The organism is Variovorax jilinensis (genome assembly GCF_030316885.1).
Taxonomy (GTDB): Bacteria; Pseudomonadota; Gammaproteobacteria; order Burkholderiales; family Burkholderiaceae_C; genus Variovorax; species Variovorax jilinensis.
In genome coordinates, this window is record NZ_JASZYQ010000001.1 from 332,227 (window position 1) to 389,290 (window position 57,064).

The following is a 57,064-nucleotide window of genomic DNA, read 5'->3' on the forward strand; positions in this document are numbered from 1 at the left end:
TTCGTGTAGCCGCCTCCCCCTCGAGGGGGCCACGCCGGTGGCCCGGCAGAGCCGGTTCCACGGTGTTTCCCGAAAAGAATCAGTACTCGAAAGCAAGTCATGTCCAGATTCCAAGTGAAGAAAGTCGCCGTGCTCGGCGCCGGCGTGATGGGCGCGCAGATCGCCGCGCACCTGGTCAACGTGCGTGTGCCGGTCGTTCTGTTCGACCTGCCGGCCAAGGACGCGACCGGTGCGGTCGCTCAAGGTGCGGCGAAGAACGGCATCGTGAGCCGTGCCATCGACAACCTCAAGAAGCTGAAGCCCGCACCGCTGGCCGACGTGGCCGACGCGGCCCTGATCGAGCAGGCCAACTACGAGACCGACCTTGCGAAGCTCGGCGAATGCGACCTCGTGATCGAGGCGATCGCCGAGCGCATGGACTGGAAGCTCGACCTCTACACGAAGATCGCGCCGCATGTCGCCAAGCATGCGATCCTGGCCTCGAACACCTCGGGCCTGTCGATCACCAAGCTCAGCGAGGCGCTGCCGGAGGCGCTCAAGCCGCGCTTCTGCGGCATCCACTTCTTCAATCCGCCGCGCTACATGTTCCTGGTCGAGCTGATCAACACGCCGACCACCGAACCCGAGGTGCTGGACCAGCTCGAGGCCTTCGTCACCAGCGCGCTCGGCAAGGGTGTGGTGCGGGCGCACGACACGCCCAACTTCATCGCCAACCGGGTCGGCATCGCGGGCATGCTCGCGACGCTCAAGGAAGTCGAGAAGTTCGGCCTCACGCCCGACGTGGTCGACGACCTCACGGGCAAGAAGCTGGGCCGTGCGAGCTCGGGCACCTTCCGCACCGCCGACGTGGTGGGCCTCGACACGATGGCGCATGTGGTGAAGACGCTGCAGGACAACCTCGACGAGAAGAGCGATCCTTTCTATCCCAACTTCGCGACGCCGCCGGTGCTCGCCAAGCTGATCGAGCTCGGCAACCTGGGCCAGAAGACCAAGGCCGGCTTCTTCAAGAAGGCCGGACGCGACATCCTCCGCTTCGACCTCGCCCAGGGCGACTACGTGCCTTCGGGCGACAAGGCCGACGAGGTCTACGGCCGCATGCTCAAGAAGCCGGCCGCCGAGCGGCTCAAGCTGCTGCGCGAGAGCGAAGGCGCACAGGGCCGCTTCCTGTGGGCCATCCTGCGCGACAGCTTCCACTACGCAGCCGTCCACCTGGCCGAGATCGCCGAAAGCGCACGCGACATCGACTTCGCGATGCGCTGGGGCTTCGGCATGAAGCAGGGCCCGTTCGAGCTCTGGCAGGAAGCCGGCTGGGCCCAGGTCGCGAAGTGGATCCAGGAAGACATCGACGCCGGCGAGGCGCTGGCCCGCGTGCCGCTGCCGAAGTGGGTGTTCGAAGGCCCGGTGGCCGAGGCCGGCGGCGTCCACACGCCGGCCGGTTCGTGGAGCGCGTCGAAGGGTGCCTTCGTTCCTGCGCGCCGCCTGCCCGTCCATGCGCGCCAGCTGTTCCCCGAAAGCGTGCTGGGCGCCGATGCGCCCGACGCCAACCTGGCAGGCACGACGATCCAGGACGAGGGCGACGTTCGCCTCTGGACGCTCGACGGTGAAGTCCTGATCGCCAGCATCCATTCGAAGATGCACGCCATCAGCCCCGACGTCGCCGAGGCGCTCGCGGCCGGCGTCGAGCTGGCCGAGAAGGAATACAAGGCGATGGTGATCTGGTCGCCCGACGAGATGTTCTCGGTCGGTGCGGACCTGCAGGCGATGCTGCCGGCCTTCGTGGTCGCGGGCATCGGCGCAGTCGAGGGCGCCGAGCACGAGCTGCAGAAGACGATGCTGCGAATCCGCTACGCCAGCGTGCCCGTGGTCTCGGCCGTGCGCGGCCTGGCGCTGGGCGGCGGATGCGAACTCGCGATCCACTCGGCGCGGCGCGTCGCCGCGATGGAAAGCTACATCGGCCTGGTCGAAGTGGGCGTGGGCCTGGTGCCCGGCGCCGGCGGCCTGACCTACATCGCGCGGCGCGCGGCCGAGAACGCGGCCGCCTCCACCGGCACCGACCTGCTGCCCTTCCTGACCGAGGGCTTCACGGCCGCGGCCATGGCCAAGGTCGGCACCAGCGCGCTCGAATCGAAGAAGCTCGGCTACCTGCTCGACAGCGACATCGTGGTGCCGAACAAGGACGAGCTGCTCTACGTCGCGCTGCAGCAAGCCAGGTCGATGGCCGATGCCGGCTGGCGCCCGCCACTGCGCAAGACCTTCAAGGTCGCGGGCCGCAGCGGCGCCGCCACCATCAAGGGCCAGCTGGTCAACATGCGCGACGGCGGCTTCATCAGCGCGCACGACTTCCATATCGCGAGCCTGATCGCCGAAGTGGTCACCGGCGGCGACATCGATGCCGGATCGCTGGTCACCGAGGAGTACCTGATGGCGCTCGAGCGCAAGGCCTTCTGCGCGCTCGTCGTGCATCCCAAGACCCAGGAGCGAATCATGGGCATGCTGAGCACCGGCAAGCCCGTGCGCAACTAAGGACCAACATCATGAGCAAGCAAATCCAGGACGCCTACATCGTTTCCGCCACGCGCACGCCGATCGGCAAGTCGCATCGCGGCTACTTCCGAAACTACCGCCCCGACGACCTGCTCGCGACCACGCTGAAGGCGGCGCTGGCGGCGGTGCCGGGCCTCGATCCGAAGGCGATCGAGGACATCATCTGCGGCTGCGCGATTCCCGAAGCCCAGCAGGGCCTCAACGTGGCGCGCATCGGCGCGGTGCTCGCGGGTCTGCCCAACAGCATCGGCGGCATCACGGTCAACCGCTTCTGTGCGTCGGGCCTGTCGGCGGTGCAGATGGCGGCCGACCGCATCCGCGTCGGCGAGGCCGAGGTGATGATCGCCGCCGGCGTTGAGAGCATGAGCATGGTGCCGATGATGGGCAACTCGCCCTCGCTGTCGCCCTCGATCTTCGAGCGCGAAGGCGACGTCGGCATTGCCTACGGCATGGGCCTGACCGCCGAGAAGGTGGCGCAGCAGTGGAAGGTCAGCCGCGAGGCGCAGGACGCCTTCGCGCTCGAATCGCACCGCCGCGCGCTGGCCGCGCAACAGGCCGGCCAGTTCGCCGACGAGATCACGGCCGTAGAAGTGACCGACCGCACGCCCGATCTGGAGAGCGGCGAGTCGAAGGCCAAGAGCCGCATCGTGAGCCTCGACGAAGGCGCGCGTCCCGACACCACGCTCGAAGGCCTGGCCAAGCTGCGCACCGTGTTTGCGGCCCGCGGCTCGGTCACGGCCGGCAACAGCTCGCAGACCTCGGACGGCGCCGGCGCGCTGATCCTGGCCAGCGAGAAGGCCTGCAAGCAGTACGACCTCAAGCCGCTGGCGCGCTTCGTGAGCTTTGCCAGCAAGGGCGTGCCGCCGCACATCATGGGCATCGGCCCGATCGAGGCGATTCCCGCTGCACTGCGCTATGCGGGCCTCACGCAGGACGCCATCGACTGGTACGAGCTCAACGAGGCCTTCGCGGCGCAGTCGCTGGCGGTGATCAACACGCTGGGCCTGGACCCGGCCAAGGTCAACCCCATGGGCGGCGCGATCGCACTGGGCCACCCGCTCGGTGCCACGGGCGCGATCCGCTCCGCGACAGTGATCCACGCGCTGCAGCGCAACAAGCTCAAGTACGGCATGGTCACGATGTGCGTGGGCATGGGTCAGGGCGCAGCCGGCATCTTCGAGCGCGTCTGAATGGCCCCCGCGCTTTCCCGCCTCGTGCGCATCGCTGCCCCCCGAGGGAGCCGCAGGCGCTCTCGGGGCGGCCCGGCGCCGGCCTGAGCGCGGCACGCACGGGTTTTCATGGAGCAGGAAACGTCTCCGACACGACTGCCGGTGCCCATGTCCGGCGGGCACACTGCGGCCATGAACAAGCATCCTCTCGACAGGGCCCTCGCACTCGCGCACAGCGACCTGCGGGTCGGTCAATTCACCGGCGCCACGAGCCCCGACTACTGGAACATGGTCGGCCCCTTCGGCGGCACGACCGCGGCGGTGATGCTGCAGGCGGTGCTGCGGCATCCCGACCTGCTCGGCGAGCCGGTAGCGCTCACGGTCAACTACGCCGCCGCGGTGCTCGAGGGTGAGTTCGAACTCGTGGCGGTGCCGATTCGCACCAACCGCTCGACCCAGCACTGGACCGTGCAGATGTCGCAGGCCGGGCCCGACGGCAAGCTGCACGTCACGACCACCGGCACCGTCTTCACGGCCGTGCGGCGCGAGACCTGGGGCACCAGCGACCTGCCCATGCCCGAGGTGCCGCGGCCGGAGGCGGTCGAGCGCCTGAGCATCGGCCCTGCGCGGGCGGCCTGGTTGCAGCAGTACGAGATGCGCCCGATCCTCGGCCTCCTGCCTGCCGAGTGGAACGGCAGCGGCGACGCGAGCGAGACCCGCATGTGGGTGCGCGACGCCGAGCCGCGTCCGCTCGATTTCGCTGCCCTGGCCGCGCTCAGCGACGCCTTCTTTCCGCGCGTGTGGCTGCGCCGCGCGACGCCGGTGCCGATCGGCACCGTCTCGATCACGACCTATTTCCACGTCGATTCCGCGCTGCTGGCCGAGATCGGCCACGGCTTCCTGCTCGGGCGCGCAACCGGCCAGCAGTTCCGCAACGGCTATTTCGATCAGGCGGCCCAGTTGTGGAGCGAGGCCGGCGTGCTGCTCGCCACCAGCAACCAGATCGTCTACTTCAAGGAATGATGTGGCCTGCCACGCTTCCAACTCGGAGACCGCAATGAAGAGCGTTGATTTCTATTTCGACTTCGGCAGCCCCGCGGCCTACCTGGCCTATACGCAACTGCCGCACATCTGCGCCGACATGGGCGCGACGTTGGTCTGGAAGCCGATGCTGCTGGGTGGCGTGTTCCAGGCCACGGGCAACCGCTCGCCGGTCGAGGTGCCTGCCAAGCGTCCCTACATGATGGACGACCTGCTGCGCTTCGCGGCGCGCTACAAGGTGCCCTTCGCCTACAACCCGAACTTCCCGATCAACACGCTGCTGCTGATGCGCGGCGCCTGCGGCATTCAGATGCACCAGCCCGATCGCTTCCGCGCCTACGTCGACGCGGTGTTCCACGCGATGTGGGTGGAGCCACGCAACCTCAACGACCCGGCCACCGTGGGCGGCGTGCTGCAGGCGGCCGGCTTCGATGCCGTCCAGCTGCTGGCGCTGGCCAACGCGCAGGAAACCAAGGACCGGCTCAAGGCCGCCACGCAGGAAGCCGTGGAGCGCGGTATCTTCGGTGCACCCACGATGTTCGTCGACGGCCGCATGTACTGGGGCCAGGACCGGCTCGACTTCGTGCGCGAGGCCCTGGCCTGAACGCATCCATTTCCAAGGAACCACCATGAGCGACATCCTCGTCCACACCGAAGCCGGTGTGATGACCCTGACCTTCAACCGCGTCGACAAGAAGAACTCCATCACGAGCGCGATGTACGCCACGCTGGCCGATGCGCTCGACGGTGCCGTGAACGACGCCGCCGTGCGCGCGGTGCTGATCCAGGGCGACGCCACCATCTTCAGCGCCGGCAACGACATCGCCGACTTCCTCCACGCGCCGCCCGCGGGCGAGAACTCGCCGGTGTTCCGCTTCCTGCACGGCATCGCGAGCTTCCCGAAGCCGATCGTGGCCGCGGTCTGCGGGCCGGCAGTGGGCATCGGCACCACGCTGCTGTTCCATTGCGACCTGGTCTACGCGGGCGACAACGCGGCGTTCTCGATGCCCTTCGTGAACCTGGGCCTGTGCCCCGAGGCTGCCTCGAGCATGCTCGCGCCGCAGATGTTCGGCTACCACCGCGCCGCCGAGGCACTGCTGCTGGGCGAGCCCTTCATGGCCGAGGCCGCACTCGAGGTGGGACTGGTCAACCGCGTGGTGCCGCCGACCGAGGCCAACGCGATCGCGCAGGTGCAGGCGCGCAAGCTCGCGGCCAAGCCGATCACCGCGCTGATCGAGACCAAGCGCCTCATGAAGAAGGCGCAGCAGCCCGCGCTGCTCGAGCGCATGGACGAGGAAGGCAGGAGCTTCGGCCGCATGCTGCGCGAACCAGCGGCGCGCGAGGCCTTCACGGCCTTCATGGAAAAGCGCCGGCCCGACTTCTCGAGGGTATGAGCGGCGCGCGGGCAGCGGCCCGATGAACCTGTTCGTCTCGTTGCGCTACCTCGTGGCGCTCGACGATCACCGCCACTTCGGCCGTGCCGCGCTGGCCTGCAGCGTGACGCAGCCGGCGCTGTCCAATGCGATCCGCGCACTGGAGGAAAACTTCGGTGCCTCGATCGTCAAGCGTGGCCGCAACTTCGCCGGGTTCACCGAGGAAGGCGAGCGCATCCTGGTGACGGGGCGCAGCATGCTGCGCGACTATGAACTGCTGCAGCAGGACCTGCACAGCAGCGAAGCCGCGCCCACGGGCAACCTGCTGATCGGCGCGGTGCCCACGGCGATGCCCATCGCCGCCCGCTTCGCCGCCATGCTGCAGGACCGGCATCCGGGCATCACGCCGGCCGTGCGTTCGATGAGCTCGATCGAGCTCGAGTCCGGCCTCGAGAGCCTCTCGCTCGACATGGCGCTGGGCTACACCGAGCGCATGGACGACAGGCGCTCCAGCGTGCGCGCCGTGCCGCAGTACAGCGAGCACTACTTCCTGCTGCGCCGCGCTGCGCTGCCGGACCCCGGCCGACTCAGGATCGGCGAGCCGACCACCTGGGCCGAGGCCGCGGCCCTGCCGCTGTGCCTGCTCAGCCGCGAGATGCACAACCGCACGATCGTCGACCGCGCCTTCGTGGAGGCCGTCGGCCAAGGCCCCAAGCCGGTGATCGAGACCAACTCGATCCTCACGCTGGCGCTCAGCGTGCGCGCCGGGCGCGTGGCCAGCGTGATGCCGGGCGCACTGGTGGATGCGGTCCAGGGCTACGGCGACCTCGAGGCGCTGCCGCTCACCGCGCCGGCGGTGCAGGTGCCGATCGCCTTCATGGTGCACGACGGCAACCGTCCATCGCGCACGCTCCAGGCTGCGCTCGCCTTCGCCGAGGACGCCGCCTGGCTGGAACAGGTCCGGCGGCACGCGGGCGCGCTCGCGGCCCTTGGTTAACCCTGATTTCCGAATCGCATCGATTGATTCCCCGAATAAATTAGACCGTCCGCCGAGCCTCGCCGACACTCCGCGCGCACCGATCGAGTGCAAAAAAACCACGAGGAGACATACATGTCGGCAGTTCTGGATGGCAGCGGGGTTCCGATCGAGGGCCATGGTTGGCTGGACAAGGAGCGCACCATCGCCGGTGCGGGCTTCAATCGCTGGCTGGTGCCGCCGGCCGCGCTGGCGATCCACCTGTGCATCGGCATGGCCTACGGCTTCTCGGTGTTCTGGCTGCCGCTCTCCAAGGCGATCGGCATCGGCACGTCGCAGGCCTGCGCCAAGGACATGAGCCTCCTGGCCGAACTCTTCGCCTCCAACTGCGACTGGCGGATCTCGAGCCTTGGCTGGATGTACACGCTGTTCTTCGTGCTGCTGGGTTCGTCGGCAGCGCTCTGGGGCGGCTGGCTCGAACGGGCAGGGCCGCGCAAGGCCGGCGTGGTGTCGGCGCTGTGCTGGTGCGGCGGCCTCGTCATCTCCGCCATCGGCGTCTATACGCACCAGCTGTGGCTCATGTGGCTGGGCTCCGGCGTGATCGGTGGCATCGGGCTGGGCCTGGGCTACATCTCGCCGGTGTCGACGCTGATCAAGTGGTTCCCGGACCGCCGCGGCATGGCCACCGGCATGGCGATCATGGGCTTCGGCGGCGGTGCCATGATCGGTTCGCCCCTCGCCGACGAGCTGATGAAGCTGTTCGCGAGCCCCACCAGCGTCGGCGTGACGCAGACCTTCCTGGTCATGGCGGCGGTCTATTTCGTCTTCATGATGGGCGGTGCCCTGGGCTACCGCATCCCGCCGAGCGGCTGGAAGCCCGCCGGCTGGACGCCGCCGCCGCCGAGCGCCAACGTGATGATCACGCAGCGCCACGTGCACGTGAAGAAGGTCTGGGGCATTCCCCAGTTCTGGCTGGTCTGGATGGTGCTGTGCATGAACGTCAGCGCCGGCATCGGCGTGATCGGCATGGCGAGCCCGATGCTGCAGGAGGTCTTCGGCGGCGGCCTGGTTGGTGTCGCGAAGAAGTACGGCGAGCTCGACCGCGCGCAGCTCGGCGCCATCGCGGGCGTTGCCGCGGGCTTCACGGCGCTGCTGAGCCTGTTCAACATCGGCGGCCGCTTCTTCTGGGCCAGCCTGTCGGACAAGCTGGGCCGCAAGATGACCTACGTGGTGTTCTTCGTGCTGGGCGGCCTGCTGTACTTCAGCATTCCGTCGTCGGCGGGCGCCGGCAGCAAGCTGCTCTTCGTGGGCGCCTTCTGCATCATCCTGTCGATGTACGGCGGCGGCTTCGCGACGGTGCCGGCCTACCTGGCCGACCTGTTCGGCACCCAGATGGTGGGCGCCATCCATGGCCGGCTGCTCACCGCCTGGGCCACCGCCGGCATCCTCGGACCGGTGGTCGTGAACTACATGCGCGAGTACCAGCTGGGCCTTGGCATTCCGCGCGAACAGGTCTACAACCAGACCATGTACATCCTGGTGGGCATGCTGGTGATCGGCCTGCTGTGCAACCTGATGGTCCGGCCGCTGGCCGACAAGTGGTTCATGACCGACGCCGAACTGGCCGAGGAAAAGCGCCTGGCCCATGACCGCGCCGTCGCCAACGAGGTCGGCAGGGGCCCGGGCCGGGGCGGTGCGACGCCGGCGGCGATGGTCTGGCTGTGCTGGGCGGCGGTGGGCATACCGCTGGCCTGGGGGGTCTATCGCACGCTGCTGAGCGTGTCGAAATTCTTCAACTGAATCCAGAGAAAAAGGGCGCCCTCGATGGCGCCGAGTCCACGATGAACGAAGCGCGAAATCTTCCGCCGGCGGCCCGTGCCGACCTGCTGCCCGAACTGCTCGCCCGGCGTGCCCGGGAGCCGGGCGCGCTGCTGCCGATCCTGCACGAGCTGCAGGACGCGCTGGGCCATGTGCCGGCCGATTTCGTGCCCGCGATTGCCGAGGCGCTGAACCTCTCGCGCGCCGAGGTGCACGGCGTCGTCACCTACTACCACCACTTCCGTGACGCGCCGGCAGCGCGCCACGTGGTGCAGATCTGCCGCGCCGAGGCCTGCCAGGCGATGGGCGCCGATGCCCTGCTCGCGCACGCGCAGCAGCGCCTGGGTTGTGCGGTCCACGGCCACTCGAAGGACGGCGCCTTCACGCTCGAGCCGGTCTACTGCCTCGGCCTGTGTGCCTCGTCGCCGGCATTGATGCTCGACGACCAGCTGCATGCGCGCATGACGGCCCAGGGCTTCGATGCGCTGATCGCCGAAGCGGGAGCGACGCCATGAGCGCCGTCACCGTCTACGTTCCGCGCGACTCGGCGGCGCTGGCGGTCGGTGCCGACCGCGTGGCGCGCCGCATCGCCGACGAGGCCGCCGTGCGCGGCATCGCGCTGCAGGTCGTGCGCAACGGCTCCCGCGGGCTGCTGTGGCTCGAGACGCTGGTCGAGGTAGCGACACCCGAAGGGCGCGTCGCCTACGGGCCGGTCACGGCGGCCGACGTCGCGGGTCTGTTCGATGCCGGCTTCCTCGGCGGTGCACCGCATGCGCTGGGCCACGGCCCGACCGAAGCCATTCCCTACCTGAAGAGCCAGCAGCGCCTGACCTTCGCGCGGATGGGCATCACCGATCCGCTGTCGCTGGCCGACTACCAGGCGCACGATGGCTTCGCAGGGCTTCGGCGCGCTCTCGCGCTGGCGCCGACGGACGTGGTGCAGCAGGTGCTCGATGCCGGCCTGCGCGGCCGCGGCGGCGCGGCCTTTCCAGCGGGCATCAAGTGGAAGACCGTCCTGGCCACCGAGGCGCCGCAGAAGTACGTGGTCTGCAATGCCGACGAAGGCGACTCGGGCACCTTCTCCGACCGCATGACGATGGAGGGCGATCCCTTCATGCTGATCGAGGGTATGGCCATCGCGGGCATCGCCACCGGCGCCTCCCATGGCTACATCTACGTGCGCTCCGAGTACCCGCATGCGATCGCGACGCTGAACCAGGCCATCGCGCTGGCCGAGGCCGCGGGCTTCCTGGGCGCCGACGTGCTGGGCTCGGGGCGTCGCTTCACGCTCGAGGTGCGCAAGGGTGCGGGCTCCTACGTCTGCGGCGAGGAAACCGCGCTGCTCGAGAGCATCGAGGGCCGGCGCGGCGTGGTGCGCGCCAAGCCGCCGCTGCCCGCCATCACGGGCCTGTTCGGACGCCCGACGCTGATCCACAACGTCATCACGCTGGCCAGCGTGCCGCTGATCCTCGCGCGGGGCGCCGACTTCTACCGCGACTACGGCACGGGGCGCTCGCGCGGCACGCTGCCGATTCAGCTGGCCGGAAACATCCGCCGCGGCGGACTGGTCGAGCGCGCCTTTGGCATCACGATGCGCGAGCTGCTCTACGACTACGGCGGCGGCTCGGCCTCGGGCCGGCCGATCAAGGCGGTGCAGGTCGGCGGCCCGCTGGGCGCCTACCTGCCCGAATCGCAATGGGACCTGCCGCTCGACTACGAGGCCTACGCGGCCGTCGGCGGCACCGTGGGCCATGGCGGCATCGTGGTACACGACGACACGGCCGACCTGTCGAAGCTCGCTCGCTATGCGATGGAGTTCTGCGCCATCGAATCCTGCGGCAAGTGCACGCCCTGCCGCATCGGCGCCGTGCGCGGCGTCGAGGTGATCGACAAGATCCGCGCCAACCAGAACCGGCCGCAGCAGGTGCTGCTGCTGCGCGACCTCTGCAACACCATGGTGCACGGGTCGCTGTGTGCGATGGGCGGCATGACGCCGTTCCCGGTGCTCTCCGCGCTGGACCATTTTCCGCAGGACTTCGGCCTGGTCGAGCCCGACCGCCAAGCCGCCTGAACCCAGGGAGACGAACATGCTGGACCATCTGAAGGAAACCGACTGGGGCACGCCGAAGCGCGAATCGACGCGCGAGGTCACGCTGGAGATCGACGGCAACGAAGTCACGGTGCCGGCCGGCACCTCGCTGATGCGCGCGGCGGTCGATGCCGGCATCCAGGTGCCCAAGCTGTGCGCCACCGACAGCCTCGAGCCCTTCGGCTCCTGCCGCCTGTGCCTGGTCGAGATCGACGGCCGCAAGGGCTTTCCGGCCTCGTGCACCACGTCGGCCGAAGCCGGCATGAAGGTTCGCACCCAGACACCGAAGCTGCAGGAGCTGCGCAAGGGCGTGATGGAGCTCTACATCTCCGACCATCCGCTCGATTGCCTCACCTGCTCGGCCAATGGCAACTGCGAACTGCAGGACATGGCCGGCGTCACGGGCCTGCGCAACGTGCGCTATGGCTTCGACGGCGCCAATCACCTGAAGAGCGAGAAGGACGAATCCAACCCGTACTTCAGCTACGACCCATCGAAGTGCATCGTGTGCAACCGCTGCGTGCGCGCCTGCGAGGAAACGCAGGGCACCTTCGCGCTCACGATCAGCGGCCGCGGCTTCGAGTCGCGTATCTCGCCGGGCCAGGACCAGCCCTTCATGGAATCCGAATGCGTGAGCTGCGGTGCCTGCGTCGAGGCCTGCCCGACCGCCACCCTGCAGGAGAAGTCCGTCATCTGGCTCGGCCAGCCCGAGCACAGCGTGATCACCACCTGCGCCTACTGCGGCGTGGGCTGCGGCTTCAAGGCCGAGATGAAGGGCAGCGAGGTGGTGCGCATGGTGCCGTGGAAGGACGGCAAGGCCAACGAAGGCCACTCCTGCGTCAAGGGCCGCTTCGCCTGGGGCTACGCGACGCATCAGGACCGCATGCTCAAGCCGATGATCCGCGCGAAGATCACCGATCCCTGGCGCGAGGTCAGCTGGGAAGTGGCGCTGAACCATGCCGCCAGCGAGTTCCGCCGCATCCAGGGCAAGTACGGCCGCGACTCGATCGGCGGCATCACCTCCTCGCGCTGCACCAACGAGGAAACCTACCTGGTGCAGAAGCTGGTGCGCGCGGCCTTCGGCAACAACAACGTCGACACCTGCGCCCGCGTGTGCCATTCGCCGACCGGCTACGGACTGGGCCAGACCCTCGGCACCTCGGCCGGCACCCAGACCTTCAAGTCGGTGGAGAAGGCCGACGTCATCATGGTGATCGGTGCCAACCCGACCGACGGCCATCCCGTGTTCGCCTCGCGCATGAAGAAGCGCCTGCGGGAGGGCGCCCAGCTGATCGTGATCGATCCGCGCCGCATCGACATCGTGCGCTCGCCGCACGTGCGTGCCGAGCATCACCTGCAGCTCAAGCCCGGCACCAACGTGGCCGTGATCACCGCGATGGCGCACGTCGTCGTCACCGAAGGCCTGGTGGCGGAAGACTACGTGGCCGAGCGCTGCGATGCGAAGTCCTTCGGCGAATGGCGCGAGTTCGTGGCGCGTGCCGAGAATTCGCCCGAGGCCACCGAGGCCGCCACCGGCGTGCCTGCGGCCGAGCTGCGCGCCGCCACCCGGCTCTATGCGCAGGCCGGCAACGGCGCCATCTACTACGGCCTCGGCGTCACCGAGCACAGCCAGGGCTCGACCATGGTGCTGGGCATCGCCAACCTCGCGATGGCCACCGGCAACGTGGGCCGCGAGGGCGTCGGCATCAATCCGCTGCGCGGTCAGAACAACGTGCAGGGCTCCTGCGACATGGGTTCCTTCCCGCACGAACTGCCGGGCTACCGCCATGTGTCGGACAGCATCACGCGCGCCTCCTTCGAGGCCGCCTGGGGCGTCGACATCAGCCCCGAGCCCGGCCTTCGCATTCCGAACATGTTCGATGCGGCGCTCGGCGGCAGCTTCAAGGGCCTGTACTGCGAGGGCGAGGACATCGTGCAGTCGGACCCCAACACGCAGCACGTGGCCGCGGCCATGATGGCGATGGAATGCGTGGTGGTGCAGGACATCTTCCTCAACGAGACCGCCAAGTACGCGCACGTGTTCCTGCCGGGCTCCTCGTTCCTCGAGAAGGACGGCACCTTCACGAACGCCGAGCGACGCATCTCGCGCGTTCGCCGCGTGATGCCGCCCAAGGCCGGCCTGGCCGACTGGGAGGTCACGCAGAAGCTCGCGCAGGCGCTGGGCTATCCGATGGACTACGCGAGTCCCGAGGCCATCATGGACGAGATCGCGGCACTGACGCCGACCTTCAGCGGCGTGAGCTACCGGCGGCTCGACGAGCTCGGCAGCATCCAGTGGCCCTGCAACGAGGCGGCGCCCGACGGCACGCCGACCATGCACATCGACCGCTTCGTGCGCGGCAAGGGCCGCTTCATCATCACGCAGTACGTCGCCACCGACGAGAAGGTGACGCGCAAGTTCCCGCTGCTGCTGACCACCGGGCGCATCCTGTCGCAGTACAACGTCGGCGCCCAGACCCGCCGCACGCCCAACAACCAGTGGCACAGCGAGGACCGGCTCGAGATCCATCCGCACGATGCCGAGGAGCGCGGCATCAAGGACGACGACTGGGTCGGCATCCAGAGCCGCGCGGGCGAGACCGTGCTGCGCGCCACGGTCTCCGAGCGCATGCAGCCGGGCGTGGTCTACACCACCTTCCACTTCCCGGAGTCGGGCGCCAACGTGATCACCACCGACAACTCCGACTGGGCCACCAACTGCCCCGAGTACAAGGTGACGGCCGTGCAGGTGATGCCGGTCATGCAGCCTTCGGCCTGGCAGCGCGAGTACAGCCGCTTCAACCGCGTGCAGCAGGAACTGCTCGACGCACGCGCCGATGCCGCGGCGGGCGAAACCATTCCTGCGAAGTAGGGGGCCCGCGCATGCACGTCGACGCCCTGATCCGCATGGCCAACCAGATCGGCGGCTTCTTCGAGGCCATGCCCGATCGCGAGGAGGCGATCGAAGGCATCGCCACGCACATCAAGAAGTTCTGGGAGCCGCGCATGCGGCGCGAGCTGATCGCGCACATCGATGCGGCAGGGGATGGCTCGGGCCTGCGCCCGCTGGTCGCCGAGGCGATCGGCCGGCACCGCGGCCTGCTCGCCTGAGCTCGCCGGCGCTTACGCGCCAGCGGGTCGCTCGACCGGCCGCGGCCGCCCGTTGTCGTCGATCGCGACGTAGGTGAAGGTGGCCTGCGTGACCTTGATGTATTCGCCCTGGGCCGCGAAGCGCTCGGCGAAGACCTCGACCGTGACCGTGATCGAGGTGCGGCCGATGCGCTCGAGCTTGGAATAGAACGACAGGATGTCGCCCAGGCGCACCGGCTGCTTGAAGATGAACTCGTTGACCGCCACCGTCGCCATCCGGCCCTTGGCATGGCGCGCCGGGATCACCGAGCCGGCCAGGTCGCACTGCGCCATGACCCAGCCGCCGAAGATGTCGCCGTTGGCATTGCAGTCGGCCGGCATCGGAATCACCTTGAGCACGAGCTCCATGTCGGCCGGGAGGCTTTTGAGCGTGGCGGTGAGCGGGGCACTGGAAGTGTCGGACATGGGCACAATCTGAGGTCAAAACATCAGCCACGATTGTCCCCCATGCGCCGTTCCGGCGAAGCCATTCCGCATTCCCACCCCGTCCAGGCGGGCCAGCCGGCCCGCGCCGACCGCTCCGACTGGGCCACGCTGCGCCGTCTGTTCCCCTACCTCTGGCGCTACAAGTGGCGGGTTTTCGCGGCGCTGGCCTTCATGGTCGGCGCCAAGGTCGCCAACGTCGGCGTGCCGGTGCTGCTCAAGAACCTGGTCGATGCGATGTCGATCAAGCCCGGCAGCACCGCCTCGATGCTCGTGGTGCCGGTGGGCCTGCTGCTGGCCTACGGCCTCTTGCGGCTGTCGACCGCGATCTTCAACGAGTTGCGGGAGCTGGTGTTCGCGAAGGCCACCGAGGGGGCGGCGCGCAGCATCTCGCTCGAGGTGTTCGAGCATCTGCACGCGCTGAGCCTGCGCTTTCACCTCGAGCGCCAGACCGGCGGCATGACGCGCGACATCGAGCGCGGCACGCGCGGCGTGCATTCGCTGATCTCGATGTCGCTCTACAGCATCGTGCCGACCATCATCGAGCTGGTGCTGGTGCTCTCGATCCTCGGCGTCAAGTTCAATTCGGGCTTCGTCTGGATCACGCTGGCGGCGCTGGTGCTGTACATCGGCTTCACGGTGACCGTGACCGAATGGCGCACCCAGTTCAGGAAGACCATGAACGAGCTCGACACGCAGGCCCAGAGCCACGCGGTCGATTCGCTGCTGAACTACGAGACCGTCAAGTACTTCAACAACGAAGCCTTCGAGGCCCGCCGCTACGACGCCAGCCTCGAGCGCTACCGCAAGGCGGCGGTCAAGAGCCAGACCACCCTGAGCCTGCTCAATGCCGGCCAGCAATCCCTGATCGCGATCAGCCTGGTCGCGATGCTCTACCGCGCCACGCAGGGCGTGGCCGATGGCAGCATGACCCTCGGCGATCTCGTGATGGTCAACGCCTTCATGATCCAGCTCTACATCCCGCTCAATTTCCTCGGCGTGATCTACCGCGAGATCAAGCAGAGCATGACCGACCTCGACCGCATGTTCGTGCTGCTCGAGAAGGAGCGCGAGGTGCGCGACGCGCCCGGCGCGCAGCCGCTCGCGGGCCACGATTCGAGCGTGCGCTTCGAGGACGTGAGCTTCGCCTACGAGAGCGCGCGGCCCATCCTGAAGCACGTGAGCTTCGAGATCCCGGCCGGCCGCACCGTGGCCGTGGTCGGCCCCTCGGGCTCAGGCAAGTCGACGCTGGCGCGGCTGCTCTATCGCTTCTACGACGTGCAGCAGGGCCGCATCACGATCGGCGGCGAGGACATCCGCGAGGTCACCCAGGCCAGCGTGCGGCAGGCGATCGGGATCGTGCCGCAGGACACGGTGCTGTTCAACGACACGGTCGAATACAACATCGCCTACGGCCGGCCCGGTGCCAGCCGCGAGGAAGTGGAGGAAGCCGCGCGCGCTGCCCGCATCCACGACTTCATCTCGCACACGCCCAAGGGCTATGCCACCATGGTCGGCGAGCGCGGCCTCAAGCTCTCGGGCGGCGAGAAGCAGCGCGTGGCGATCGCGCGCACGCTGCTCAAGGACCCGCCGATCATGATCTTCGACGAGGCGACCTCGGCGCTCGATTCGGCCAACGAGCGTGCGATCCAGTCGGAGCTCAAGACCGCAGCCCGCAACAAGACGACGCTGGTGATCGCGCACCGCCTGTCGACCGTGGTCGATGCCCACGAGATCCTGGTGCTGGAAAGCGGCGTGATCGTCGAGCGCGGCACCCATGCGGAACTCCTGGCGCGCCAGGGCCGCTACGCCCAGATGTGGCACCTGCAGCAGCTCGCGGCCGCGCCGGTGCTATGAGCCATTCCTTCCCTCATCGTTGATTCAGGAGCTTTCGAGCATGTCCGAGAAGATCCCGCTGTTGGTGCTCAACAGCCTGTCGCAGGAACACCAGGCCCAGGTGGCCGCGGTGTACGACATGACCTATCTGCCGGTGCCCGCGCAGGCCGAGCGCGATGCGCTGATCGCGGCCCAGGGCGCGCGCTTTCGCGCCGTGCTCACGATCGGCTCGATCGGCCTCACCGCGGCCGAGATGGACGCGATGCCGAAGCTGGAGCTGGTGTGCTGCATGGGCGCGGGCTATGAAGCCGTGGCGCTCGACGCGGCGCGGGCACGCGGCATCGCGCTGGCCAACGGCGCCGGCACCAACGACGACTGCGTGGCCGACCATGCCTTCGGCCTGCTGATCGGCGCCATGCGCCACATCCGCACCCTCGACCGGCTGTGCCGCGAGGGCGTGCGGCGCGAGATCATTCCGCATCCGCCCAATGTCTCGGGCAAGCGCATCGGCATCCTCGGCCTCGGCACCATCGGCCGCAAGATCGCGAAGCGCGCTGCCGGCTTCGACATGGAGATCGGCTATCACAACCGCACGCCGCGCGACGGCGTGCCGCACCGCTACTTCGACACCGCCCTGGGGCTGGCCACCTGGGCCGACATCCTGGTGGTCGCGACGCCGGGCGGCGCCGGCACGCGCCACCTGGTCGATGCGGCGGTGCTGGATGCGCTCGGCCCCAAGGGCTTCCTGGTCAACATCTCGCGTGGCAGCGTGGTCGATACCGAGGCGCTCGCTGCCGCACTGCGCGGTGGTCGCATCGCGGGCGCCGGCCTCGACGTGTACGAGAGCGAGCCGCTGCCGCCCGAGCCGCTGATCGGCCTCGACAACGTGCTGCTGACACCGCACATGGCCGGCTGGTCGCCCGAGGCGACGCAGGCTTCGCTGGACCGCTTCCTTGCCAATGCCGAAGGGCATTTCTCGGGGCGCGGGGTGGTGTCGGCGATCTGATCGACCGGCGCGATCAGGCCGCCTGCTCCAGCACCGGCGGGCGCCGCTCGCCCCAGCCGCATGCGAGGTCGTACGCATGTCCCAGCCGCAGCACCGCCAGGTCTGCGTGCACGGGCCCCGCGATCTGCAGGCCCATCGGCAGGCCGTCGCCACTGAAGCCAGCCCGCACGTTGAGCGTCGGAAGGCCAGCGAGCGTGAAGGGCGTGACGATCTCCATCCAGTGGTGGTAGGTGTCGCTTTCGACACCGTCGACCGAGGTCGGCCACGGCAGCCGCGCATCGAAGGGGAAGACCTGCGCGGTCGGCGCCACCACGAAGTCGAAGCGCTCGAATGCGCGCAGGAAGGCGCGGTATACGTTCGATCGATAGAGCGATGCCTGGTAGAGCGCCGCGGCGTCGAGCTCGTGGCTCTGCTCGATCTCCCAGCGTGCCTCGGGCTTGAGCTTGTCGCGCAGCGCCGGATCGGCATGCGCCGCACCGAGCTTGCCGCCGACCAGCAACTGCCGCAGCCGCAGCCAGGCGGTCCAGTTCTGCGCGCGCGGCACGTCTAGCTGGTGCGGCTCGACCTCGCAGCCGAGGTCGCGGAAGGTCTGCAGCGAGCGTTCGCACAGCTCGCGGATGCCCGGCGCGAGCGGCAGGTCGGGCCACACGCTGCCGAGCCAGCCGATGCGCAGGCCCCTGGCATCGCCATCATCGAGCCGGAGCGCGTCGGGCGAGGGCAGGGCGTCGGACAGCGACAGCGGCAGGCGGGCATCGAAGCCGGCCTGCACCGCGAGCAGTCGGGCGGCGTCTTCCACCGTGCGCGCCATCGGGCCCTCGGTGCCGAGCTGCTGCAGGAACAGCTCGTCCTCGGGCGCGCCCGGCACGCGGCCGCGCGAGGGCCGCAGGCCGACTACGTTGTTGAACGCGGCCGGGTTGCGCAGCGAGCCGCCCATGTCGCTGCCGTCGGCCACCGGCACCATGCCGAGCGCGAGCGCCACGGCCGCGCCGCCGCTGCTGCCGCCGGCGCTCAGGGCGGGGTCGTAGGCATTCAGCGTGGTGCCGAAGACCGTGTTGTAGGTGTGAGAGCCGAGCCCGAATTCGGGCGTGTTGGTCTTGCCGATGACGATCGCGCCCGCGGCCCGCATGCGCGCCACGTGCAGGCTGTCGGTGCGTGCCGGCGTGCGCGGTGCGATCGGCGAACCCATCGAGGTCGGCAGGCCCGCGGCGTGGCTCAGGTCCTTCACTGCGAGCGGGAAGCCGTGCATCCAGCCCATGCGCTCGCCGCGGGCGAGCTGTGCATCGCGCGCGTCGGCCTCGGCCAGCAGCTGCCGAGGATCACGCAGCGAGACGATGGCGTTGAAGCGCGGATTGAGTGCGTCGATGCGCGCGAGCGAAGCCGCCATGAGTTCGCGGCAGGAGATCTCGCGGGCTGCGATGAGGCGCGAAAGCGTGGTGGCATCGAGGCCGGGCAGGTCGTGTGAATTCATCATGGAACCGTGTCGCGAGGCGAATGGAAAGTATGTCGCAGCGCTCGCATAATCGCCCCCCATGGAAACCAAGTGGCTCGAAGACTTCGTCAGCCTTGCGGAAACCCGCAGCTTCAGCCGTTCGGCCCAATTGCGCCATGTGACGCAGCCCGCCTTCTCGCGCCGCATCCAGGCGCTCGAAGGCTGGGCCGGTACCGATCTCGTCGACCGCAGCTCGTATCCGACGCGTCTCACGCCGGCCGGCCAGACGCTGTACGGCCAGGCGATCGAGATGCTGCAGGCGCTGCAGAGCACGCGCGCGATGCTGCGCGGCCATTCGGCCGCGGCGCAGGACGTGATCGAGTTCGCGATCCCGCACACGCTGGCCTTCACCTTCTTTCCCGCCTGGATCACCAGCCTGCGCGAGCAGTTCGGTCCGATGAAGACGCGGCTCATCGCGCTCAACGTGCACGATGCGGCGCTGCGCCTGGTGGAGGGCAGCTGCGACCTGCTGATCTCCTATCACCACGCCTCGCAGCCGTTGCCGCTCGATGCCAACCGCTACGAGATGGTGAGCCTCGGCGAGGAAGTCGTGGCGCCCTGGGTCAAGCCCGATGCCGACGGCGCACCGCGCTACCGGCTGCCCGGCCGCGCCGGCCAGCCGCTGCCCTATCTGGGCTACGCGCCCGGCGCCTACCTCGGCCGCGTGGTCGACCTGCTGCTCAAGGAGTCGGGCACGGCGATCCATCTCGACCGGGTCTACGAGACCGACATGGCCGAGGGCCTCAAGGTGATGGCGCTCGAAGGCCACGGCATCGCCTTCCTGCCGCAGAGCGCGGTGCGCAAGGAGGTTCGGGCGCGCACGCTCGTGAGTGCGCTGCCGCCCGAGATCGACCGGCTCGAGGCCACGATGGAGATCCGCGCCTACCGCGAGCGACCGGGCACTGCCGCCGGCTCGAAGTCGCCGGCTCGAAGCGGCAGTGGCGCGGCCGATGCGCTGTGGGCCTATCTGCAGCAGCGCCAGGGTCCGGGCCGAAGCCTGTCGTGATGCTGCAGTGCACAAACTATGACGCGGCGACATCCGGTCTGCCGGATTCGGCATTGGTCAGTCGCGCAATGTGCCAATAAAGTCCGCCCAGCCTTTTTCCGGGCACAAAGGGTGCTTTGAGAGAAGGGTCCGCGACGTGATGCGCCGGTGCGGTGCCGGTGGAACACGGTCGTGCTCGCCGAAGGTGCGCGGCGCACCGGGTTGGTCCGGGTATGACGCAAAATGCGGACGTCTAGAATTTCGTGTATCCCCTCAGCATTAGGAGTCTCTATATGAAGAAGCAAGTATTGGCACTGGCCATCATGGCGCTCGCCGCCGGCGGCGCATTCGCACAGGCCAATGACACGCTGGCCAAGATCAAGTCGTCCGGCGCAGTGACGATGGGTGTTCGCGACTCCTCGGGTGCCCTGGCCTATACGATCGGCGACGGCAAGTACGTCGGCTTCCACACCGAGATGTCCCGCAACATCCTGGCCGACATCCAGAAGCAGCTCGGCCTGCCCGCACTGAAGATCAACGAGCAGCTCGTCACCTCGCAGAACCGCGTGCCGCTGGTGCAGAACGGCACGGTCGACCTCGAATGCGGCTCGACCACCAACAACGCCACGCGCCAGAAGGATGTCGCCTTCGCCAACACCACCTACGTCGAGGAAGTGCGCATCGCGGTCAAGGCCAACTCGGGCATCAACTCGATCAAGGACCTGAACGGCAAGAACGTCGCCACGACCACCGGCACCACCTCGGTCCAGACCCTGCGCAAGAACGAGCGCGCCACGGGCATCGACTTCAAGGAAGTCATGGGCAAGGACCACGCCGACAGCTTCCTGCTGCTCGAGTCGGGCCGCGCCGATGCCTTCGTGATGGATGGCCAGATCCTGGCCGGCAACATCGCCAAGTCGAAGGCCCCGGCCGATTTCAAGATCGTCGGCGAAGCGCTGTCGGTCGAGCCCATCGCCTGCATGCTGCGCAAGGACGACCCGGCCTTCCAGAAGGCGGTCGACGACAGCATCAAGCGCCAGATCGCCGACGGCTCGCTCGCCAAGCTCTACGACAAGTGGTTCATGCAGCCGATCCCGCCGACCAACACCAAGGTCGGCCTGCCGCTGTCGGAAGCCACCAAGGCCGCCTGGGCCAACCCCAACAACAAGCCGATGGAAGACTACGCAAAGAAGTAAGCCGATCGGGGCCAGCTTGACGAACGCCCGCCACTTCAGGCGGGCGTTTGCCTTGTGAGGCACCTCCAACAATCATCGAGGAGCGGAAATGGGAAAGTGGGATTGGCAGGTATTTCTGGAAGACCCGGGCGGCAAGATACCGACCTATTGGCAATGGCTGGTGTCGGCCTGGGGCTGGACGATCGCGGTGTCGCTGACCTCGCTGGTGGTGGCGCTGGTGCTCGGGTCGATGGTGGGGGTGATCCGCACCTTGCCCAACAGCCCGTGGCTGGTCCGCCTCGGCAACGCCTGGGTCGAGCTGTTCCGCAACATTCCGCTGCTGGTCCAGATCTTCATCTGGTACCACGTGGTCCCCAAGCTGGTGCCTTTCATGGCCGGCCTGCCGCCCTTCATCCTCGTGGTGTTCGCGCTCGGCTTCTTCACCTCAGCCCGGATCGCGGAGCAGTTGCGCTCGGGCATCCAGGCACTGCCCAAGGGCCAGCGCTACGCGGGCATGGCGATGGGCTTCACCACGCCGCAGTACTACCGCTACGTGATCCTGCCGATGGCCTACCGGATCATCCTGCCGCCGCTCACGAGCGAATCGATGAACATCTTCAAGAACTCGTCGGTGGCTTTCGCGGTGTCGATCCCCGAGCTGATCCAGTTCGCGATGCAGGCGGGCGAGGAAACCTCGCGCGTGTCCGAGATGTACCTGGCCGTGACGATCCTCTACGTGATCTCGGCAATGGCCATCAACCGCATCATGGCCTGGGTCGAGAAGCGGGTCCGGGTGCCGGGCTTCGTCGTCGCCGGCGGCACGGGAGGCCACTGACATGAATCTCGATCTTTCCTTCTTCAGCTGGACGGTCGTCAGCAGCTTCCTGCTCAAGGGCCTGTACTTCAGCGTCATGCTGACCGTGGTCGCGACCATCGGCGGCATCATCCTCGGCACCCTGCTCGCGCTCATGCGCCTCTCGGGCAAGAAGTGGCTCGAGATGCCGGCCGCCATCTACGTCAACGGCATGCGCAGCATCCCGCTCGTGATGGTGATCCTCTGGTTCTTCCTGCTGGTGCCGACCATCATCGGGCGCCCGATCGGCGCGGAATACTCGGCCTACATCACGTTCATCGCGTTCGAGGCCGCCTACTTCAGCGAGATCATGCGCGCGGGCATCCAGTCGATTCCGCGCGGGCAGGTCTTCGCGGGCCAGGCCGTCGGCATGACCTACGGCCAGAACATGAAGCTCGTGATCCTGCCGCAGGCCTTCCGCAACATGCTGCCGGTGCTGCTCACGCAGACCATCATCCTGTTCCAGGACACCTCGCTGGTCTATGCCATCGGCGCCTACGACCTGTTCAAGGGCTTCGACACCGCGGGCAAGAACTATGGCCGTCCCGAGGAGGCCTACCTGCTGGCCGCCCTGACCTATTTCGTGCTGTGCTATTCGCTCTCGTGGTTCGTGAAGCGTCTGCACAAGAAGATCGCCATCATCCGCTGAGGAGAACCCCGCATGTCCGACAAAATGATCGAAATCAAGAACGTTTCCAAGTGGTATGGCCCCGTGCAGGTGCTCAACGAGTGTTCGGTGAGCATCGCCAAGGGCGACGTGGTGGTGGTGTGCGGGCCCTCGGGCTCGGGCAAGTCCACGCTGATCAAGACCGTGAACGCGCTCGAGCCCTTCCAGAAGGGCGAGATCACGGTCAACGGCATTCCGCTGCACGACCCCAAGACCAACCTGCCCAAGCTGCGCTCCAAGGTCGGCATGGTGTTCCAGCACTTCGAGCTGTTCCCGCATCTCTCGGTCACCGAGAACCTCACGATCGCGCAGATCAAGGTGCTCGGCCGCAGCGCCGACGAGGCCAAGACCCGCGGCCTCAAGATGCTCGACCGCGTGGGCCTGATGGCGCACAAGGACAAGTTCCCGGGCCAGCTCTCGGGCGGCCAGCAGCAGCGCGTAGCGATTGCGCGCGCGCTCAGCATGGACCCGATCGTGATGCTGTTCGACGAGCCGACCTCCGCGCTCGACCCCGAGATGGTCGGCGAGGTGCTCGACGTCATGGTGGCGCTGGCCAAGGAAGGCATGACCATGATGGTGGTCACGCACGAGATGGGCTTCGCACGCAAGGTGGCGAGCCGCGTGATCTTCATCGACGTCGGCGGCCGCATCCTCGAGGACTGCTCGAAGGACGAGTTCTTCTCGCACCCGGAGAACCGGCAGCCGCGGACCAAGGACTTCCTGAACAAGATCCTGCAGCACTGAAACAAGAAGCCCCGCAATGCGGGGCTTCTTTCTGGGGGGCTGGCCGCGCTCGAGACTAGTTCCGCGCCGCAATCGCCTTCTCGGCCTTCGTCACCAGATCGGCGCCCACCGTCGGCTTCCACTTCTCGTACACCGGCCGCGTGGCCTTCACGAAGGCGGCGCGCTCCTCGGGGGTCAGCTGGGTCACCGTGACGCCCATCGCGGCGATGTCCTTCAGCACCGGCTTGCCGGCTTCGACGAGGCCCTTGCGCGACAGCGCGATGTTCTGCTTGCCGGCATCGATCGCTGCCTGGCGCACGATGGCCTGGTCGGCCGGCGTCCACGAGGCCCAGATGTCCTTGTTGACGACGAACACCAGCGGATCGCAGACGTAGCCCCAGGTGGTCACGTATTTCTGCCCGACCGTGTGCATCTTGAGCACCGTGAACAGGAACAGCGGATTCTCCTGGCCGTCGACCGCGCCGCTCGCGAGCGCGGGCTGGGCGTCGGCCCAGCTCATCTGGGTCGGGTTGGCGCCCATGGCGCTGAACATGTCGGCGTAGATCGGCGAGCCGACGACGCGGATCTTCATGCCCTTCAGGTCATCCGGCGACTTGATCGGCTTCTTGGAGTTCGTGACCTCGCGGAAGCCGTTCTCGCCCCAGGCGAGCGGCACCACGCCGGCCTTGTCGAGCGTGGCGAAGATCTCCTTGCCGACCGGGCCCTGCGTGAGCGAGTCGACCGCCGCGTAGTCGGGCATCAGGAAGGGCATCGAGAACAGGTTGAGCTGCTTGACCTGCGGCGACCAGTTGATGGTCGAGCCGACTGCCATGTCGATCACGCCCTGGCGCAGCGCGCTGAACTCGCGCGTCTGGTCGCCCTGGATCAGCGACACGCCCGGATAGAGCTTGATGTTGATGCGGCCCTGGGTGCGCTCCTTGACCAGTTCGGCCCAGATGCGGCCGGCCTCGCCCCACGGCGTGGGCGGACCCAGCACCAGCGACATCTTGTATTCGGGCTTGTAGGTCTGCGCGGTGGCGGCGACCGAAAAGCCGCCGAGGGCGGCAGCGACGGCCAGCAGGCCGATCAGGGAACGACGGAATTTCATGGACCAGTCTCCTTCAATCTATAGATCAACTATCAAAAAAACACCACTTGCGCACCATCCGGTCTTCGCGGGAAATACCGCGGAACCGGCTTTGCCGGGCCGCTGGTATTGCCCCCGGCGAGGGGGTGGGCGGCTACACGAAGTGAGCCAACCTGGGCGTGAGCTCAATACCCCAGCTTGCGCGGCAGCCAGAGCGCGAGCTCGGGCCACACGATCACCGCCACCATCACCAGGAACATCGCGAACAGCATCCAGCCGACCCAGCGCACGGTCTCTTCCATGCGCACGCCCGCGATGCGGCAGGACACCATGAGGTTCACGGCCAGCGGCGGCGTGAACTGGCCCAGCGCCACCTTGAGCGTGAGGATGACGCCGAACCAGACCGGGTCCCACTTGTAATACTGGACGATCGGCCACAGCAGCGGCACGAAGATCAGGAAGATCGAGACGCCGTCGAGGAACATGCCGACCGTGATCAGCATCAGGATCAGCAGCGACAGCACGCCGTATTCGCCGAGGCCCGAATTCACGATCGCGCGCGTGACCGGATCGATCACGCCGAGCGTCGACAGCGAATAGGCGAAGATGCCCGCGAGCGAGACCACGAGCAGGATCACGGCCGACAGCTCACCCGATTCGCGCAGGATCACGAACAGGTCGCGCACCTTGATCGTGCGATGGATCGCCATGCCGACGAACAGGCCGTAGAACACCGCCACCACGGCTGCCTCGGTCGGCGTGAACAGGCCGGCGCGCATGCCGCCGAGGATCAGCACCGGTGCCGCGAGGCCCCAGGTCGCTTCCTTGAAGCTCTTCCAAAGTTCGGGCCGGGGCAGACTCGATTCGAGTGCGCCCATCTTGTTCGAGCGCGCCATCCAGACCGCCGGCACGATCAGCGCCACGCCGGCCAGGATGCCGGGCACCATGCCGGCGGCGAACAGCGCCGGCACCGAGGCCCCGGGCACCAGCACCGAATAGACGATGAAGGCCACCGAAGGCGGGATCAGGATGTCGGTGGCAGCGGCCGCGCCAACCACGCTGGCCGAGAACGCCGGCGGATAGCCCGCGCGCGACATCGCGGTGATCATCACGGCGCCGACCGCGGCCGCGTTGGCGGGGCCCGAGCCCGAGATGCCGCCGAGGAACATCGCCACCACGATCGCCACCAGGGGCAGCATGCCGGGCCCGCGCCCGACGATCGCGATCGCGAAGTTCACGAGCCTGAGTGCCACGCCCGAGCGGTCGAAGATCGAGCCGACCAGCACGAACATCGGGATCGCGAGCAGCGGGTACTTGCCGAGGCCGGCGAAGAAGTTCTGCGGCACGGCCAAGAGGCCGAACCACTGGGCGTCGCCGTTGGCCAGCGCGATGCAGGCCGCGCCCGCCAGGCCCAGCGCCGCGCCGATCGGCACGCCGAGCAGCATCATCGCCACGAAGGCGACGAACAGGAGCGTCGGGATCATCGGGCCGAGTCCCCGTAGTCGGTCTTGCGGCCGCGACGGATGAACAGGCCGAGCGCGCGCAGCGCGATGCCGAACGAGACGATCGGCAGCCAGATCGAATACCACCACTGCGGCACGCCGATGCCCGGCGAGGTTTCCTCGTAGCGGTAGTCGTCCCAGACCATACGTACGCTGAGCGCCCCGATGAGCAGGAACAGCAGCCCGACCATGGCCGCGCCGAACTGGGCGAGACGCTTGCGCCGCGCCATCGAGCCGCTCTCGGCGAAGTACTCGATGCGGATGTGGCGGTCGCGCGCGACCGCGGCCGAGCCCGCGACCAGCGCCAGCAGGATCATCAGGAACACCGAGAACTCCTCGGTCCAGGCGAACGAGGAATCGGTGAAGTAGCGCACCAGCACGTTGGCGAAGGTGATGCAGGCCAGCAGACCCATGATCACGACGGTGGCCCAGTCCTCGATCGCTAGCGGCACGCGCGTGGGCTCGTCGGCGGCGGGAAGTTCGGGGGGCAGGGGGCTGGCGGCGTCCAGCACGGGGCCGGACTCGGTGGGGGAGGTCATCGCGGGGAGCAGGAAGGTGGGGCCACGTCGTGTCACCGGGCGGACGCCGGGTGCAATCCGTACACCCTCGACAGGGAGAACAGTCCTGGATGGTAGCCATCCATGACCATTTCCTTATCGGGGGTTTCCTTAGCTGTGGCCCGCCCGCAGCGGTACGCGGCCCGGAATCAGGCCGGCAGCACGCGCGTTCTGAACGGCAGCCGCTCGAGCGCCTGCTGCACGCGCAATTGCACCTCGGCCGCGCGCGCGCCGAGCAGGGCGGCATCGACCTGCACCAGCAGCGCGCTCTCGCCATCGGTCTGCACGCGCGGGCGCGCCGCAGGCTCGATGCCGCCGAGCGCGGTGCAGGCCTCGTCGACCAGCGCCGTCGCCACCTCGCGCGCCGCCATCGCGCGCAGCTCGGGCTTGTAGATCTTGCCGACGTTGGTCATCGGCATCGAGGGGATCACGTACACCGCGCGCGGCCTGGCGGGCGCCTCGTCGACCCGGCCGGCGGTGAAGGCCAGCAGCTCGGCCTCGCTCGCCGCCGCGCCCGGCACCAGGGTCGCGTACACCACCGGCAGTTCGCCCGCGTAGGCGTCGGGCGCGCCCACCGCGGCGCACAGCTGAACCGCGGGGTGGGCGCCGAGCGCGTCCTCGATCGTCTTGGGGTCGATGTTGTGGCCGCTGCGGATGATGAGGTCCTTGGACCGGCCGCTGAGGTTGAGCCTGCCTTCGGCGTCGAGCCAGCCGAGGTCGCCGGTGGCGAGCCAGCCCTCGGCCGTGAAGGCCTTGGCATCGTCGGCCGGATCGACGAAGCCCGAGAACAGGTTCGGCGACTTGAACAGCACCATGCCCTGCTCGCCCGCGGGCAGGTCGCGGTCGCTCGCGTTGCCGTGGTCGTCGAGCGCCACGATGCGCAGCTGCGCGTACGGCAGCGGAAAGCCGACGCAGCCGGCGGGCCCGACCACGCCGGGCGGCGTGATGGTCGAAATGCCGGCCATCTCGGTCATGCCGAGGCTTTCGTGCACGTGCAGGCCGAACAGGCGCTCGAAGCGCGCCGCGAGCTCGGGCGACAGCACCGCGGCACCGGTGCGGCAGTAGTTGATCGAGGAGATGTCGGCGCCGTCCAGCGGCACGTTGGCGAGCGCCGCAAGCACCGTGGGCACGGCCGACAGCGAGGTCGGACGGTACTTGTCGACCAGTCGCCAGTAGTTCGCGACCACCTGCTTGTTGCGCAGGAGCGCGGTGGTCGGGATGATCACCTCGACCCCGGCCGACAGCGAGGCCAGCGATGCCGGCAGCACGCCCGCCACGTGGAACAGCGGATAGCCGTTGATCGAGCGGTCGTCCGGACCCTGGCCGGTCATGTTGACGCTGGCCCAGGCCGTGAACACCTGGGCGCCGTGGCTGTGGCGCGCGAGCTTGGGCGCGCCCGTGGTGCCGCCGGTGTGGAAGTAGGCCGCGATGTCGCCCGGGGCGATGTCGCGACCACTCGCGAGGCGGTCGTCGGGCTCGGCGCCGCGCGCAACCGCGAAGTCCGCCACGCCCTCGGGCAGGTCGCCTGCGCTGCCGGCCGGTTCGTCGTGAGGCGCCACGCGCAGCACCGTGGTGAGCGTCGGCACCTGGCTGCGCAGGCGCATCGCCTTCGACCACATGCCCGATTCGGCGTCGGAGCCGTAGGCGATCAGCACCTTGGCGCGACCCGCGGTCATCAGCGACACCAGCTTCTCGTCGGTGAGCAGCGGGTTGAGCGGCTGCGCGATGCCTGCCGCCGCGCCGCCCCAGAGCGCGAGGTGGTACTCGAGGCAGCCCGGCAGCAGCACCGCCACCGCGTCCTGCGGGCCGACGCCCAGGCGATGCAGCAGGTTCGCGGTCTGGTGGATGCCGGCCAGCAGCTCGGCATAGGACCAGCGGATCGGCTCGTCGGCCGGATTGCCGCTGCGCAGGAAGGTCAGGGCGGGCCTGGCGCCGAAGGCTGCCGCCGCGTTGCGGAAGATCTCGTAGGTGCTGCGCACCGTGAGCGCCTCGGCCAGAGGCGTGGCTTCCAGCCTTCGGACGTCGTCGAGGCTGCGAATCGGAAACGATGCGCTGAAGGGCGCTGCGTTCATGGTCCTGTCTCCTGCAAGTGTCGAACCGCGATCATGCGCCGGGCGGGCCGCGGCGCCTACCGCGTGCGACTTGCGACCTGCCGTTGGCGGACGCAGACGAGGGCGTCACACCTTCGCTGCACGTCAAAAGACATGGCTGGCCAGCCGACGCGAGAGCAGAATCACTGGTTATTCATCCAGTATCCCCGTGGACCTCTCAAGCAAGCTCGCCATCCTCGCCGATGCCGCCAAGTACGACGCCTCCTGCGCCTCCAGCGGCACGAAGCAGCGCGACTCGACCGGCGGCCGCGGCATCGGCTCGACCGAGGGCGCCGGCATCTGCCACAGCTATGCGCCCGACGGCCGCTGCATCTCGCTGCTCAAGATCCTGCTCACCAACCATTGCCAGTACGACTGCCTCTACTGCATCAACCGGGCCTCGAGCAATGTGCCGCGGGCGCGCTTTCGTGTCGACGAGGTGGTGCAGCTCACGCTCGATTTCTATCGCCGCAACTGCATCGAAGGCCTGTTCCTCTCCAGCGGGATCGTCAAGTCGCCGGACTACACGATGGAGCAGGTGGTCGAGGTCGCGCGGGCGCTGCGGGAAGACCATGACTTCCGCGGCTACATCCACCTGAAGACCATTCCCGACGCGAGCGACGAGCTGATCGCGCGGGCCGGCCTCTACGCCGACCGGCTCAGCATCAACGTGGAGCTGCCCACTTCCGACGGGCTGCAGGCGCTGGCGCCCGAGAAGAACGCGGGCGCGATCCGGCGCTCGATGGCCGGCCTGCGCATCCGCATCGACGCCGCGAAGGAGGAGCGGCAGGATGCGGCGTCGATCCGCGCCCTGCCCGGGGCGGCGCCGAGGGCCGCGGCGCCACCGCGCTTCGCACCCGCGGGGCAGAGCACGCAGATGATCGTCGGCGCCGACGCCACCGACGACCGCGGCATCCTGGCCGCGAGCGCCAACCTCTATGGCGCCTACCGGCTGCGCCGCGTCTACTACTCGGCCTTCAGCCCGATCCCCGACGCCGCGAAGGCGCTGCCGCTGCGCGCGCCGCCGCTGATCCGCGAACACCGGCTCTACCAGGCCGACTGGCTGATGCGCTTCTACGGCTTCGAGCACCACGAGATCGTCGCCGAGCCCGACGGCCTGCTGCGGCTCGATGTCGATCCCAAGCTGGCGTGGGCACTTGCGCATGAGGCGCAGTTTCCGGTCGACCTCAACCGCGCGCCGCGCGAGATGCTGCTGCGCGTGCCCGGGCTGGGCGGCAAGGCGGTCGCGCGGCTCCTGCAGGCCCGCCGGGTGCGCCGCCTGCGCGCCGAAGACCTGCAGCGACTGCACGTCCCGGCGCGCAAGGTGCTGCCCTTCGTGCTGGTCGACGGGCACCGGCCGGCGCCGCGCGCCTTCGCGGCCGAGGCGCAGCGCGTGCGTGCGCAGCCGCTGCAGGAGGTGCTGTTCTGACCCTCGCGCTGTTCGGCCCCGAGCATGCCGCGGCGGACGGTCTTGCCGGCTCGCCCGCCGCGGGCGTGCGCGTCCACCTCGACGGACCGGTCGACGTCGAGGGCTTCCGGCGCGAGGCGCGGCGTCTGCTCGCCCGGCAGGTGGCGCCGCACTGCATCGAGTGGTCATGCGGCGCCGCCGACCGCGATGGCGCCACCGGTTCGCTGTGGCACCAACCGGCGAGCGGGCCCGGCCCCGATTCCGGCGGCACGCCGGGCGAGACGGAGGCGCTGCCCCCGCCGGTGCGCGTGCCGGCCGAGTTCGCCGCGCTCTGCGAGAAGGCGCTGCTGCATGCCGAGCCGCAACGCTTCGCCTTGATGTACCGCCTGCTGTGGCGCCTTCAGCACGAGCCCGGCCTGCGCCACGATCCGCTCGATGCCGACATGCTGCGCGCGCGCCAGCTCGCCAAGGCGGTGCAGCTCGACATCCACAAGATGCGTGCCTTCGTGCGCTTCACGCGGCTGGCCGACGACCGCCATGTCGCCTGGTTCGAACCGGCGCACCACATCGTCGAAGCCAACGCGGGCTTCTTCGCGCGCCGCTTCGCGCAGATGCGCTGGGCCATCCTGACGCCGCGCGGCTCGGTCGAGTGGGACGGCAGCGCGCTGCGCTTCGGTCCCGCGGCCGATCGCCGCGAGCGTCCGCCGCCGGATGCCGGCGAGCATCTCTGGCTCACCTACTACGCCCACATCTTCAATCCGGCCCGTCTCAAGCTCGCGATGATGCGGCGCGAGATGCCGCGGCGCTACTGGCACAACCTGCCCGAGGCCGCGCTGATCGAGCCGCTGTCGCGGCAGGCGGCCGTGCGCAGCCGCGCGATGGTCGAGGCGTCGCCGACCGCGCCGCGCCGCATCCGGGCGCCGATCGCGCTGCATCCCCAGCCGCCGTCGCCGCAAGCCGTGCCCCTGTCGCTGGAGGAATTGCGCGCCGGTGCCCAGGCCTGCCGCGCCTGCCCGATCGGCGCGCTCGCCACCCAGGCGGTGTGCGGCGAGGGGCCGCTGGCACCGGGCCACATGCTGGTCGGCGAGCAGCCCGGCGACCAGGAAGACCTGGCGGGCCGGCCCTTCGTCGGACCGGCCGGGCAGTTGCTCGACCGTGCCCTGGCGCAGCTCGGCTGGCCCCGCGACTCGCTCTACCTCGCCAATGCGGTCAAGCATTTCAAGTACGAGCTGCGCGGCAAGCGGCGCCTGCACAAGACCCCGGGCCAGCGAGAGGCCGAGGCCTGCGGCCAGTGGCTCGATCACGAGATCCGGCTGGTCCGCCCGCAGGCGCTGGTGGCGCTGGGGGCCACCGCAGCGCGGGCCTTGCTCGGGCGGCCGGTCGCGGTGCAGTCCGAGCGCGGCGCCTGGCTCGACGAACGCAGCGACGGCCTGCCGGTCTTCGTGACGCTGCATCCCTCGGCGCTGCTGCGGCTGCCCGACGAAGAACGGCCCGCTGCCTGGCAGCGCTGGCTGGCGGACCTGGCACTGGCGCGGATGGGACAATCGCGCCCATGACCCAGCCCGCAGACACCCTCACGATCACCCGCCCCGACGACTGGCATCTCCACGTGCGCGATGGCGCCGCCCTGCAGGCCGTGGTGCCGCACTCGGCGCGCCAGGTCGGCCGCGCGCTGATCATGCCGAACCTGCGCCCGCCGGTGACCACCGCCGAGCAGGCCGTCGCCTACCGTTCCCGCATCCTCGAGGCCGTGCCCGCGGGCCTGCGCTTCGAGCCCGTGATGTCGCTCTACCTGACCGACCAGCTGCCGCCCGACGAAATCGCACGCGCGGCCGCTGCCGGCGTGCGTGCGCTCAAGCTCTACCCGGCCGGCGCCACCACCAACAGCGACGCCGGCGTGACCGACCTGCGCAAGACCTACGCCACGCTCGAGGCGATGCAGAAGCACGGCCTGCTGCTGCTGGTGCACGGCGAGGTGACCGACCCCGCGGTCGACCTGTTCGACCGCGAGGCGGTGTTCATCGACCGCGTGATGATTCCGCTGCGGCGCGACTTCCCCGAGCTCAAGGTGGTGTTCGAGCACCTGACCACCAAGGAGGGCGCCCACTACGTGCGCGACGCGAACCGGTTCACCGCCGCCACGATCACGGCGCACCACCTGCTCTACAACCGAAACGCGATCTTCACCGGCGGCATCCGGCCGCACTACTACTGCCTGCCGGTGCTCAAGCGCGAGACCCACCGCGTGGCGCTGGTCGAGGCGGCCACCAGCGGCAGCGACCGCTTCTTCCTCGGCACCGACAGCGCACCGCACCCGGCGCACCTCAAGGAACACGCGCTGGGCTGCGCCGGCTGCTACACCGCGCTGACCGCGATCGAGCTCTATGCCGAGGCCTTCGACAACGCCGGTGCGCTCGACCGGCTCGAAGGCTTCGCGAGCTTCCACGGCGCCGACTTCTACGGCCTGCCGCGCAACACCGATACCGTCACGCTGCGCCGCGAGAGCTGGACCGTGCCCGAGACCGTGCCCTATGGCGACGCGACGCTGAAGCCGCTGCGCGGTGGCGAGACGCTGGCCTGGAGGCTCGCTTGAACCGCGCCGCGCGCGTCATGGTGCTGGTCGACGCCGACAACGTCTCGGCCGACGTGATCGACCAGGCCATGCAGCGCCTGCTGGCCGAAGAGGGCGCGGTGCACGTGCGTCGCGCCTACTGCAACGCCGAGACCGCGCTCAAGCAGCATGCGCTGTTCAAGCGCTGGTCGATGCGGCCGATGGTCAACCTCTCGGCCGGCAAGAACAGCACCGACATCGCTCTCGCGGTCGACGCCACGACCTCGTCGTCGCCGAGCGGCCCGATCTCGTGGTGCTGGTGTCGTCCGACTCCGACTTCGCGCCGCTGGTGATCCGGCTGCGCGAGAAGGGCTGCCGTGTCTGCGGCATCGGCCAGAAAGGCAAGACCGGCGAAGAGACGGTGGCGGTCTACGACAGCTTCGTCGATCTCGAGCACCATGCCTCGCCGCGACCCTCCACCGGTCGCGCGCGTGCCGCGGCGCAGGTGCGCGCGCCGGCGGTGGCACCGGCGGCCCGTGCCCCAGCGGCCGCAGCGACCCGGCCAGCGGCTGTCGCCCCCGTTGCGGCCCCCAGCAGGGCACCCGCCAAGCGCGCCGCTCGCGCGACCGGGCGCCCCAAGGCCGAGGCCGCCACCGCCCCGGCAGCGCGCACGCCGGCCCTGCCGGACGAAGTGCTGCGCATCCTGCTGGCGATCGAGGAGCTCGGCATCGGCAACAAGGTCGAGCTCAACGTGGCGGCCGAGCGGCTGCGCGCCGCCCAGCTGCTCGGCAAGAGCGCCAGCTCGCCGAAGCTGTTCAAGAAATACCCCGAGCTGTTCCTGCTGACACCCGAGAAGACGCCCAACAAGGTGCAGTACGTCGGGCCGATGCCCGCCTGAGCGCGATGCCTGCGCCCGGCGGCCTTGCTGCGCTCGATCCGTCGGCCCCGTGGCTGGTGCCGTTCGCGCCACGGCTGCATCGGCTCGCGGCACGCACATCGGCCGGTGCCGATGCGGCAGCGGCGCTCGCCGCCGAGCCGTCGCCGATCGCGCTCGCGGCCGGGCCCCTGCGCTTCGTCGCCGGCGACAGCGCGGCGCCCGGCGAGGCCTACGAGGACTTCATCCATCGCACCGGCTGCGTGCCGACGCGCGACAACCTGCACGACCTGTTCAACGGCCTGGTCTGGCTGCAGTTTCCCGAGGCCAAGCGGCGCCTCAACCAGCTGCAGGCCGGCGAGATCGCGCGCGCCGGCATCGGTGCGCAGCGCGGTCCCTTGCGCGATGCGCTGACCCTGTTCGACGAGAACGGCGCCGTGCTCGAGGCCCCCGACGCGTTGTGGGAGGCCCTGCTGGCGCGCGACTGGCAGCGGCTGTTCGTGAGCGGGCGCACGCTGTGGCGCGAGGCGCGGCTGCAGTTGTTCGGCCACGCGCTGCTCGAGAAGCTCTGCCATCCGCGCAAGGCCGTCACGGCGCACGTGCTACGTGCGCCCGGCCCGAAGCCCTCGCTCGCAGCCGACGATCGCTCGATGGCGGCGGCCCTGGACGGCGCCCACCTCGCGGGCAAGCCCTTTGCGCCCCTGCCGGTGCTCGGCGTGCCGGGCTGGTGGCCGCAAAACCAGAACTTTTCCTTCTATGATGACTCGGAGGTCTTCCGACCTCGCAGGGTCCCACAACCAAATCCAACTTAACCGGCCCTTGCGGCGCCGCTGCGCTTGAAGCGCAGCGCGCAATCCCCACTTTGTAGCCGTCGATCCTCACGGAGAATCCAACTTGAAACGCATCATTCTGTTCGTCCTGACCAACGTCATGGTGGTCGCGGTGCTGGGCGTGGTCGCCAGCCTGCTCGGCGTCAACCGCTTCCTCACGGCCAACGGACTGAACCTCACGGCGCTGCTGGGCTTCGCGCTCATCATGGGCTTCGGCGGCGCGATCATCTCGCTGCTGATCAGCAAGCCCATGGCCAAGTGGTCGGCCAAGGTGCGCATCATCAACGACCCGCAGTCGCCCGACGAGGCCTGGATCGTGCAGACCGTGCGCAACTTCGCCGACAAGGCCGGCATCGGCATGCCCGAGGTCGGCATCTTCGAAGGCGACCCGAATGCCTTTGCGACCGGCGCATTCAAGAACTCCTCGCTGGTGGCGGTTTCCACCGGCCTGCTGCAGAACATGACGCGCGAGGAAGTCGAGGCCGTCATCGGCCACGAGGTGGCGCACGTGGCGAACGGCGACATGGTCACGATGACGCTGATCCAGGGCGTCATGAACACCTTCGTCGTGTTCCTGTCGCGCGTGATCGGCTATGCGGTCGACAGCTTCCTGCGCCGCAACGACGATCGTTCGTCGGGCCCCGGCATCGGCTACATGCTCACCACGCTGGTGCTCGACATCGTGCTCGGCTTCGCGGCCGCCATCGTGGTCGCCTGGTTCTCGCGCCAGCGCGAATTCCGCGCCGACGCCGGTGCCGCGCAGCTCATGGGCCGCAAGCAGCCCATGATGAATGCGCTGGCCCGCCTCGGCGGCCTGCCGCCCGGCGAACTGCCGAAGACGGTCGAGGCCATGGGCATCACGGGCAAGCTCGGCAGCCTGTTCGCCACCCACCCGCCGATCGAGCAGCGCATCGCCGCGCTGCAGAACTCGAATTCGAACTGAGCCGGAGGCCCGCTTCGGGCCCCGGCGCCAAGTTCCGATTTGCAAGCCCAGCCCCCGGCAGCCCCGGGGGCTTTTTCTTGCGCTGTCTCGTCGTGCGGCTACTTGCCGGCCACGCTGCGCGCCACGGCCTCGGCGACCTTGATGCCATCGACGCCGGCCGAGAGAATCCCGCCCGCGTAACTTGCACCTTCGCCCGCCGGGTACAGGCCGCGCAGGTTGAGGCTCTGGAAGTCCTCGCCGCGCGTGATCCGGATCGGCGACGAGGTACGCGTCTCGACCCCGGTCAGCACTGCGTCGTGCAGGTCGAAGCCCTTGATCTTGCGGCCGAAGGCCGGAAAGGCCTCGCGCATGGCCTCGATCGCGTAGCCCGGCAGCGCGGCATGCAGGTCGCCCGGCGTCACCCCCGGCTTGTACGAGGGCGTGACGCTGCCGAGTGCGGTCGAGGGCCGGCCCGCGACGAAGTCGCCGACCAGCTGGCCGGGCGCGCGGTAGTCGCCGCCGCCGAGCTCGAAGGCCCTCGACTCGAGCTGCCGCTGCAGGTCGATGCCCGCCAGCGCCGAGCCGGTGCGGCCGTCCTCCCAGCCCGGGAAGTCGCGCGGGTCGATGCCCACGACGATGCCGGCGTTGGCGTTGCGCTCGTTGCGCGAATACTGGCTCATGCCGTTGGTCACGACCCGGCCCGGCTCGCTCGTGGCCGCCACCACGGTGCCGCCCGGGCACATGCAGAAGCTGTAGACCGAGCGGCCGTTGCTCGCGTGGTGCACCAGCTTGTAGTCGGCCGCGCCGAGCAGTGGATGGCCGGCATGCCGGCCCCAGCGGGCGCGGTCGATCAGCCCCTGCGGATGCTCGACCCGGAAGCCGATCGAGAACGGCTTGGCGTCGATGTGGACGCCGCGCGCATGCAGCATCTCGAAGGTATCGCGCGCGCTGTGGCCGAGCGCCAGCACGACGTGGTCGGCGCGCAGCTCGCTGGTCTCGCCGCTGCGCTGGTCGCGCACGGTCAGCCCGCGCAGCCGGCGGCCGTCGGGGCCGTCCTCGATCAGCAGGTCGGTCACGCGCTGCTCGAAGCGGATCTCGCCGCCCAGCGCGACGATCTCGCCGCGCATGTGCTCCACCACCTTCACGAGCTTGAAGGTGCCGATGTGCGGATGGGCCACGTAGAGGATCTCGGGCGGCGCGCCGGCCTTGACGAATTCCTCCATCACCTTGCGGCCGAGGAATCGCGGGTCCTTGATCTGGCTGTAGAGCTTGCCGTCCGAGAAGGTGCCGGCGCCGCCTTCGCCGAACTGCACGTTCGATTCGGGATCGAGCACGCTCTTGCGCCAGAGGCCCCAGGTGTCGCGCGTGCGCTGCCGCACGGTCTTGCCGCGCTCCAGCACGATCGGCCTGAAGCCCATCTGCGCGAGCATCAGCGCGGCGAACATGCCGCAGGGACCGAAGCCGACCACCACCGGGCGCACCGCCAGCGATGCCGGCGCGGCCACCGGCGCGCGCCATTGCATGTCGGGCGTCGTCGCGATGCGCGGGTTGCCCGCGAAGCGCGCGAGCACCGCCGCCTCGATGGCGGGATCGGTGAAGGCGACATCGACGATGTAGACCTGCAGCAGTTCGGCCTTGCGGGCGTCGAAGCTGCGCTTGAAGACGTGGACATCGGCCAGCGATTCCACGGGCGTGGCCAGGGTCGACGCGACGGCCCTCGACAGGGCCTGCGGATCGTGGTCCAGGGGGAGCTTGACTTCGGAGATTCTCAGCATGTTCGTGGGCTTGTGGTTATCAAGCAGGAACGCCGATTATCGCGGGCGACGCTGAGAGACGCCGCAAGGTCTCAGGAAGGCAGGAACCCCTCCACCGACAGGTAGCGCTCGCCGGTGTCGTAGTTGAAGCCCAGCACCACCGCGTCGGCCGGCAGCGAGGGGAGCTTCTGCGCGATGGCGGCCAGGGTGGCGCCCGACGAGATGCCCACCAGCAGGCCTTCCTCGCGCGCGCAGCGGCGCGCCATCTCGCGCGCCGGTTCGGCATCGACCTGCAGCACGCCGTCGAGCAGGGCGGTGTCGAGGTTCTTCGGGATGAAGCCGGCGCCGATGCCCTGGATCGGATGCGGCGAGGGCTGGCCGCCCGAGATCACGGGCGAGGCCACGGGCTCGACCGCGAACACCTGCAGCTTCGGCCACTTCTTCTTGAGCACGCGGGCGCAGCCCGTGATGTGACCGCCGGTGCCCACGCCGGTGATCAGCACGTCGACGCCGTCGGGAAAGTCCGCCGCGATCTCCTCGGCCGTGGTGCGTTCATGGACCTCGATGTTGGCCGGGTTGTTGAACTGCTGCGGCATCCATGCGCCTGGCGTGCCCGCGACGATCTCCTCGGCGCGCGCGATCGAGCCCTTCATGCCCTTCTCGCGCGGCGTCAGGTCGAAGCTCGCGCCGTAGGCCAGCATCAGGCGGCGGCGCTCGATCGACATGCTGTCGGGCATCACGAGGATCAGCTTGTAGCCCTTCACCGCGGCCACCATCGCCAGGCCGATGCCGGTATTGCCAGAGGTCGGCTCGACGATCGTGCCGCCGGGCTTGAGCGCGCCCGAGCGCTCGGCGTCCTCGACCATCGCGAGCGCGATGCGGTCCTTGATCGAGCCGCCGGGATTGGCGCGCTCGCACTTGATCCAGACCTGCTGCGTCGCCGCGCCGAACAGGCGCTGGATGCGCACGTGCGGCGTGTTGCCGATGGTCTGCAGGATGGTGTCGGCTTTCATTCGGTCTCCTTGGGCTCGGGCCCCGCTGTGAAAAAAGGCAAAAAGGCGAAACGGCCATTGTGGCGATAATCGAGCGGTGAAGCACGCCGGACCGCCGCTGGTGCAAGTCTCGAAAGAGCGCACTGGAGGAACGTCCGGACTGCAAAGGACAGCGCAGGAGCTAACGGCTCTCCACCGCGAGGTGAGGATCAGAGCAACAGAGACGAGTCGGCCGGGGGCAACTTCGGTCGGGTGAAACGGGCAATCTCTGCGCGCAGCAACACCAAGTAGGCCAGTGCACGGAGCGCGGTTCGCCGCGACTTCGAATCCCGTGGTTCCGCGGACGACTGGCGGGTAGGTGGCATCGAGCCGTCTGGTGACAGGCGGCCCAGAGTAATGGCGGTCACGCCGGGGCGCTCGCAAGAGCGTGCCGGTGCACAGAATCCGGCTTACAGGCGTGCTTCACACTTTTTCCCGAGCGCCGCCACCGGGCGCTCAGAACCGCTCGTGCGGCCCCAGGTAGCGCCACTGCCCCGGCAGCAGCCCCGAGAGCGGCACCCGGCCGATGCGGATGCGCTTCATGGCCAGGATCTGCAGCCCCGCGGCGTCGCAGATGTGGGCGATCTGTCCCGGCTGCGCACCCTTGAGCGCGAATCGCAGGCCGGTGCGGCCCTCGCCCTGCTGGCCGATGCTGACGCGGGCGGGCGAGCGCTCGAGGCGCGCAAGGATCTCGGGCTCGACCGCGCCCGAGACGTCCACCATCACCTCGTGCTCGAGGATGCCGGCGTCTTCCTGCAGCTTGCGTTCGATGCGGAACTCCTGCGTGTACACGACCAGCCCGCCGGCGCCGGTCTCGAGCGGCGTCATCAGGCGCTGCGCCGCCACGTGGCGCGGCAGGAAGCGCAGTCCCGCGCGCTCGGGCTCGTGGTGGCCGGCCGCAACCAGCAGGCGGTGCGCCTGCGCGGTCGGCGTGCCGGGCGGCTTGTGCAGCAGCAGCGTCACCGGAAGCACCGGCTCGGGCCGCGCCCCGGCCTCGATCTCGACCTTCTGGTGTGCATGCACGCGCGACTGCGGCAGCAGCGCCGGCGCACCGTCGACGCGCACGGCGCCGTTCTCGATCAGCAACTCGGCCTCGCGCCGGGAGCAGGCGGCCAGCGCGGCCACCCGCTTGGCGAGGCGGATGCCTTCGTCGTCGGCGTCCTTCATGGCTTGGCCGACTGCCGGATGCGCTCGACGTGCGCCGCCAGCGAACGGGCGGCCACCGGCCACATGCGTTCGGGCACGTCGTCGTAGGCCTTGGGCAGCCATTCCTCGGGCGTGCCTTCGGGTGCCTCGCGCATCACGGCGGCGATCTTGGCCTCGCGCTTGAGACGGTGCGCCTTGAGCGTTGCGATGGCTGTGCGCGCCTCGCCCAGCACGTAGCCGTGCGCGGGCAGGATGAACTCGACCTTGCCACGCGCGCAAGCGGCGTCGAGCTTGTCGAGCGAAGCGAGGTAGGCGTCCATGTTGCCGTCGGGCGGATCGACCACCGTGGTGCTGCCGTTGAGGATGTGGTCGCCCGAGAACAGCAGGCCGTCCTCCTCGAGCAGCAGGCACAGGTGGTTGGCGGCATGGCCCGGCGTGTGAATGACGCGCAGCGTATGCAGCGGCGCCAGGGTCTCGCCGGCGTCGCCGATCGCCTGGACGTCGAGCGTGAGGCGCTCGCCATCCTTCAGCGCGCGATCGGGCGCGAAGCGCGCCGTCGCCCGTGCGGTCGGCGCCGAGGGCAGGCCGAGGATCGGCGGGCGGGTCTTGCACAGCTTCTGCAGCGGCAGCGCGCCGGGCGAGTGGTCCGCGTGCGAATGGGTGCAGACGATCATGCGGATGTCGCCGTTCGTGGCGCGCCACAGGCGGCCGATGTGATCGAAGTCGTTCGGGCCCGGATCGATCACGATGTAGCCGGTCTCGGCGTCGCCCACGATGTAGCTGTTGGTGCCGGGGCCGGTCATGGCGCTCGGATTCGGCGCGGTCAGGCGCTGCACGTTGCGCAGCAGGGGCACCGGCTGCTCGCATTGCCAGTCGAGTGCGTGGAAGAGCTGGCCGTCGGGGCTCACCATCGCGAGCTCGCCGAAGGCCGATTCGTGTTCCATGTAGCGCACTTCCTGTCCGCCGAGCACGCCGCCGCGCGGGCAGCTGGTCCACAGCGGGCCTTCGCCGGCCGTGCGGCCCGCACAGGCTTCGAGCACCGCGTCCACGGTCGCATAGGCGGCCAGGCGCTCGAGCGTGCGCACGGTCGGGAAGATGAGGAAGAAGCTGCCCGCCGCATGGCGCTCGAGGGCATCGGCCGGCCGCACCCAGCAGGGCTCGAACTGCTCGGTCTCGTCGGCGCTCGGCGTCTGGCCTTCTGGCATGCGCGCGACCAGGAAGGGCACGTCGAAGCGCTTGGGCAGGTCGCGGTCGGTGATCCAGTGCGCGAAGGTCCAGACCTGATCGGTCGACAGCAGCAGTCCGCGCGCAACGCACTGGTCGGCAAAGGCGACCGTGGAGCTGGCGGTGCTGCGGTCCATGGTGGCGACTTCGGCGGCGCTCACGGGCCGGCCGTCGGGATGGTGCGCGAGCAGCACGCCCAGCTCCTCGAAGCTCTCGCGGATGGCCGCGATCGCCTGCGTGAGCTGCACGCGGCTCTGGGTGCGGCGGCGCGTCGCGATCGCACGCGCGGGAGTGTCGCCCTCGTCGATGCGGCCGCCGGGAAACACGTAGGCGCCGGGCGCGAAGCTGGCGTTCTCGGAGCGCCGCGTCATGAGCACCTCGACGCCTTCGGGCGTATCGCGCAGCAGCAGCACGGTGGCGGCAGGGCGAACGGGCGCGGGCGGGCGCTGGGGGTGGAGCAGTTGGGTCAGACGTACCATGGCACAGCGATTATCGGGAGATCGGCCCGCGCGTGCGCGGCGGTGCCGGCCGAGGGCGTGCACGCGCGTGCCGTCGAGTCCGTACCGATGGGATACTGGCGCCATGCTGATCAACTGCGTGGTCTACGAAGGCGGCGAAAAGCTGGCCGACATTCCGGTTGCGGGCATTGGGGAGCACTTGCAGCACACCGGGCGCTTCGTCTGGGTGGCCCTGCAGGATGCGACGGCCGCCGAGCTGGCCGAACTGCAGGGCGCATTCGGCCTCCATCCGCTCGCGGTCGAGGATGCCCAGCACGGCCACCAGCGGCCCAAGGTCGAGGAATACGACGACTCGCTGTTCGCGGTCATGCACCTGCTCGAGATCGACGGCCTCGACGACGGCGCGACCGGCGTCGGCGAGATCGACGCCTTCGTCGGCCGCAACTACGTGGTGACGGTCCGCAACCGCAGCCGGCACGGCTTCGTCGAGGTACGCGAACGCTGCGAGCGCGAGCCCGAGCTGCTGCGCCATGGGCCGGGCTTCGTGCTCTACGCGCTGATGGATGCGGTGGTCGACCGCTACTTCCCGGTCATCGATGCGCTGGAGGACGAACTCGAGACCATCGAGCTGCAGATCTTCACGAAGGGCGCCGCGCGCGAGAGCATTCGCAGCCTGTACGGGCTGAAGCGCCGCCTCACGGTGCTCAAGCATGCGGTGGCGCCGCTGCTCGAAGGCGCGGGCAAGCTGTACGGCGGCCGCGTGCCGCAGATCTGCGTCGGCGCGCAGGAGTACTTCCGCGACGTGATCGACCATCTCGGACGCATCAACGCCTCGATCGACGCCATGCGCGACACCATCGGCACCGCGATCAGCGTCAACCTCTCGATGGTCACGATCGAGGACGGCGAGGTCACCAAGCGGCTGGCCGCCTGGGCCGCGATCTTCGCGGTCAGCACGTCGCTCGCCGGCATCTGGGGCATGAACTTCGAACAGATGCCCGAGCTGCACTGGCGCTTCGGCTACTACGCCGCGCTCGGCCTGATCGCGGGCCTCTGTGGCTTCCTCTACTACCGGTTCCGGCGCGCGGGATGGATCTGAGCGCACCCGATTCGCGGTTGTGGAGATGCGCGCGCAGGCGAGGTTTGGGGGCAGAATCCGGTCGCATGAAAGCTTGCCCGGGAGCGATCTGCTGCTACCTCGTCGCCATGTCGGCGCAGGCGCAACTCGCCCAGGAGCCGGTTGTTCAGGCTGGGTTCAGCCAGCCCGGGTGGGAACTGGTCGTCGGTCCTTTCGCCGTCCACTTCAGCAACGAGGACGACCATTCGAGCGTCTTTCTGCTGGGCCTCGAGCGCAACCAGTCCGACAACGTGATCTGGGGCCTGTCGGTCTTCCGCAATTCCTTCGGCCAGACTTCGGCCTATGCCTACTACGGCTATCGCTGGGACGGCCTGTTCGGCAATCCCGCGATCTACGCCAAGCTCTCGGGCGGCATCATCTACGGCTACAAGTACCCGTACGAGGACAAGGTGCCGTTCAACCACAACGGCTTCGGCCTCGGCATCATTCCCGCGATCGGCTATCGCCTCACGCCCAACGATGCGCTTCAGGTGGGCGCGCTCGGCACCGCCGGGCTGATCTTCACCTACAACCGCAAGTTCTAGCTCCCCCCGGAAGCGCCTTCGGCGCCTCCCCCTCAAGGGGGCGATACCAGCGGCCCGGCGAAGCCGGTTCCGCGGTATCTCTGGGCTGGGGCAGCTCCGGGGCAGCAGATAATCCCTGGATGCGAATCCGCTTCACCAAGATGCAAGGGGCCGGCAACGATTTCGTCGTGCTCGACGAAACCCGCGCGCCGCTCGGCCTGACCGGCGCGCAGTACCGCTTCCTGGCCGACCGCCATTTCGGCGTCGGCGCGGACCAGATCCTCACGGTACGACCCTCGCCGGCCGCGGGCGTCGACTTCCAGTACCTGATCCACAACGCCGACGGCGGCGAGGTCGAGCAATGCGGCAACGGCGCGCGCTGCTTCCTGCGCTTCGTGCGCGAGCATGGCCTGACGGCCAAGGAGGCGGTTCGGGTGCAGACGCTCTCGGGCGTGATCGAGCCGCGCATGAGCGCCGACGGCCGCGTCACGGTCGACATGGGCGCGCCGGTGTTCGAGCCGCAGCGCGTGCCCTTCGATACCGCCGGCCTCGACCCGCAGCCCGAAGGCGGCTGGCAGACCTGGCACCTGGCGCTCGGCCATCACGCGGACAGCGCCATCGTTGCCGTGGCCGTGCTGTCGATGGGCAATCCGCATGCGGTGCAGGTCGTGGCCGACGTCGACCTGGCACCTGTCGCGACGCAGGGCCCGCTGATCGAGCACCATCCGCGCTTTCCGCAGCGCGTCAATGCCGGCTTCATGCAGGTGGTCGACCGCGGCCACGTGCGGTTGCGCGTGTTCGAGCGCGGCGCCGGCGAGACGCTGGCCTGCGGCACCGGCGCCTGCGCCGCGGTGGTCGCGGGCATCCGGCTCGGCCTGCTCGATGCAAGGGTCGACGTCCAGACCCGCGGCGGCCTGCTCACCATCGAATGGGCCGGCGAGGGCACGCCGGTGTTGATGACCGGACCCGCTCTCACCGTTTTCGAGGGCGACATCGAGGTGCCCGACGCGTCATGAACTCCTTCAACTCCAACGACATGAACCCGATCACCGAAGACGACATCGCCAACTACCTCGCGAACACGCCCGACTTCTTCGAACGCCATGCGCAGCTGCTGGGCCAGGTGCAGCTGACCAGCCCGCATGGCAACCGCGCGGTGAGCCTGCAGGAGCGCCAGGCCGAGATGCTGCGCGAGAAGATCAAGGCGCTCGAGCATCGCGTGATGGACATGGTGCGCCACGGCACCGAGAACGTGGTCACGGCCGATCGCCTGCAGCGCTGGACCCGCGGCCTGCTGACCGCGCGCGATCCGCGCGGCCTGCCGGCGCAGATCGCGAGCCAGTTGCAGACCCTGTTCATGGTGCCGCAGACCGCGATCAAGGTCTGGGACTGCGACGGCGCCTACCTCAACGAATCCTTCGCGCAGTGGGTCAGCGACGACGTCAAGACGCTCGCCACCTCGCTCACCGCGCCCTATTGCGGGCTCAATTCGGGCTTCGAGGCCGCAGGATGGCTGGCCGAGCCGCATGCCGCGGTCTCGATCGCGCTGATCCCGCTGCGCGCCGAGGTCGAATCGCCGGCCTTCGGCCTGCTGGTGCTGGCCTCGCCCGACGCCCAGCGCTTCAACGCCGAGATGGGCACCGACTTCCTGGAGCGCATCGCCGAGCTGGCCTCGGGCGCCCTGTCGCGCCTGCGCCCTTGAAGCGACCGCTGCGGCGCGGCCTGATCGCCGCGCTGCTGCTGGCGCTGCTGGGCTATGCGGCGATCCACGCCATGGTCTGGCGCAACGCGAGGGCGCGCCTCGCGCAGGCGCCACCCCAGGCCGCCGATGCCGCGCTGATCCTCGGCAACCGGGCGTACCGGGACGGCAAGCCCAATCCCTGCCTCACGGGACGGGTCGATGCCGGCATTGCGCTGGCCCGTGCGGGCCTGGTGGGCCGGCTCGTGCTGTCGGGCGGCGTCGACCTCGAGGACGGCCGCATCGAGGCCGAGGTGATGCGCCAGCATGCGCGCGATGCCGGCTTCGAGGGCCCGCTGCTGCTGGAGGCCCGATCGCAGACCACGCGCGAGAACCTCGCGCTGTCGAGCGCCTTGCTGCAGGCCGCCGGCATCCGCAGCGTGGTCATCGTGACCGAGCCCTACCACCTGTGGCGCGCCGAGCGCCTCGCACGCGCGAGCGGCTTCGACCGCCAGTTCGATGTGCAGTTCGCAGCCGCGCCGAGCGCCTGCTGGCAGCGCTGGGGCATGGCTTTCAAGGGCGCGTTGCGCGAGCCGCTGGCGATCGTGAACAATGCCGCCAATGGATTCCTCCACTGACGCGCCGCCGGCCGCGCTGCCGGCCACGATCGAGAAGTACCTCGAGCATGTGCGCGTGGAGCGGCGCCTTGCGCAGCGCACGGTCGAGCTCTATGCCATCCATCTGGCGGCGCTGGCCGGCCATGCGGCCGCGGCCGGCCTGCCGCTCGAGCAGGTGCAGACCGCCCACGTGCGGCGCTGGATGGCGCAGATGCACGGCGGCGGCCGCTCGCCGCGCGGCATCGCGCTGGTGCTGTCCTGCTGGCGCAGCTTCTACCGCTGGCTCGGCCACGAGGGCCTGATCGGCTTCAACCCGGTGCAGGACGTGCACGCGCCGAAGGCGGCGCGGCCGCTGCCGAAGGCGCTCGCGGTCGACGACGCGGTGCGGCTCGCGGACCTGCGCGATGCCGATGCCGACCCCTGGAGCGAGGCGCGCGACCGCGCCATGGTCGAGCTGCTCTATGGCTGCGGCCTGCGGGTCGGCGAGCTGGTCGGGCTGGATGCGCGCGCCAGCGCCACGGCGCGTGGCTGGATCGACCTCGATGCTGCCGAGGCCCAGGTGCTGGGCAAGGGCGGCAAGCGCCGCATCGTGCCGGTCGGCCGCATGGCGCTGGAGTCGCTGCGGACCTGGCTCGCGGTGCGCGAGGATTGCGCGGCGCTCGACGCGGCGCGGCTGCGCGCGCCCGACAGCGCCGCGGCGCTCTTCATCGGCCGCAACGGCACGCGCGTGTCGTCCCAGGCGGTGTGGCGCCAGCTGCGCCAGCGCGGCGTCAAGGCCGGCCTCGCGGCGCCGGTGCATCCGCACATGCTGCGGCATTCGTTCGCGAGCCACCTGCTGCAATCCAGCAGCGACCTGCGCGCGGTGCAGGAACTGCTGGGCCACGCCAACATCTCGACCACCCAGGTCTACACGCGGCTGGATTTCCAGCATCTGGCCAAGGCCTACGACGCCGGGCACCCGCGGGCCCAGGCGCGCGACGAAGGCATCCCGCCCCGGGCGGGGCGCGGCAGCAAGGACAAGAACCCATGAAGAACCTCCGACTGCGTCCGGGCAAGGAGCGTTCGCTGCTGCGCCGCCATCCCTGGGTCTTCGAATCCGCGATCGCCAAGGGCGGCGGCGACGCCGGCGAAACCGTGCGCATCGAGTCCGACGACGGTCGCTTCCTGGCCTGGGCCGCCTTCAGCCCGCATTCGAAGATCCGGGCCCGCGCATGGAGCTTCGACGAGTCGCAGCGCATCGACGGTGCCTTCCTCGCGGCGCGCGTGGCGCAGGCGGTGCGCGCCAGAAGCCTGTTCGACCTGCAGAGCGACGGCGTGCGGCTGGTGCACGGCGAGGCCGATGGCCTGCCGGGGCTGATCGTCGACCGCTACGGCGACACGCTGGTGGCCCAGTTCCTGTCGGCTGGCGTCGAGCGCTGGAAGGCGCCGCTGGCCGATGCGCTGCTGGCGGCCACGGGCCTCGAGCGGCTCTACGAGCGCTCGGACGCCAGCGGGCGCGAGCGCGAGGGCCTGAAGCCGGTGACGGGCTGGCTGCGCGGCACCGGCCCGACCGAGCTCACGATCCGCGAGCACCAGTGGCGCCTCGGCCTGGACGTCGCGACCGGCCACAAGACCGGCTTCTATCTGGACCAGCGCGACAGCCGCAAGCGCTTCGCCGAGCTGGCCGCGCAGCGGCGCTTCCGGCAGGTGCTCAACTGCTTCTGCTACACGGGCGGCTTCACGGTCGCGGCGCTCGCGGGGCTGCAGGCGACCGGCGCGGTCGAGGGCGCCGAGCTGACCTCGATCGATTCCTCGCTGCCGGCCCTCGAACGCGCACGGGCCCACGTGGCGCTCAACGGCTTCGAGCGGGCCCGCACCGAGTTCCTGGATGCCGACGTCAACGCCAGCCTGCGCCGCTTCGTCGAGGAGGGCCGCCGCTTCGATGCCATCGTGCTCGATCCGCCCAAGTTCGCGCCCACCGTGGCCCATGCCGAGCGCGCCGCCCGCGCCTACAAGGACCTGAACCGGCAGGCCTTCAAGCTGCTGGCGCCGGGTGGGCACCTGCTGACCTTCTCGTGCTCGGGCGGCATCGGCGCCGACCTGTTCCACAAGATCGTGGCCTCGGCCGGCATCGACGCCGGGGTCGACGGCTACATCACCGAGCGGCTGGGCGCCGCGCCCGACCACCCGATGACCATCGAATTCCCCGAAGGCGAATACTTGAAAGGGCTGGTGGTGGTGCGCAAGTAGTGCGACCAGGCACGCCGCCCTTGACCCTGCTGGCCCGCGGCCGGCGCGCGGTGGCTAAACTTTCCGCCTTCGCGCTTCCATTGCCGCCCTGTCCCGCCGTTTTCCCCGTTTTCCCCGTTTTCCCTCGTTTCCCGGAGCACCCCCATGGCCCTCATTCCCGCAACCATCCTCACCGGCTTCCTCGGCTCGGGCAAGACCACGCTGCTCAAGCGCATCCTGAGCGAGGCGCACGGCCAGAAGATCGCGGTGATCGAGAACGAATTCGGCGAGGAGAACATCGACAACGACATCCTCGTCACCGAATCGAAGGAGCAGATCGTCCAGATGAGCAACGGCTGCATCTGCTGCACCATCCGCGAGGACCTGCGCGAGGCGCTGCAGCTGCTGGCGGCCAAGAAGCGCAAGGGCCTGCTCGACTTCGACCGCGTGGTGATCGAGACCACCGGCCTGGCCGACCCCGGTCCGGTGGCGCAGACCTTCTTCATGGACGACGAGATCGCCGAGAGCTACCTGCTCGACTCGATCCTGACCCTGGTCGATGCCAAGCACGCACCGCAGCAGCTCAACGACCGCCAGGAAGCGCGCCGCCAGGTCGGCTTCGCGGACCAGATCTTCATCAGCAAGAGCGACCTGGTCGCGGCCGAGGAGACCGAGGCCCTGATCCATCGCCTCAAGCACATGAACCCGCGCGCACCGCAGCAGAAGGTGCATTTCGGCGAAGTGCCGATCAAGGACGTGTTCGACCTGCGCGGCTTCAACCTGAACGCCAAGCTCGACATCGATCCCGATTTCCTCAAGGAGGAAGACGCGCACGACCATCACGACCATGCGCACGGCGAGCATTGCGACCATCCCTCGCATGCCCACGAGGGCCACGGCCACCACCATCACCACGACGATGACGTCAAGAGCTTCGTCTACCGCTCGGACCGGGCCTTCGATCCGGCCCGGCTCGAGGACTTCCTCGGCGCGATCGTCAACATCTACGGCCCGCGCATGCTGCGCTACAAGGGCGTGCTGCACATGCAGGGCACCGAGCGCAAGGTGATCTTCCAGGGCGTGCACCAGCTGATGGGCAGCGACCTCGGCCCGGCCTGGGGCGCCGACGAGAAGCGCACCAGCCGCATGGTGTTCATCGGCATCGACCTGCCGCGCGAGATCCTGGAGCAGGGCCTGGACCAGTGTCTGGTCTAGCAACAGGGCTCCCACGCTCACCCGCTTCTAGTGGTTCGCTGCCCCCCCGAGGGCGCGCAGGCCGCCTTCGCGCTGCCCGACGCCGGCCTGAATCCCGGCACTGAGTTCCCGTTCGCGCAGGCTCGCGCGTTCTCTCTATACAATCGCGCGCCTGTTCCGGCAGCCGCAGACCGCCATTCGTGGCGCGAATCGTGACTTCCGGCATAGGAACGGGTGCGTTTCGGGGCTGGATTCGGGGGTATAACCCCGGGGTTCGCCTCGGCGAACACCTCTCATTGAATGCGCGTTCGAGTCCATCGAGGAGCCAGTCACCGTGAAGAAACCCGCCGCACCAGCGAAGTCCGCGCCCAAGCCGGCCGTCAAGAAGACGGCCGCTGCCAAGCAGGCGGCTCCAGCGGCCAAGAAGGTTTCAGCCAAGCCCGCCGCGCCCGCCAAGGTCGCTGCCAAGGCCAAGCCAGCCGCTGCCGTGTCCAGCGTTTCCTCCTCCAAACCGGCCGGCCCGAGCGCCGCGCCACCTGCACCATCGAGTCCCATGAAAAAAACGGCTGCCGCCACCACCACTTCCGCCCCGGCGACGCCCGCGACCCCTGCCGCCACCCCCGCACCCGCCCGCGGTGGCCGCGTGTCGCGGCTGTCGCAGCTGACGGTTCCTTCCATGCCGCAATCGGTGGCTTCCACGGCCGCCAAGTCCAGCTTCGTCCAGATCACTTCCAACGCCCTCGTGCCGCCGCCGCCGATCGCCGTCAAGAAGGACCCGAAGCTGGTCAACAACTGGAAGACCAAGACGCCCGCCGAGCTCAGCGACGCCGAAGTCATCGCGATGCCTGATTCCGAGTACATGAACGACAAGCAGATGGCGTTCTTCCGCCTGAAGCTGCAGGAACTCAAGCGCGGCATCCTCGAGAACGCCGGCGAGACCACCGAGCACCTGCGCGAGGACACCGTCGTCGTGCCCGATCCGGCCGACCGCGCCACGATCGAGGAGGAGCACGCTCTGGAACTGCGCACGCGCGACCGCGAGCGCAAGCTGCTCAAGAAGATCGAGCAGTCGATCCAGCGCATCGATGCCGGCGACTACGGCTACTGCGACGAGACCGGCGAGCCCATCGGCGTCGGCCGGCTGCTGGCGCGTCCCACCGCCACGCTGTCGCTCGAGGCGCAGCAGCGCCGCGAGCTCAAGCAGAAGATGTTCGGAGACTGATCGCCCTCCGTTCGAACCGAGACGCTGCGCATCACCATGGCCAAGGAAGAACCCGGTCGCTTGCTGTCGAAGGTGGCGAAGTTCGTGCGCAATCCGCTCAAGGATTGGTCCGAGCTCGACGCCGACGAGTCCTCGACGCTCGAGAACGGCTACAGCCGCGAGATGCTCAAGGAAATGATCGAGCGGCGCCAGCGTAACGACTTCGTGCGCCGGCGCGAGTTCGACATGCTGCGCAAGCTGCGCCAGCGCGAAGCCGCCGGCGGACGCGACCCGGCTGCCACGCCGTCGTCCTTCAACGTCAGCAGCACCAACGACAAGTCCGACGGCCGCGCGCTCACGCTCAAGAAGATCGACGAGATCGAAGAGCAGATGTCGCAGCAGTGGTGGAAGAACCGCGACGCCCGCGGCGACGCGGCGCCCGCCGCACCGCAGGCCGAAGGAAGCCACATGGCCGAGCAGCACGCGCGTGCGTACGCCGACACGGTGCCGGGCGTGCCGCAGCAGGGCGAGGTCGAGGGCCTGCAGGTGCAGTTGCCGGCCCATGACGGCAGCATCGAGGAAGCCGCGATCCGTTATGCCCACGGCGACGACGTCGGCGCCGAGGCCATCCTGCTCCAGGCGCTGGCGCCCGACAGCCCGACCTCCGCGCACGACGACACCTGGCGCACGCTGCTCGACCTCTACCGTGCCACGGGCGACGCCGAGAAGTTCGTCGCCGCCGCGACCCGCTACACGCAGCGAATGAAGCAGCCGGCGCCCGAATGGATATCGCTGCGCGCGCTGGCGGTCTCGGCCCGCGCTTCGGGTTCGGGCCAGCCCGCGCCACCGGCGCCGACCGCTGCCGCCAGTGACGCCGACTGGGTCTGCCCGCCGCGGCTCGCGCGCGAAGGCCTGATCGGCCTGACGCGGGCACTTGGCGCCGCGGGCCCGTCCTGGCGGCTCGACTGGAGCGCGCTCGATGCCATCGAACCCGATGCCGCCGGCCCGCTGCGCGCGCTGCTCACGCACTGGTCCGAATCGACGGTTCAACTGCGCTTCCGGGGTGCCGATCGCCTGCTGCTCACGCTGGCCGAGGCCACGCCCGCCAACGAGCGGGGCGTCGACGCGGTCTGGTGGCAGCTGCACATGGCGGCGCTGCGCGTGATGCACCGTGCCGATGAATTCGAGCTGCTGGCGCTCAACTACTGCATCACCTACGAGGTTTCGCCGCCGCCCTGGGAAGACCCCAAGGGCGACTACGCCTCGCTCGATCCGGCCGCGGCGCCCACGCCGCGTGCAGCGGCGCCTGCCTTCGTGCTCGACGGCTTTCGCGACGACGCACCGGCTGCACCGGTGCCGACGCCGGGGCAGGGCACGCTGGTCGGCGAACTCGCCGGCGAGTCGGTCGCGACCTGGCAGCGGCTGGACGCCGAACTGGGCGATTCCGCCAGCCCGACCGTTTCCTGCGCGGCCCTCGTGAGGATCGATTTTGCGGCTGCAGGCACGCTGCTGAACTGGGTCACCGACTACCACGGCCGCGGCCTGAAGGTGCAGTTCACCGACGCCCATCGGCTGGTGGCGGCCTTCTTCGAAGTCATCGGCATCGCCGACCACGCGTCCGTCTCCCTGCGCAAGAACTGAGTCTCCGCCCTGGCGGCGGGGTTGAGATTCCGAAAGCCGCCCCAAGGTGGCTCCGATGGAACAATTTCACGGAACCACCATCGTCAGCGTGCGCCGCAAGGTGCCCGGCGGCGTCGATCAGGTCGCGATCGGCGGCGACGGCCAGGTCACGCTCGGCAACATCGTCATCAAGGGCACGGCGCGCAAGGTGCGCCGGCTTCACCACGGCAAGGTGCTGGCCGGCTTCGCGGGCGCGACAGCCGACGCCTTCACGCTGTTCGAGCGCTTCGAGGCCAAGCTCGAGAAGCACCAGGGCCACCTGGCCCGTGCCGCGATCGAGCTGACGAAGGACTGGCGCACCGACCGGGTGCTGCGCCGGCTCGAGGCCATGCTGGCCGTGGCCGATGCCACCACCTCGCTGATCATCACGGGCAACGGCGACGTGCTGGAGCCCGAGAACGGCATCGTGGCGATCGGTTCCGGCGGCGCCTACGCGCAGGCCGCGGCCAAGGCGTTGCTCGACCACTCCGAGCTGACCGCCGAGCAGATCGTGAAGAAATCGCTGGAGATCGCCGGCGAACTCTGCATTTACACGAACATGAACCATACGGTCGAGACCCTCTGACAAGCCGAGCCCCTTCCATGTCCATGACTCCCCAGGAAATCGTCTCCGAGCTCGACAACCACATCGTCGGGCAGCCCCAGGCCAAGCGCGCGGTCGCGATCGCGCTGCGCAACCGCTGGCGCCGCCAGCAGGTCGAGGACAAGCTGCGCGCCGAGATCACGCCCAAGAACATCCTCATGATCGGGCCGACCGGCGTCGGCAAGACCGAGATCGCGCGCCGGCTGGCGCGGCTGGCCGATGCGCCCTTCATCAAGGTTGAGGCGACCAAGTTCACCGAGGTCGGCTATGTCGGCAAGGACGTCGATTCGATCATCCGCGACCTGGCCGAGATCGCGATCAAGCAGACCCGCGAATCCGAGAGTGCCAAGGTGCGCATGCGGGCGGAGGACGGCGCCGAGGAGCGCATCCTCGACGTGCTGCTGCCGCCTGCGCGCACCGCGGACGGCGCTTCGGCCGCCACCGACACCGGCAATGCGACGCGCCAGGCCTTTCGCAAGAAGCTGCGCCAGCACGAGCTCGACGACAAGGAGATCGAGATCGACCTGGCCGAGAACCGCCAGCCGCTCGAGATCATGGGCCCGGCCGGCATGGAGGAGATGACCGAGCAGCTTCGCGGCATGTTCGGCCAGCTCGGCCAGGCCAAGCGCAAGACACGCAAGCTCAAGATCGGCGAGGCGATGCGTCTCCTGATCGACGAGGAGGCGGCCAAGCTGCTCAACGAGGACGAGATCCGGACGCAGGCGATCCACAACGCCGAGCAGAACGGCATCGTCTTCATCGACGAGATCGACAAGGTCGCCACGCGCAGCGAGGCCCAGGGCGCCGACGTCTCGCGCCAGGGCGTGCAGCGCGACCTGCTGCCGCTGGTCGAGGGCACGGCCGTGAGCACCAAGTACGGCGTGGTGCGCACCGACCACATCCTGTTCATCGCCAGCGGCGCCTTTCACCTGAGCAAGCCCAGCGACCTGATTCCCGAGCTGCAGGGCCGGTTTCCGATCCGGGTCGAGCTGCAGTCGCTGTCGGTGGCCGATTTCGAGAGCATCCTGACCCAGACCCGCGCCTCGCTGGTCAAGCAGTACCAGGCGCTGCTCGCGACCGAGGGCGTGACGCTGGAATTCACGCCCGAAGGCATCACGCGGCTCGCGAGCATCGCCTTCGACGTCAACGAGCGCACCGAGAACATCGGCGCCCGTCGGCTCTCGACCGTCATGGAGCGGCTGCTCGACGAAGTGAGCTTCGATGCGGCCAGGCTCGACGGCCAGACCGTGCACATCGATGCGGCCTACGTCGACCAGCGGCTGCAGGCACTAAGTCACGATGAAGACCTTTCTCGATTCATCCTCTGACTCTTCCGGCGTAGGACGGGGCTCACGCATTACTTTCATTGCGTGAGCTAAGTGCTTCATTTGCAACGGAATTCGGTGGTTTGGCAGTTGCAAAAACACCGCTAAGTCGTTGATTCCATTACAAAAAATACCCGTGACGCCCGGTTGCGCAGTAGGTGTTTCCTGCTACAGTGCAAAAAAGTGCAGTTAAGTGGGAAAAAGTGTCGAGCAGAGCCTGATTCGGGCTTCGCGGCAACTCCCACCACCGGGGTCTCGTGGTCGTGTTTCAAGGCGCTTCATCGCTCAGTCTGGATGCCAAGGGGAGGCTCTCCGTGCCGACCCGGCACCGTGACGTCCTGAGCGCGAACGCGGCCGGCCAGCTCACCTTCACCAAGCATCCGCACGGCTGCCTGATGCTGTTCCCGCGCCCGGAGTGGGAGAAGTTCCGCGAGCGCATCGCCCAGCTGCCGATGTCGGCGCAGTGGTGGAAGCGGGTCTTCCTCGGCAACGCGATGGATGTCGAGATGGACGGCACCGGCCGCGTTTTGGTCTCGCCCGAGCTGCGCGAGGCTGCCGGCATCTCGCGCGACTGCCTGCTGCTCGGCATGGGCAACCATTTCGAACTCTGGGACAAGAGCACCTACGACGCCAAGGAAGCCGAGGCCACGCAGGGCCAGATGCCCGACGTGTTCCAGGACTTTTCGTTCTGAGGCGCGACGTGCAGCAGCCATGGACCCACACCACCGTGCTCCTGGAAGAAGCGGTGCAAGCCCTTCTTCCGGACGAAGCACCGGCCGCCGGCACCTACGTGGATGCCACCTTCGGCCGCGGCGGCCATGCCCGGGCGATCCTGGCAAGGCTGGGGCCGACGGGCCGGCTGATCGCGTTCGACAAGGACGCGGAAGCGGTGGCCGAAGCAGCGCGCATCGAGGATGCGCGTTTTTCCATCCGCCACCAGGGTTTCAGGGATCTCGGCGAACTGCCGCCCGCGAGCGTGGCCGGCCTGCTGATGGACCTCGGCGTCAGCTCGCCCCAGATCGACAACCCGGCGCGCGGTTTCTCTTTTCGTTTCGACGGTCCGCTCGACATGCGCATGGACACCACGCGCGGCGAGAGCGTGTCCGAATGGCTCGCGACTGCCGAGCAGCAACAGATTGCGGAGGTGATTCGTGACTATGGCGAAGAACGGTTTGCTGTTCAGATTGCAAAGGCGATTGTTGCTCGCCGACAAGAACGGGGCCCAGTTTCAACCACCGCCGAGCTGGCCGAGCTCGTGGCTGGCACGGTCAAAACCCGCGAGCCGGGCCAGAACCCTGCAACGCGCACATTTCAGGCTCTTCGGATTTTCATCAACGCCGAGCTTGAAGAGCTGCAACAGGCGCTAGAGGCCAGCCTTGCCGTGCTGCAACCCCAGGGCCGACTCGCGGTGATCAGCTTCCATTCGCTCGAAGACCGGATCGTGAAGCAGTTCATCGCCAGCCATTCGAAGGAGGTCTACGACCGCCGCGCGCCGTTCGCGGCGCCGAAGGCCATGAAGCTGCGCGCGCTCGATCGCGTCAAGCCCTCGAAGGCCGAGGTCGAAGGCAATCCGCGCTCGCGCAGCGCGATCCTGCGCGTCGCCGAACGCACCGGAGAGCGGTGACATGGCGCGCCTCAACCTGCTCCTGCTGATCGCCGTGCTGGGCTCGGCCATGTACCTGGTCCACACGCAGTACATGTCGCGCCTGCTCTACACAGAGCTGCACCGCATCGAGCTCGAGGCGCGCCGGCTCGAGCTCGACCGCGATCGGCTGCAGGTCGAGAAGCGTGCCCAGGCGACGCCGCTGCGGGTCGAGAAGCTGGCCAAGGAGCAGCTGAAGATGCGCACCACCACGCCGGCGATCACGCAGTACGTGCGTGCCGACGGCACCGTGATCCCGGCCGTGGTCGCGCCGCCGCCGGCGCCGGCGGCCGGGCGTCCCGCTGCCACGAAGGGAGCGCACTGATGTCGCGTCGCAGCGTCCAGTACACCACCAGCCCGCTGCTCGCGAGCAAGACGCCGGTCTGGCGCAGCAAGCTCATCGTCGCCGCGATCGCGGGCGGCTTCGCGCTGCTGGCGGCGCGCGCCGGCTACGTGCAGGTGCTGGGCAACGACTTCTTCCAGCGCCAGGGCGAAGTGCGCTTCACGCGCACGCTCGAACTGCCGGCCAACCGCGGCCGCATCCTCGACCGCAACGGCCTGCTGCTGGCCTCGAGCGTGGTGGCGCCCAGCATCTGGGCCATTCCCGAGGACATCGAGCGCGACGACCCCGAGGTCAAGGCCAAGCTCCGGCAGGTGGCCAAGCTGCTCGAGATGCCGCAGAAGGAATTCGACAAGAAGCTCGAGGACGAGGACAAGACCTTCGTCTGGATCAAGCGCCAGGTCGACGAGCCCGTGGCCAAGCAGATCGCCGCGCTCAACATCAAGGGCATCTACCAGCGCAAGGAATACAAGCGCCAGTACCCCGAGGGCGAGGCGGCCGCGCACGTGGTCGGCTTCACCAACGTCGAGGACAACGGCCAGGAAGGCATCGAGCTGGCCTTCAACAAGGACCTGGCCGGCAAGGCCGGCTCGCGCCGCGTGATCAAGGACCGCCTGGGCCGCGTGGTCGAGGGCGTGGGCGAGCAGGTGCCGCCGGTGGACGGCAAGGACATCCAGCTCAGCGTCGACAGCAAGGTGCAGTTCTTCGCCTACCAGAAGCTGCGCGACGCGGTCACTGCGCACAAGGCCAAGGCCGGCAGCGTGGTGGTGCTCGACAGCGTCACGGGCGAGGTGCTGGCGCTGGCCAACTACCCGAGCTACGTGCCCGACCGGCGTCAGAACCTGACCGGCGAGCAGTTGCGCAACCGGGCCCTGACCGACACCTTCGAGCCCGGCTCGACAATGAAGCCGATCACGGTCGGCATCGCGCTCGAGGCCGGCCGCGTGACGCCGCAGACCGTGATCCCGACCGCGCCGGGCCGCATGAGCATCGGCGGCTTCACCATCAGCGACACCCACAACTACGGCGCGCTCACGGTCGAGGGCGTGATCCAGAAGTCGAGCAACATCGGCGCGCTCAAGATCTCGCAGCGCATGCAGCCGCGCGAGATGTGGGACGCCTACACCGCGCTCGGCTACGGTCAGAAGCCGCAGATCCAGTTCCCGGGCGCGGTCACGGGACGCTTGCGCCCCTGGAAGTCGTGGAAGCCGGTCGAGCAGGCCACCATGGCCTACGGCTACGGCCTGTCGGCCTCGCTGTTCCAGATGGCGCATTCGTACACCGCCTTCGCGCACGAGGGCGACATCATCCCGGCCACCATCCTCAAGAGCAGCGAGCCGGCGGTGGGCGTGAAGGTGTTCTCGCCGCAGAACGCGCTGGCGGTGCGCAAGATGCTGCAGATGGCGGCCGGCCCCGGCGGCACCGGCCCGCTCGCGCAGACCATCGGCTATTCGGTCGGCGGCAAGTCCGGCACGGCCCACAAGCAGGTCGGCAAGGGCTACGCGAGCAACAAGTACCGCTCGTGGTTCACGGGCATGGCGCCGATCGACAAGCCGCGCATCATCGTCGCCGTGATGATCGACGAGCCCAGTGCAGGCCAGTATTTCGGTGGCCTGGTGGCGGCGCCGGTATTCAGCGAAGTGGTGCAGCAGACCCTGCGCATGATGAACGTGGCGCCCGATCTCGCAGTCAAACCCCTGGTCGTGACCAAGGGTGTGGAAGAAAGCTTCTGATGACCGAGACCCTGCACAGCCCCGTCGAAGCCGCGCGCTGGCTGCGCGCGCGCGTGCGCGGCGCGCTGCATGCCGACAGCCGCGCGGTGGGTGCGGGCGACGGTTTCATCGCCTGGCCCGGTGCCGCCACCGACGGCCGCCGCTTCGTGGCCGGCGCGCTGGCGCAGGGCGCGACGGCCTGCCTGGTCGAGCGCGAGGGCAGCGCCGCCTATCGCTTCGAGGGCGATGCGGTCGCCACCTATGCCGGCCTCAAGGCCGCCACCGGCCCGATCGCGGCCGCCTACTACGAGATGCCCTCCGAGGCGCTCGAGGTGCTGGCCGTGACCGGCACCAACGGCAAGACCTCGACCGCCTGGTGGCTGGCGCAGGCACTGTCATCGGGCGCCTCGGAGGTGCTGCGCGCGCCCTGCGCGGTGATCGGCACGCTGGGAGTCGGCGTGCCGCCCGAGCTCAGCTACACCGGCCTCACGA

Annotated in this window: 52 protein-coding genes and 1 other RNA gene (1 of these 53 cut by a window edge); 43 read left to right on the forward strand and 10 right to left on the reverse strand. The window is 68.9% G+C overall.

Going from position 1 to position 57,064, the window contains the following annotated elements; all coding sequences use genetic code 11:
• The first annotated feature begins 99 nt into the window (after positions 1-99).
• The 11 genes from QTH87_RS01665 to QTH87_RS01715 all read left to right on the forward strand — a co-directional run bounded on the left by QTH87_RS01665 (position 100) and on the right by QTH87_RS01715 (position 14,121).
• Positions 100-2,523 (forward strand): 3-hydroxyacyl-CoA dehydrogenase/enoyl-CoA hydratase family protein, encoded by a 2,424-nt coding sequence (locus QTH87_RS01665; protein WP_286606332.1) that lies wholly within the window; start codon positions 100-102, stop codon positions 2,521-2,523.
• An 11-nt stretch (positions 2,524-2,534) separates the two neighbouring features.
• The gene (locus QTH87_RS01670; RefSeq protein ID WP_286606333.1) at positions 2,535-3,734 is read left to right on the forward strand and encodes an acetyl-CoA C-acyltransferase; all 1,200 of its coding nucleotides are present in this window, start codon (positions 2,535-2,537) and stop codon (positions 3,732-3,734) included.
• Positions 3,735-3,905: 171 nt separating this feature from the next.
• A complete protein-coding gene (locus QTH87_RS01675) occupies positions 3,906-4,736 on the forward strand; it encodes an acyl-CoA thioesterase (protein WP_286606335.1) in 831 nt (276 codons plus the stop codon).
• A gap of 34 nt (positions 4,737-4,770) precedes the next feature.
• Positions 4,771-5,358, forward strand: coding sequence for a 2-hydroxychromene-2-carboxylate isomerase (locus tag QTH87_RS01680; protein WP_286606337.1), 588 nt, complete (start codon positions 4,771-4,773; stop codon positions 5,356-5,358).
• 25 nt (positions 5,359-5,383) lie between these two features.
• Positions 5,384-6,148, forward strand: a complete 765-nt coding sequence (locus QTH87_RS01685) for an enoyl-CoA hydratase (RefSeq protein WP_286606338.1) — start codon at positions 5,384-5,386, stop codon at positions 6,146-6,148.
• A gap of 22 nt (positions 6,149-6,170) precedes the next feature.
• A complete protein-coding gene (locus QTH87_RS01690) occupies positions 6,171-7,124 on the forward strand; it encodes a LysR substrate-binding domain-containing protein (RefSeq protein WP_286606339.1) in 954 nt (317 codons plus the stop codon).
• Positions 7,125-7,238: 114 nt separating this feature from the next.
• Entirely contained in the window at positions 7,239-8,903 is a 1,665-nt protein-coding gene (locus tag QTH87_RS01695; protein WP_286606340.1) for an OFA family MFS transporter, read from the forward strand.
• A gap of 41 nt (positions 8,904-8,944) precedes the next feature.
• Complete coding sequence (locus QTH87_RS01700; RefSeq protein ID WP_286606341.1) at positions 8,945-9,436, forward strand: formate dehydrogenase subunit gamma; 492 nt, start codon at positions 8,945-8,947, stop codon at positions 9,434-9,436.
• The gene (locus tag QTH87_RS01705) at positions 9,433-10,992 is read left to right on the forward strand and encodes a formate dehydrogenase beta subunit (protein WP_286606342.1); all 1,560 of its coding nucleotides are present in this window, start codon (positions 9,433-9,435) and stop codon (positions 10,990-10,992) included. The genes QTH87_RS01700 and QTH87_RS01705 overlap by 4 nt, the downstream gene beginning before the upstream one ends.
• Before the next feature lie 16 nt (positions 10,993-11,008).
• Positions 11,009-13,882, forward strand: coding sequence for a formate dehydrogenase subunit alpha (gene fdhF / locus QTH87_RS01710; RefSeq protein WP_286606343.1), 2,874 nt, complete (start codon positions 11,009-11,011; stop codon positions 13,880-13,882).
• 11 nt (positions 13,883-13,893) lie between these two features.
• Positions 13,894-14,121 (forward strand): formate dehydrogenase subunit delta, encoded by a 228-nt coding sequence (locus tag QTH87_RS01715; RefSeq protein ID WP_286606345.1) that lies wholly within the window; start codon positions 13,894-13,896, stop codon positions 14,119-14,121.
• 12 nt (positions 14,122-14,133) lie between these two features.
• On the opposite strand, the gene QTH87_RS01720 is transcribed toward QTH87_RS01715, so the two are convergent.
• Complete coding sequence (locus QTH87_RS01720; protein ID WP_286606347.1) at positions 14,134-14,565, reverse strand: acyl-CoA thioesterase; 432 nt, start codon at positions 14,563-14,565, stop codon at positions 14,134-14,136.
• A gap of 42 nt (positions 14,566-14,607) precedes the next feature.
• On the opposite strand from QTH87_RS01720, the gene QTH87_RS01725 reads away from it, so the two are divergent.
• Both QTH87_RS01725 and QTH87_RS01730 read left to right on the forward strand, forming a co-directional pair.
• A complete protein-coding gene (locus QTH87_RS01725; protein ID WP_286606348.1) occupies positions 14,608-16,440 on the forward strand; it encodes an ABCB family ABC transporter ATP-binding protein/permease in 1,833 nt (610 codons plus the stop codon).
• 40 nt (positions 16,441-16,480) lie between these two features.
• On the forward strand, positions 16,481-17,425 hold the full coding sequence (locus QTH87_RS01730) for a 2-hydroxyacid dehydrogenase (RefSeq protein ID WP_286606350.1): 945 nt from the start codon (positions 16,481-16,483) through the stop codon (positions 17,423-17,425).
• A 13-nt stretch (positions 17,426-17,438) separates the two neighbouring features.
• Here QTH87_RS01730 and QTH87_RS01735 read toward each other — a convergent pair whose 3' ends face one another.
• Positions 17,439-18,893 (reverse strand): amidase, encoded by a 1,455-nt coding sequence (locus QTH87_RS01735; RefSeq protein ID WP_286608001.1) that lies wholly within the window; start codon positions 18,891-18,893, stop codon positions 17,439-17,441.
• Positions 18,894-18,954: 61 nt separating this feature from the next.
• Between QTH87_RS01735 and QTH87_RS01740 the strand changes: the two genes are divergently transcribed.
• From QTH87_RS01740 to QTH87_RS01760, 5 genes are all read left to right on the forward strand, one after another.
• Complete coding sequence (locus tag QTH87_RS01740; RefSeq protein ID WP_286606352.1) at positions 18,955-19,920, forward strand: LysR family transcriptional regulator; 966 nt, start codon at positions 18,955-18,957, stop codon at positions 19,918-19,920.
• 272 nt (positions 19,921-20,192) lie between these two features.
• Complete coding sequence (locus tag QTH87_RS01745) at positions 20,193-21,095, forward strand: transporter substrate-binding domain-containing protein (RefSeq protein ID WP_286606353.1); 903 nt, start codon at positions 20,193-20,195, stop codon at positions 21,093-21,095.
• 88 nt (positions 21,096-21,183) lie between these two features.
• Positions 21,184-21,909, forward strand: a complete 726-nt coding sequence (locus QTH87_RS01750; RefSeq protein ID WP_286606355.1) for an amino acid ABC transporter permease — start codon at positions 21,184-21,186, stop codon at positions 21,907-21,909.
• Position 21,910: 1 nt separating this feature from the next.
• Positions 21,911-22,576, forward strand: coding sequence for an amino acid ABC transporter permease (locus QTH87_RS01755; RefSeq protein ID WP_286606356.1), 666 nt, complete (start codon positions 21,911-21,913; stop codon positions 22,574-22,576).
• Positions 22,577-22,600: 24 nt separating this feature from the next.
• On the forward strand, positions 22,601-23,338 hold the full coding sequence (locus tag QTH87_RS01760) for an amino acid ABC transporter ATP-binding protein (protein ID WP_286608002.1): 738 nt from the start codon (positions 22,601-22,603) through the stop codon (positions 23,336-23,338).
• A 55-nt stretch (positions 23,339-23,393) separates the two neighbouring features.
• Here QTH87_RS01760 and QTH87_RS01765 read toward each other — a convergent pair whose 3' ends face one another.
• The 4 genes from QTH87_RS01765 to QTH87_RS01780 form a co-directional block, all read right to left on the reverse strand.
• The gene (locus tag QTH87_RS01765; RefSeq protein WP_286606357.1) at positions 23,394-24,425 is read right to left on the reverse strand and encodes a DctP family TRAP transporter solute-binding subunit; all 1,032 of its coding nucleotides are present in this window, start codon (positions 24,423-24,425) and stop codon (positions 23,394-23,396) included.
• A 164-nt stretch (positions 24,426-24,589) separates the two neighbouring features.
• On the reverse strand, positions 24,590-25,888 hold the full coding sequence (locus QTH87_RS01770; RefSeq protein ID WP_286606358.1) for a TRAP transporter large permease: 1,299 nt from the start codon (positions 25,886-25,888) through the stop codon (positions 24,590-24,592).
• Complete coding sequence (locus QTH87_RS01775; protein WP_286606360.1) at positions 25,885-26,445, reverse strand: TRAP transporter small permease; 561 nt, start codon at positions 26,443-26,445, stop codon at positions 25,885-25,887. Before QTH87_RS01775 ends, QTH87_RS01770 begins: the two co-directional genes overlap by 4 nt.
• Before the next feature lie 167 nt (positions 26,446-26,612).
• On the reverse strand, positions 26,613-28,535 hold the full coding sequence (locus QTH87_RS01780) for an acyl-CoA synthetase (protein WP_286606362.1): 1,923 nt from the start codon (positions 28,533-28,535) through the stop codon (positions 26,613-26,615).
• 187 nt (positions 28,536-28,722) lie between these two features.
• Here QTH87_RS01780 and QTH87_RS01785 point away from each other — a divergent pair, with 187 nt between their 5' ends.
• The 7 genes from QTH87_RS01785 to htpX all read left to right on the forward strand — a co-directional run bounded on the left by QTH87_RS01785 (position 28,723) and on the right by htpX (position 35,159).
• A complete protein-coding gene (locus QTH87_RS01785; protein WP_286606364.1) occupies positions 28,723-29,982 on the forward strand; it encodes a putative DNA modification/repair radical SAM protein in 1,260 nt (419 codons plus the stop codon).
• Positions 29,983-30,047: 65 nt separating this feature from the next.
• Complete coding sequence (locus QTH87_RS01790) at positions 30,048-31,517, forward strand: UdgX family uracil-DNA binding protein (RefSeq protein WP_286606366.1); 1,470 nt, start codon at positions 30,048-30,050, stop codon at positions 31,515-31,517.
• Positions 31,514-32,554 (forward strand): dihydroorotase, encoded by a 1,041-nt coding sequence (gene pyrC, locus QTH87_RS01795; protein ID WP_286606367.1) that lies wholly within the window; start codon positions 31,514-31,516, stop codon positions 32,552-32,554. Before QTH87_RS01790 ends, pyrC begins: the two co-directional genes overlap by 4 nt.
• Positions 32,551-32,865, forward strand: coding sequence for an NYN domain-containing protein (locus tag QTH87_RS01800; protein WP_286606368.1), 315 nt, complete (start codon positions 32,551-32,553; stop codon positions 32,863-32,865). The genes pyrC and QTH87_RS01800 overlap by 4 nt, the downstream gene beginning before the upstream one ends.
• A complete protein-coding gene (locus QTH87_RS01805; RefSeq protein ID WP_286606369.1) occupies positions 32,832-33,410 on the forward strand; it encodes an NYN domain-containing protein in 579 nt (192 codons plus the stop codon). Before QTH87_RS01800 ends, QTH87_RS01805 begins: the two co-directional genes overlap by 34 nt.
• Before the next feature lie 5 nt (positions 33,411-33,415).
• Complete coding sequence (locus tag QTH87_RS01810; RefSeq protein WP_286606371.1) at positions 33,416-34,198, forward strand: DUF3025 domain-containing protein; 783 nt, start codon at positions 33,416-33,418, stop codon at positions 34,196-34,198.
• 82 nt (positions 34,199-34,280) lie between these two features.
• Entirely contained in the window at positions 34,281-35,159 is an 879-nt protein-coding gene (gene htpX / locus QTH87_RS01815) for a protease HtpX (RefSeq protein ID WP_286606372.1), read from the forward strand.
• 98 nt (positions 35,160-35,257) lie between these two features.
• Here the strand turns inward: htpX and QTH87_RS01820 are convergent, their stop codons facing one another.
• Positions 35,258-36,913, reverse strand: a complete 1,656-nt coding sequence (locus tag QTH87_RS01820; protein WP_286606374.1) for an NAD(P)/FAD-dependent oxidoreductase — start codon at positions 36,911-36,913, stop codon at positions 35,258-35,260.
• Positions 36,914-36,984: 71 nt separating this feature from the next.
• Positions 36,985-37,905: a cysteine synthase A gene (gene cysK, locus QTH87_RS01825; protein ID WP_286606376.1), complete on the reverse strand. Its 921-nt coding sequence runs from the start codon at positions 37,903-37,905 to the stop codon at positions 36,985-36,987.
• A 78-nt stretch (positions 37,906-37,983) separates the two neighbouring features.
• Between cysK and rnpB the strand changes: the two genes are divergently transcribed.
• Positions 37,984-38,352, forward strand: an RNA gene (gene rnpB, locus QTH87_RS01830) — RNase P RNA component class A.
• 27 nt (positions 38,353-38,379) lie between these two features.
• Here the strand turns inward: rnpB and QTH87_RS01835 are convergent.
• A complete protein-coding gene (locus QTH87_RS01835) occupies positions 38,380-39,090 on the reverse strand; it encodes an RNA pseudouridine synthase (RefSeq protein ID WP_286606377.1) in 711 nt (236 codons plus the stop codon).
• Positions 39,087-40,772 carry an MBL fold metallo-hydrolase gene (locus QTH87_RS01840; RefSeq protein ID WP_286606379.1) on the reverse strand — a complete coding sequence of 562 codons (1,686 nt, stop codon included), beginning with the start codon at positions 40,770-40,772 and terminating at the stop codon, positions 39,087-39,089. Before QTH87_RS01840 ends, QTH87_RS01835 begins: the two co-directional genes overlap by 4 nt.
• 103 nt (positions 40,773-40,875) lie before the next feature.
• Here QTH87_RS01840 and corA point away from each other — a divergent pair, with 103 nt between their 5' ends.
• The 17 genes from corA to QTH87_RS01925 form a co-directional block, all read left to right on the forward strand.
• The gene (gene corA / locus QTH87_RS01845) at positions 40,876-41,850 is read left to right on the forward strand and encodes a magnesium/cobalt transporter CorA (RefSeq protein ID WP_286606380.1); all 975 of its coding nucleotides are present in this window, start codon (positions 40,876-40,878) and stop codon (positions 41,848-41,850) included.
• Between the two features lie 65 nt (positions 41,851-41,915).
• Positions 41,916-42,413: an ABC transporter ATP-binding protein gene (locus QTH87_RS01850; protein ID WP_286606382.1), complete on the forward strand. Its 498-nt coding sequence runs from the start codon at positions 41,916-41,918 to the stop codon at positions 42,411-42,413.
• Between the two features lie 119 nt (positions 42,414-42,532).
• Positions 42,533-43,408, forward strand: coding sequence for a diaminopimelate epimerase (dapF, locus tag QTH87_RS01855; RefSeq protein WP_286606383.1), 876 nt, complete (start codon positions 42,533-42,535; stop codon positions 43,406-43,408).
• Complete coding sequence (locus QTH87_RS01860; protein WP_286606384.1) at positions 43,405-44,094, forward strand: DUF484 family protein; 690 nt, start codon at positions 43,405-43,407, stop codon at positions 44,092-44,094. The genes dapF and QTH87_RS01860 overlap by 4 nt, the downstream gene beginning before the upstream one ends.
• Positions 44,091-44,708, forward strand: coding sequence for a YdcF family protein (locus QTH87_RS01865; RefSeq protein WP_286606385.1), 618 nt, complete (start codon positions 44,091-44,093; stop codon positions 44,706-44,708). Before QTH87_RS01860 ends, QTH87_RS01865 begins: the two co-directional genes overlap by 4 nt.
• Positions 44,692-45,717, forward strand: a complete 1,026-nt coding sequence (locus QTH87_RS01870; protein ID WP_286606387.1) for a tyrosine recombinase XerC — start codon at positions 44,692-44,694, stop codon at positions 45,715-45,717. The genes QTH87_RS01865 and QTH87_RS01870 overlap by 17 nt, the downstream gene beginning before the upstream one ends.
• Positions 45,714-46,916 (forward strand): class I SAM-dependent rRNA methyltransferase, encoded by a 1,203-nt coding sequence (locus QTH87_RS01875; RefSeq protein WP_286606388.1) that lies wholly within the window; start codon positions 45,714-45,716, stop codon positions 46,914-46,916. Before QTH87_RS01870 ends, QTH87_RS01875 begins: the two co-directional genes overlap by 4 nt.
• 144 nt (positions 46,917-47,060) lie before the next feature.
• The gene (locus QTH87_RS01880) at positions 47,061-48,110 is read left to right on the forward strand and encodes a CobW family GTP-binding protein (RefSeq protein WP_286606390.1); all 1,050 of its coding nucleotides are present in this window, start codon (positions 47,061-47,063) and stop codon (positions 48,108-48,110) included.
• A gap of 313 nt (positions 48,111-48,423) precedes the next feature.
• The gene (gene dksA / locus QTH87_RS01885) at positions 48,424-49,311 is read left to right on the forward strand and encodes an RNA polymerase-binding protein DksA (protein WP_286606391.1); all 888 of its coding nucleotides are present in this window, start codon (positions 48,424-48,426) and stop codon (positions 49,309-49,311) included.
• Between the two features lie 36 nt (positions 49,312-49,347).
• Positions 49,348-50,931, forward strand: coding sequence for an STAS domain-containing protein (locus tag QTH87_RS01890; RefSeq protein WP_286606393.1), 1,584 nt, complete (start codon positions 49,348-49,350; stop codon positions 50,929-50,931).
• 55 nt (positions 50,932-50,986) lie between these two features.
• Positions 50,987-51,535: an ATP-dependent protease subunit HslV gene (gene hslV, locus QTH87_RS01895; RefSeq protein WP_286606395.1), complete on the forward strand. Its 549-nt coding sequence runs from the start codon at positions 50,987-50,989 to the stop codon at positions 51,533-51,535.
• 17 nt (positions 51,536-51,552) lie between these two features.
• Positions 51,553-52,881 (forward strand): ATP-dependent protease ATPase subunit HslU, encoded by a 1,329-nt coding sequence (hslU, locus tag QTH87_RS01900; protein WP_286606398.1) that lies wholly within the window; start codon positions 51,553-51,555, stop codon positions 52,879-52,881.
• Between the two features lie 260 nt (positions 52,882-53,141).
• Positions 53,142-53,570, forward strand: coding sequence for a division/cell wall cluster transcriptional repressor MraZ (mraZ, locus tag QTH87_RS01905; protein WP_286608004.1), 429 nt, complete (start codon positions 53,142-53,144; stop codon positions 53,568-53,570).
• Between the two features lie 8 nt (positions 53,571-53,578).
• A complete protein-coding gene (gene rsmH / locus QTH87_RS01910; RefSeq protein WP_286606400.1) occupies positions 53,579-54,502 on the forward strand; it encodes a 16S rRNA (cytosine(1402)-N(4))-methyltransferase RsmH in 924 nt (307 codons plus the stop codon).
• Position 54,503: 1 nt separating this feature from the next.
• Positions 54,504-54,845 carry a cell division protein FtsL gene (gene ftsL / locus QTH87_RS01915; RefSeq protein ID WP_286606402.1) on the forward strand — a complete coding sequence of 114 codons (342 nt, stop codon included), beginning with the start codon at positions 54,504-54,506 and terminating at the stop codon, positions 54,843-54,845.
• Complete coding sequence (locus QTH87_RS01920) at positions 54,845-56,593, forward strand: peptidoglycan D,D-transpeptidase FtsI family protein (RefSeq protein WP_286606404.1); 1,749 nt, start codon at positions 54,845-54,847, stop codon at positions 56,591-56,593. The genes ftsL and QTH87_RS01920 overlap by 1 nt, the downstream gene beginning before the upstream one ends.
• Positions 56,593-57,064, forward strand: partial view of a UDP-N-acetylmuramoyl-L-alanyl-D-glutamate--2,6-diaminopimelate ligase gene (locus QTH87_RS01925; RefSeq protein ID WP_286606405.1) — the beginning only. Its footprint extends 1,034 nt past the window's final position; the window shows 472 of its 1,506 coding nt (coding positions 1-472); its start codon is at positions 56,593-56,595; the stop codon falls past the right edge of the window. Before QTH87_RS01920 ends, QTH87_RS01925 begins: the two co-directional genes overlap by 1 nt.

Excerpts from the sequence above, each read along its gene's own strand:
- QTH87_RS01665 (WP_286606332.1), top strand. The coding sequence starts at position 100 with ATGTCCAGATTCCAAGTGAAGAAAGTCGCCGTGCTCGGCGCCGGCGTG.
- QTH87_RS01670 (WP_286606333.1), top strand. The coding sequence starts at position 2,535 with ATGAGCAAGCAAATCCAGGACGCCTACATCGTTTCCGCCACGCGCACG.
- QTH87_RS01675 (WP_286606335.1), top strand. The coding sequence starts at position 3,906 with ATGAACAAGCATCCTCTCGACAGGGCCCTCGCACTCGCGCACAGCGAC.
- QTH87_RS01680 (WP_286606337.1), top strand. The coding sequence starts at position 4,771 with ATGAAGAGCGTTGATTTCTATTTCGACTTCGGCAGCCCCGCGGCCTAC.
- QTH87_RS01685 (WP_286606338.1), top strand. The coding sequence starts at position 5,384 with ATGAGCGACATCCTCGTCCACACCGAAGCCGGTGTGATGACCCTGACC.
- QTH87_RS01690 (WP_286606339.1), top strand. The coding sequence starts at position 6,171 with ATGAACCTGTTCGTCTCGTTGCGCTACCTCGTGGCGCTCGACGATCAC.
- QTH87_RS01695 (WP_286606340.1), top strand. The coding sequence starts at position 7,239 with ATGTCGGCAGTTCTGGATGGCAGCGGGGTTCCGATCGAGGGCCATGGT.
- QTH87_RS01700 (WP_286606341.1), top strand. The coding sequence starts at position 8,945 with ATGAACGAAGCGCGAAATCTTCCGCCGGCGGCCCGTGCCGACCTGCTG.
- QTH87_RS01705 (WP_286606342.1), top strand. The coding sequence starts at position 9,433 with ATGAGCGCCGTCACCGTCTACGTTCCGCGCGACTCGGCGGCGCTGGCG.
- fdhF (WP_286606343.1), top strand. The coding sequence starts at position 11,009 with ATGCTGGACCATCTGAAGGAAACCGACTGGGGCACGCCGAAGCGCGAA.
- QTH87_RS01715 (WP_286606345.1), top strand. The coding sequence starts at position 13,894 with ATGCACGTCGACGCCCTGATCCGCATGGCCAACCAGATCGGCGGCTTC.
- QTH87_RS01720 (WP_286606347.1), bottom strand. The coding sequence starts at position 14,565 with ATGTCCGACACTTCCAGTGCCCCGCTCACCGCCACGCTCAAAAGCCTC.
- QTH87_RS01725 (WP_286606348.1), top strand. The coding sequence starts at position 14,608 with ATGCGCCGTTCCGGCGAAGCCATTCCGCATTCCCACCCCGTCCAGGCG.
- QTH87_RS01730 (WP_286606350.1), top strand. The coding sequence starts at position 16,481 with ATGTCCGAGAAGATCCCGCTGTTGGTGCTCAACAGCCTGTCGCAGGAA.
- QTH87_RS01735 (WP_286608001.1), bottom strand. The coding sequence starts at position 18,893 with ATGAATTCACACGACCTGCCCGGCCTCGATGCCACCACGCTTTCGCGC.
- QTH87_RS01740 (WP_286606352.1), top strand. The coding sequence starts at position 18,955 with ATGGAAACCAAGTGGCTCGAAGACTTCGTCAGCCTTGCGGAAACCCGC.
- QTH87_RS01745 (WP_286606353.1), top strand. The coding sequence starts at position 20,193 with ATGAAGAAGCAAGTATTGGCACTGGCCATCATGGCGCTCGCCGCCGGC.
- QTH87_RS01750 (WP_286606355.1), top strand. The coding sequence starts at position 21,184 with ATGGGAAAGTGGGATTGGCAGGTATTTCTGGAAGACCCGGGCGGCAAG.
- QTH87_RS01755 (WP_286606356.1), top strand. The coding sequence starts at position 21,911 with ATGAATCTCGATCTTTCCTTCTTCAGCTGGACGGTCGTCAGCAGCTTC.
- QTH87_RS01760 (WP_286608002.1), top strand. The coding sequence starts at position 22,601 with ATGATCGAAATCAAGAACGTTTCCAAGTGGTATGGCCCCGTGCAGGTG.
- QTH87_RS01765 (WP_286606357.1), bottom strand. The coding sequence starts at position 24,425 with ATGAAATTCCGTCGTTCCCTGATCGGCCTGCTGGCCGTCGCTGCCGCC.
- QTH87_RS01770 (WP_286606358.1), bottom strand. The coding sequence starts at position 25,888 with ATGATCCCGACGCTCCTGTTCGTCGCCTTCGTGGCGATGATGCTGCTC.
- QTH87_RS01775 (WP_286606360.1), bottom strand. The coding sequence starts at position 26,445 with ATGACCTCCCCCACCGAGTCCGGCCCCGTGCTGGACGCCGCCAGCCCC.
- QTH87_RS01780 (WP_286606362.1), bottom strand. The coding sequence starts at position 28,535 with ATGAACGCAGCGCCCTTCAGCGCATCGTTTCCGATTCGCAGCCTCGAC.
- pyrC (WP_286606367.1), top strand. The coding sequence starts at position 31,514 with ATGACCCAGCCCGCAGACACCCTCACGATCACCCGCCCCGACGACTGG.
- QTH87_RS01810 (WP_286606371.1), top strand. The coding sequence starts at position 33,416 with ATGCCTGCGCCCGGCGGCCTTGCTGCGCTCGATCCGTCGGCCCCGTGG.
- QTH87_RS01820 (WP_286606374.1), bottom strand. The coding sequence starts at position 36,913 with ATGCTGAGAATCTCCGAAGTCAAGCTCCCCCTGGACCACGATCCGCAG.
- cysK (WP_286606376.1), bottom strand. The coding sequence starts at position 37,905 with ATGAAAGCCGACACCATCCTGCAGACCATCGGCAACACGCCGCACGTG.
- QTH87_RS01835 (WP_286606377.1), bottom strand. The coding sequence starts at position 39,090 with ATGAAGGACGCCGACGACGAAGGCATCCGCCTCGCCAAGCGGGTGGCC.
- QTH87_RS01840 (WP_286606379.1), bottom strand. The coding sequence starts at position 40,772 with ATGGTACGTCTGACCCAACTGCTCCACCCCCAGCGCCCGCCCGCGCCC.
- corA (WP_286606380.1), top strand. The coding sequence starts at position 40,876 with ATGCTGATCAACTGCGTGGTCTACGAAGGCGGCGAAAAGCTGGCCGAC.
- QTH87_RS01850 (WP_286606382.1), top strand. The coding sequence starts at position 41,916 with ATGAAAGCTTGCCCGGGAGCGATCTGCTGCTACCTCGTCGCCATGTCG.
- dapF (WP_286606383.1), top strand. The coding sequence starts at position 42,533 with ATGCGAATCCGCTTCACCAAGATGCAAGGGGCCGGCAACGATTTCGTC.
- QTH87_RS01860 (WP_286606384.1), top strand. The coding sequence starts at position 43,405 with ATGAACTCCTTCAACTCCAACGACATGAACCCGATCACCGAAGACGAC.
- QTH87_RS01870 (WP_286606387.1), top strand. The coding sequence starts at position 44,692 with ATGGATTCCTCCACTGACGCGCCGCCGGCCGCGCTGCCGGCCACGATC.
- QTH87_RS01875 (WP_286606388.1), top strand. The coding sequence starts at position 45,714 with ATGAAGAACCTCCGACTGCGTCCGGGCAAGGAGCGTTCGCTGCTGCGC.
- QTH87_RS01880 (WP_286606390.1), top strand. The coding sequence starts at position 47,061 with ATGGCCCTCATTCCCGCAACCATCCTCACCGGCTTCCTCGGCTCGGGC.
- QTH87_RS01890 (WP_286606393.1), top strand. The coding sequence starts at position 49,348 with ATGGCCAAGGAAGAACCCGGTCGCTTGCTGTCGAAGGTGGCGAAGTTC.
- hslV (WP_286606395.1), top strand. The coding sequence starts at position 50,987 with ATGGAACAATTTCACGGAACCACCATCGTCAGCGTGCGCCGCAAGGTG.
- hslU (WP_286606398.1), top strand. The coding sequence starts at position 51,553 with ATGTCCATGACTCCCCAGGAAATCGTCTCCGAGCTCGACAACCACATC.
- ftsL (WP_286606402.1), top strand. The coding sequence starts at position 54,504 with ATGGCGCGCCTCAACCTGCTCCTGCTGATCGCCGTGCTGGGCTCGGCC.
- QTH87_RS01920 (WP_286606404.1), top strand. The coding sequence starts at position 54,845 with ATGTCGCGTCGCAGCGTCCAGTACACCACCAGCCCGCTGCTCGCGAGC.